Genomic DNA, 55,922 nt, shown 5'->3' with positions numbered 1-55,922 from the left:
GTACCCGAGCACACCGGCGTGCCCGACCACACCGGGGCGCACCCGGCCGGGGACGGCCCGGCCCCCGCTCCGGACGCGTACGGGTACGTTCCGCGGGCCACCGACCACCTCGGCACCGGGGACGCCGGGGACACCGGCAACGTCGAGGACGCCGACACGCCCGGCGGCACGGGCGAGCACGCCGCGGCGCCCGAAGCGGATGCCCACGGCCTCGCCGAAGCCCCTGAGCGCCCCGCTGACGCCCCCGCGGGCCACGAGCAGCCGACGGATCCCGCCGACGCGCCGGAGCCCGCCACGCCGCCGGCCGCGGCGGAGGCAGGGGATCCTGAGGCCCCCGCCGAGGCCCCGGAGACGCCCGCGCCCCCGGCCGGAACCGCCGTAACCGAGCCCGCCGCCGAGGCCCCCGCCCCGGACGCCGTCCCCTCCGAGGACGCCGCCGCCGACGAGGACCCCGCCGTCGGCGAGGACCCCGCGCACGAGGACGCGACGCACGCGCCCGAGGCCGCCGGGGAGCCGGCCGAGGCAGCCGATGCGGCCGACACCGCCGATGCGACCGACACCGCCGAGGCCGCCGAGACCCCGCCGCCGCACGAAGACCACCCCCTCGCCTCCTACGTCCTGCGCGTCAACGGCACCGACCGCCCGGTCACCGACGCCTGGATCGGCGAGTCCCTGCTGTACGTGCTGCGGGAGCGGCTCGGCCTCGCGGGCGCCAAGGACGGCTGCTCGCAGGGCGAGTGCGGGGCCTGCAACGTGCAGGTCGACGGCCGCCTGGTGGCCTCCTGCCTGGTCCCGGCGGTCACCGCGGCCGGCAGCGAGGTGCGGACGGTCGAGGGCCTGGCCGTCGACGGGCAGCCCTCCGACGTACAGCGCGCCCTCGCCCGCTGCGGGGCCGTGCAGTGCGGCTTCTGCGTGCCCGGCATGGCGATGACCGTGCACGACCTGCTGGAGGGCAACCCGGCGCCGACCGAGCTGGAGACCCGGCAGGCCCTGTGCGGCAACCTGTGCCGCTGCTCGGGCTACCGGGGCGTCGTGGAGGCCGTCAGGGAGGTCGTCGCCGAGCGCGAGGCGTCCCACGCCGGTCCGCAGGACGAGGCGGACGAGGCGCGCATCCCGCACCAGGCGGGCCCCGGCGCCGGCGGCGTCCACCCGTCGGCGTTCGAGGCACCGGGCGCGTTCGACACCCCGCAGGCACCGGAGCCGTACGGCACCCACGACGCCTACGACACACCGGACGCCTACGACCCGCCCGACGCCTACGACACACCGGACGCCTACGACCCGCCCGACGCGTACGGCACGGCGGACGCCTACGACCCGCCCGACGCGTACGGCGCCCCGGGCGGCTACGACCCGGACCCGTACGGCCCCCCGCCGGGCCCGCACGACCAGCACTACGGCCAGGACGGAGGCCAGGTGTGAGCAACGAAGCCGGCATCACGACCACCGCCGCGGAACCCGCCCCCGAGGCCGAGCCGTCGGCGCACGGCATCGGCGCCTCCCTGCCGCACGCCGACGCCCGCGCCAAGACCGAGGGCACGTTCCCGTACGCGGCCGACCTGTGGGCCGAGGGCCTGCTGTGGGCGGCCGTGCTGCGCTCCCCGCACGCGCACGCGCGCATCGTCTCCATCGACACCTCCCACGCGCGCGAGATGCCCGGCGTCCGCGCCGTCGTCACCCACGAGGACGTGCCCGGCACGCCCCGCCACGGCCGGGGCACGCCCGACCGGCCGGTGTTCGCCTCCGAGGTCGTGCGCCACCACGGCGAGCCCATCGCGGCCGTGGCCGCCGACCACCCGGACACCGCGCGGATGGCCGCCGCCGCCGTCATCGTCGAGTACGAGGTCCTCGACCCGGTCACCGACCCCGAACACGCCTTCGAGGCCGAGCCGTTGCACCCCGACGGCAACCTGATCCGGCACATCCCGCTGCGCCACGGCGACGCGGAGGCGGTCGGCGAGGTGGTGGTCGAGGGCCTGTACCGCATCGGCCGCCAGGACCCGGCCCCGATCGGCGCCGAGGCCGGCCTCGCCGTGCCGCGCCCCGACGGCGGGGTGGAGCTGTACCTGGCCTCCACCGACCCGCACACCGACCGCAACACGGCCGCCGCCTGCTACGGCCTGCCCCCCGATCGAGTGAAGATCGTCGTCACCGGGGTGCCCGGCGCCACCGCCGACCGCGAGGACCAGGGCTTCCAGCTCCCGCTCGGTCTGCTCGCGCTGAAGACCGGCTGCCCGGTGAAGCTGACGGCGACCCGCGAGGAGTCTTTCCTCGGCCACGCCCACCGGCATCCGACGCTGCTGCGCTACCGCCACCACGCCGACGCCGAGGGCAAGCTGGTGAAGGTGGAGGCGCAGATCCTGCTGGACGCGGGCGCGTACGCCGACACCTCCGCCGAGGCGCTGGCCGCCGCCGTCTCCTTCGCGTGCGGCCCCTACGTCGTCCCGAACGCCTTCATCGAGGGCTGGGCCGTGCGCACCAACAACCCGCCCTCCGGGCACGTGCGCGGCGAGGGCGCCCTGCAGGTGTGCGCCGCCTACGAGGCGCAGATGGACAAGCTGGCGAAGAAGCTGGCCCTGGACCCGGCCGAGCTGCGCCTGCGCAACGTCCTCGCGACGGGTGACGTCCTCCCGATCGGCCAGACCGTGACCTGTCCGGCGCCGGTCGCCGAACTCCTGCAGGCGGTACGGGACTTCCCGCTCCCGGCGCTGCCCAAGGACACGCCCGAGGAGGAGTGGCTGCTGCCCGGCGGCCCCGAGGGCGCGGGCGAACCGGGCGCGGTGCGCCGGGGCGTCGGCTACGGCCTCGGCATGGTCCACATGCTCGGCGCGGAGGGCGCCGACGAGGTGTCGACCGCGACGGTCAAGGTCCACGACGGCATCGCGACGGTGCTGTGCGCGGCCGTGGAGACGGGACAGGGCTTCACCACCCTGGCCCGGCAGATCGTCCAGGAGACCCTCGGTGTCGAGGAGGTCCACGTCGCCCCCGTCGACACCGACCAGCCGTCGGCCGGCGCGGGCTGCCGGGGCCGGCACACCTGGGTGTCGGGCGGCGCGGTGGAACGGGCGGCCAAGATGGTCCGCGCCCAACTGCTCCAGCCGCTCGCGCACAAGTTCGGCATGTCCACCGAGCTGCTCCAGATCACGGACGGCAAGATCACCTCGTACGACGGCGTGCTGTCGACCACCGTCACGGAGGCGCTGGAGGGCAAGGAGCTGTGGGCCACGGCCCAGTGCCGCCCGCACCCCACCGAGCCGCTGGACGCCGCCGGCCAGGGCGACGCCTTCGTGGGACTCGCCTTCTGCGCGATCCGCGCGGTGGTGGACGTCGACGTCGAGCTGGGCTCGGTGCGGGTGGTGGAGCTGGCGGTCGCCCAGGACGTGGGCCGGGTGCTGAACCCGGCGCAGCTGGCGGCGCGCATCGAGGCGGGCGTCACCCAGGGCGTGGGCATCGCCCTCACCGAGAACCTGCGCACCCCCCGCGGTCTGGTCCGCCACCCCGACCTGACCGGCTACGCCCTGCCGACCGCCCTGGACGCCCCCGACATCCGGATCGTGAGACTGGTCGAGGAACGGGACGTGGTGGCGCCCTTCGGCGCCAAGTCGGTCAGCGCGGTCCCGGTGGTGACGGCCCCGGCGGCGATCGCCTCCGCGGTCCGCGCCGCCACCGGCCGCCCGGTCAACCGCCTGCCGATCCGCCCGCAGGCGGCCGTGGTGACGGACCGGTGAGCACGCCACCGCCCGGGGAGCCGCGGTACGAACCGCCGCCCGGCGTGGGCAAGGTGTTCCTCTGGGTCCTGCTGTTCGTCCTGGCGGCGCTGGCCGTCGTCCTGGGCGGCGTCTACTTCACCTGACGGCCCGGCCCGCCGGAGTCGATCCCCGCGGGAGCGCAACGGACCCCGGCCGGCGTCCTCCCCGCTTGAGGGCCGTTGTCAGTGGGGCGGCGTAGTGTGCCGAGCGGTGGGGGCGTCTGCCCCGGGGCCGCGTACGACGGTGTGCGCGGGCCTGTCACGCCAGGGAAGATCGCAGGGGGAGCGATGAGCACGACCGACGCCGGCGTACCGGTGATCACGCTGACCGAGGCGGAGCTGGACCGCCACGTCTCGCACCCGCCGACGCGCGGCCTCCTCACGGGCGCCGGTCTGCCCGCGGAGACCGGGCTGCTGACCTTCTCCCCGCTGCGCACCCACGGCCTGCGCACGCTCGCCGACGCCGCCGACAGCCCCTTCGGCCTGGCGGAGGAGCTGCGCGGCCGCCTGGTGATAGGCGAACTCCTCGGCCCGGCCGGCAGGCAGCGCGAGTCGATCCTGCTCGACGGCACCACGGGCGAGCTGACGACGGCCTACCTCTTCGCCCCGTCCGCCCCCCGCCCCTTCGCGCCCTCCCTGGACACGCTGCTGCGCTTCGCCGCGGTCACCGAGGAACTGGCGGGCCTGCGCGGCCGGTTCGCCGCGCTGGCGGGGCGGTACGGCCCCGAGACGGTGACGGAGGCCTCCCGCCGCCTGCTCACCCTCTTCGAGGAGGGCACCGGCGGGGTGGTCCCGCCGTACTGGAAGGCGGCGGCCCTGATCCGCCCGCTCTCCCTCGTCGCCGGCCCCGGCACGGCGTCGGGCCTCACCCTGGACGTCCCGGCCCGCGTCCTCGACCAGGAGTTCGGGCACGGCAGGGTGGCCCGCTTCGAGGAGGTCGACTTCCCGAGGACGCTCACCCACGAGCCGACCCGCCGCTTCCTGCGCGAGACCGGCCTGCCGGAGGAGGCGGTCTTCTTCCACGCCGACACGGACGTCCCGCTGCCGACCCTGCGCGAGTACGTCACCGAGGAGCGCCCCGAACACCCCGCCGGGGAACTCCCGGCGCACTGCGATCACTTGATCCGTCTCGGCTGCCTCCCGGAGGGCAACAGCCTGGTGGTGGACGGCAGAACGGGCGCGGTCCTCACCTTCAGCGAGCCCGAGGCGACGCTCCACCCCCTCAACACCGACGTCTCCACCCTGGCGTTCACCCTCTGGCTCGTCCACCACGAGCGCACGATCGACGAACACCTGGGCCACGAGCTGGCGACCCACGCCTACGACCACCTCGTCGCCCTCATGGTCCACACCCTCCGGTCGGTCGACCCGGCGGGCACGCTCCCGGAGACGACCTGGCACTACTGGACGGAGCTCTTCCAGGACGAGGCGGGCGGCGTGTTCTGAGGCACGCCCCCTGCCGGACTCCCCGGCGAGCCCTCCCGCCCCCGGCCGCACACCCCGAAGGGCGGCACCCCGGGGGGGTACCGCCCTTGCGTCGCGCCGATCAGGGTCCTGGAGGCCGTGGCGGGAATCGAACCCGCGTAACTCGCTTTGCAGGCGAGCCCCTCAACCACTCGGGCACACGGCCGTGTTCACTTGTCGTTCTCGGCCGTGGCGGGAATCGGACCCACGTGACTCCCCGCGAGCGGAGCTCGCTGTCGGATGCAGCGCAGGCGAGCCCCTCAACCACTCGGGCACACGGCCGTGTTCGTGAGACGAACGTACGGGTCCCGCCGCAGGGGGCTCAAGGGTGGCGGCGGGGCCGCAACGGGACTGACACACCGCGTTCACGAAGGGGGTGGGTGTACGACCAAGGGCCTAGCGAGGGCGGGACTCCTGACAGGGGCCAAAGGGGGGCGTGGGCCTTACTCTGGCGGACATGAGTGCCCTTGAGTCCCGTGACCCCGCTGTTCTCGATCCGGTCGTCGAGCAGGACGGCGGTGTGCTGAGCAGGGCGTACCGGGCGCTGAGCATCGGGATCGTGTCGGTCGTGGTGCTGATCGCGTTCGAGGCGACCGCCGTGGGAACCGCCATGCCGGTGGCCGCGCGGGAGCTGGACGGGGTGGCGCTGTACGCCTTCGCCTTCTCCGGGTACTTCACGACCAGCCTGTTCGGGATGGTGCTCGCCGGGCAGTGGTCCGACCGGAGGGGTCCGCTGGGGGCGCTGACCACCGGTATCGGCGCCTTCGCCGCGGGCCTCGTCGTGGCCGGCACCGCCCAGGCGATGTGGGTGTTCATCCTGGGGCGGGCCGTGCAGGGACTCGGCGGCGGGCTCGTCATCGTGGCGTTGTACGTCGTCGTCGGGCGGGCCTACCCCGAGCGGCTGCGCCCCGCGATCATGGCGTGCTTCGCGGCGGGCTGGGTCGTCCCCTCCGTCGTCGGTCCCCTCGCCTCCGGCGCCGTCACCGAGCACGTCGGCTGGCGCTGGGTCTTCCTCGGCATCCCGGCCCTCGTCGTGTTCCCGCTCGCCCTCGCCCTGCCCCGGATACGGCGCAGGGCGTCCGGCCCGGTGGACGAGCGGGCCGGGGCCGAGCCCTTCGACCGGCGGCGGATCCGGCTCGCGCTCGGCATCTCCCTCGGCGCCGGGCTCCTCCAGTACGCCGCCCAGGACCTGCGCCCCCTGTCCCTGCTCCCCGGCCTGGCCGGGGCGGCGCTCCTGGTGCCGGCGGTGTCCGGGCTGCTGCCCCGCGGTACGTACCGGGCCGCCCGCGGGCTGCCCTCCGTGGTGCTGCTGCGCGGCCTCGCGGCGGGCTCCTTCATCACCGCCGAGTCCTTCGTGCCGCTGATGCTGGTCACCCAGCGCGGCCTGTCACCGACGCTCGCCGGGTTCTCGCTGGCCGCGGGCGGCGGGACGTGGGCGCTGGGCTCGTTCGTGCAGTCCCGGGCGCGTGTCGCGCCGTACCGGGAGCGGCTGCTGACCGTGGGGATGGTGCTGGTCGCCGTGGCGATCGTCACCGCGCCGAGCGTGCTCGTGCACGCCGTGCCCGTGTGGACCGTCGCCGCCGCCTGGGGCGTCGGCTGCTTCGGCATGGGCCTGGTGATCTCCTCCACCAGCGTGCTGCTGCTCCAGCTCTCCGCCCCCGAGGAGGCCGGCACGAACTCCGCCGCGCTGCAGATCTCCGACGCCCTCTCCAACGTCGTCCTCCTCGCGGCGACCGGCGCGGCCTTCGCCGCGCTCGGCGGCGGCAGCACCGCGGCCACCACCGCCACCGACGCCGACGGCGGGCACCCCGCCGCCTTCGCCGCCGTCTTCCTGCCGATGGCGGTGGTGGCGCTGGTGGGGGCCTGGGTGACCCGGCGGCTGCGGGAACGCGCACCGGCGCGGTGAGCGACGGGCCGGTGCGCGAGGGGCGGTTGGCGCGGTTGTGACGTGGCTCCCACCCGGGGGCGACCCGGGGCCGTTCGCGCGTGGACGAGAGGGCGGCGCCGGTAGGGTGGCCCGGTTGTCATACGTAGCCGCCCGACCCTGATTCACGGAGACCGTGACTACTACCGCCTCCTCCTCCGCTCACTCCCACCACCTCTCGCCCGCCTTCCCGGGCCGGGCCCCCTGGGGTACCGCCAGCAAGCTGCGCGCCTGGCAGCAGGGGGCGATGGAGAAGTACATCCAGGAGCAGCCGCGTGACTTCCTCGCCGTCGCCACGCCCGGCGCCGGCAAGACGACCTTCGCCCTGACGCTGGCCTCCTGGCTGCTGCACCACCACGTCGTGCAGCAGGTGACCGTGGTCGCGCCCACCGAGCACCTGAAGAAGCAGTGGGCCGAGGCCGCGGGCCGGATAGGGATCAGACTCGACCCCGAGTACAGCGCGGGCCCGCTCGGCCGGGAGTACGACGGGGTCGCCGTGACGTACGCCGGTGTGGGCGTGCGCCCTATGCTGCACCGCAACCGGGTCGAGCAGCGCAAGACCCTCGTCATCCTGGACGAGATCCACCACGCCGGCGACTCCAAGTCCTGGGGTGAGGCCTGCCTGGAGGCGTTCGAGCCCGCCACGCGCCGGCTCGCGCTGACCGGTACGCCGTTCCGCTCCGACACCAACCCGATCCCCTTCGTGACGTACGAGGAGGACAACGCGGGCATCCGGCGCTCCGCCGCCGACTACACCTACGGCTACGGCTCCGCGCTGGCGGACGGCGTCGTCCGGCCGGTGATCTTCCTGTCCTACAGCGGCAACATGCGCTGGCGGACCAAGGCCGGCGACGAGATCGCCGCGCGGCTCGGCGAGCCGATGACCAAGGACGCGGTCAGCCAGGCCTGGCGTACGGCGCTCGATCCGCGTGGCGACTGGATGCCGAGCGTGCTGCGCGCCGCCGACCAGCGGCTGACCGAGGTCCGCAAGGCGATCCCGGACGCCGGGGCGCTCGTCATCGCCTCCGACCAGGACTCCGCGCGCGCCTACGCCAAGCTCATCCGGGAGATCACGGGGACGAAGGCCACGCTCGTGCTGTCGGACGACGCCGGGGCCTCGAAGAGGATCGACGAGTTCAGCGCGAGCGACGACCGGTGGATGGTCGCCGTGCGGATGGTGTCCGAGGGCGTCGACGTGCCGCGGCTGGCGGTCGGGGTGTACGCCACCACCATCTCGACCCCGCTGTTCTTCGCCCAGGCCGTCGGCCGCTTCGTGCGGTCCCGGCGGCGCGGCGAGACCGCGTCCGTCTTCCTGCCGACCGTGCCCGACCTGCTGACCTTCGCCAACGAGATGGAGAAGGAGCGGGACCACGCCCTCGACAAGCCGAAGAAGGAGGGCGAGGAGGACCCGTACGCCGAATCCGAGAAGGAGATGGAGGAGGCGAACAAGGAGCAGGACGAGGACACCGGCGAGCAGGACATGCTGCCCTTCGAGGCGCTGGAGTCCGACGCCGTCTTCGACCGGGTGCTGTACGACGGCGCCGAGTTCGGCATGCAGGCCCACCCCGGCAGCGAGGAGGAGCAGGACTACCTGGGGATCCCGGGGCTGCTGGAGCCCGAGCAGGTGCAGCTGCTGCTGCAGAAGCGGCAGGCGCGGCAGATCGCGCACAGCCGGAAGAAGCCGGACACCGAGGCGGATCTGCTGGAGCTGCCGGCCGAGCGGCGGCCGGTGGTCACGCACAAGGAGATGATGGAGCTGCGCAAGCAGCTGAACACGATGGTCGGCGCCTACGTCCACCAGAGCGGCAAACCGCACGGGGTGATCCACACCGAGCTGCGGCGGGTGTGCGGGGGTCCGCCCAGCGCGGAGGCCACGGCGGGGCAGCTGCGCCAGCGCATCGCCAAGGTCCAGGAGTGGGCCACACGCATGCGGTGAGCGCCCGTCCCCGGCCGGGCTCGGTGTGCGTATCCGGACGAATGCAGGCAGGCCGGATCTGGTCTTGCCCGGATTCTGGACCAAGACTTCCGCTCAGCGAACCCCCTTCGCTACTGTCCGGCTACGCACACGCCCCGTGGCAGCGCCGCCGCGGAGCGCAGCCGTGAAGCGACTTGGCCCGGAGCCGCCGGGCCTCCTGCCGATCGGCGGCCTCTGAGGCGCGTCGCCGACGGGACTCGGTGACGCATCCGCCACCTCAGGGTCCCGCCGACCTCACCGCCGAAGGAGTGGGCGTCGTGACCGCGGAGACCTCTCAGACGCTCGACCGGGGACTGCGTGTCCTCAAGCTGCTGGCCGACACGGACCACGGGCTGACCGTCACCGAGTTGTCCACCAAACTGGGCGTGAACCGGACCGTGGTGTACCGGTTGCTCGCCACGCTGGAACAGCACGCGCTCGTACGACGTGACCTGGGCGGACGAGCCCGGGTCGGGCTCGGGGTGCTGAGGCTCGGGCGGCAGGTGCATCCGCTGGTACGGGAGGCCGCGCTGCCCGCGCTCAGGTCGCTCGCCGAGGACATAGGGGCGACGGCGCACCTGACCCTCGTGGACGGTTCCGAGGCGCTCGCCGTGGCGGTGGTCGAGCCGACGTGGACCGACTACCACGTCGCCTACCGGGCCGGATTCCGGCATCCGCTGGACCGGGGCGCGGCCGGCAGGGCGATCCTCGCCGCACGGCAGTCGCCCTCGGCCGACCCCGGGTACACCCTCACCCACGGCGAGCTGGAGGCGGGGGCGAGCGGGGCCGCCGCACCGCTGGTCGGGGTGACGGGCGTCGAGGGCAGTGTGGGCGTGGTGATGCTGGCGGACGCCGTGCCGGAGCGGGTCGGGGCGCGGGTGGTGGAGGCGGCACGGGAGGTCGCGGAAGCGCTGCGCTGAGCCCGGCCGGCAGTTCGACGCCCGTGCCGGCACCGGGCGGGGACGGATGTCACCTGCCCGCGGCCGAGCTCTTTGGCCACTTCTCCAACCGCGTCCCCCCGTCTTTGAGCCATCGGCCCACCCCCACCGGCCTCTCCCTCCCCATGATCGAAGGCATGACCGCCCTCGATCTCACTGCCGACGTCGTCACCCTCACCCGCGCCCTCGTCGACCTGCCCTCCGAGAGCGGGCAGGAGGCGCGGATCGCCGACGCCGTCCAGGCGGCTCTCCGCGCCCTGCCCCACCTCACCGTGGACCGCGTCGGCAACTCCGTCATCGCCCGCACCGGACTCGGGCGGGGCGAGCGTGCCCTGATCGCCGGGCACCTCGACACCGTGCCGGCCGCCGGGAACCTGCCCTCCCGGCTCGACGGCGGACGGGTGTACGGGCTCGGCGCCTGTGACATGAAGGGCGGCGTGGCGGTGGCGCTGCGGCTCGCGGCCACCGTGCCCGAGCCGGCCCGGGACCTCACCTACGTCTTCTACGAGTGCGAGGAGGTGGAAGGCGAGCGGAACGGGCTCGGCCGGATCGCCGCCGCCCGGCCCGGCCTCCTGGAGGAAGCCGGCCTCGCGCTCCTCATGGAACCCTCCGGCGCCGGCGTCGAGGCCGGCTGCCAGGGCATCCTCACCGCCGACATCGTCGTGAAGGGCGCCCGCGCGCACACCGCCCGCGCCTGGCAGGGCACCAACGCCGCGCACAAGGCGGGCCGGGTGCTCCAGCGGCTGGACGCGCACGTCCCCGAACGGGTCGTGATCGACGGGCTGGAGTACCGGGAGGGGCTCGGCGCCGTCGCCGTACGCGCCGGGGTCGCCGGGAACGTCGTACCGGACGAGTGTGTCGTCACCGTCAACTGCCGCTTCGCGCCCAGCCGTACGGAGGCGGAGGCGGAGGCGTACGTGCGCGGGCTCTTCCCGGAGTACGAGGTGCGGGTCACCGAGGTCGTCGGCGGTGCCCCGCCGCACCTGGACCGGGTGGGCCCGCTGGTCGCCGCGCTCGGGGACGGGCCCCGGGCCAAGCTGGGGTGGACCGACGTGGCCCGGTTCGCCGCCCTGGGCGTGCCCGCGCTCAACTACGGTCCCGGGGACCCGTCCCTCGCGCACACGGCGGGGGAGTACGTGCCCGTCGCGCACCTCCGGCGGTGCGAGGACCGGCTCAGGGCGTGGCTGCGCTGAGCCCCGCCAGAGTCCGCAGCTGCAGCCACAGCACCAGCCGTTCGTCGGGGTCGTCCAGGTCGATGCCGGTGTGCTGCCGGAGCCGGTAGCGGCAGGTGTTGGGGTGCACCGCCAGCAGCCGGGCCGCGCCCGCCATGTCGCAGCCCGCGTCGAACCAGCAGATGAGGGTGTGCGCGTATGCGGTGCCGTGCCCGGCGTCGTACGCCAGCACCCGCCGCCACCCGCCCGCGCTCAACTCCCGGTGCCCGGCCATCACCTCGGCCAGCCGCAGCAGCGTCACCCGGGCCCGCACCTCGTCCACCTCGGCCACCGGCAGCTCCGCGTCCAGCACCCGCAGCACCAGGTCCGCGTCCGCCCGCGAGCCCGCGAGCCCGCCCGCGTCCGGCACCACCTCGCCGAGCGCCGCCCGCACCGGCACCCTGAGCGCCTGCCCGGCCCGCGCCACGATGTCCTCGGCGAGCCCGCGGTGCCGCTCGCCGGGGCCCGGCAGCACCGCGTACACCACGCCGTCCAGCAGCACGCACGCCTGCCGGCCGTAGCGGGCCGCGCACTGCAGGCGTACGACGTCCAGCAGGCGCAGCGCGGTGCGTTCGGCGTCCGGGACGCTCGCGGCGGCGGCCGGCACGAACGCCGCCACCCGGGCCGGGCCGTCGACGCCGAGGCGGGCGGCGGCCGTCGCCGGGTCGTCCGCCGTGCCGTCCAGCAGCCGGCGCAGCAGGTCGCCGCCCCGGTGCCGGGCCAGCTCGCGGGCCGCCCGCGCCCGCAGAAGGAGCAGCGCGGCGGTGGAGGCACCCTGGGCGAGGGCGGTCTCGGCGTCCGGGGCGAGCGTGCCGTCGTCGACCACCCACACCGAGCCGAGGGTCTCCCCGCCGGCCCGTACCGGCATCGCCAGCCGGGGCAGGCCGGTGCCGGTCAGCGCGGGCAGCCGGACCGGCCGGTCGGCCGCGAACAGCCGCCGGTACTGCTCGGTGTTCTCCGCGCTGGCCGGTACCTGCCGGCCGAGGATGCCCTGCCTGCGGTCCTCGTCCACGGGCTGGCCGGGGACGGTGGAGTAGGCGAGGATCCGCTGACGCGGGTCCTCGACGGCGGTCGCCCCGCCCGTCGCGACCGCGACGGCGTCGGCCAGCGCGAACAGGTCCCCGAGCCCCGCGTCACCGGATGCGCCCCCGTCGTGCTCCGTGGGGACGCCACCGTGCCGCGCGGTGATCGTGGAGGCCAGCAGCAGATGGACCCGGTGCCAGGGCGCGTCCTCGGCGACCGACAGCAGGGCCACGCCGTGCGCCTCGGCCGCCGCGACCGGTCCGTCGGCGCCGCGCACCACCACCCCGGTCAGCCCGGCCCGCGCCGCCGCCTCCAGCAGCGGTCCCGCGTCCGCCGCCCGCACCCCGACCGCCAGCAGCAGCGCGCCGGGCTGCCGGGGGAGCGGGGCACCGCCGTCGTACAGGACCGCCTCGGTGACCGGGGCGCCGAGCCCGGCGGGAGCGGTGTGCAGACGCAGCCCGGAACCACCGGCGGGGTCCAGGAGGTCGCCGAGCGTGCAGGCGTCCATGGAGAGTCCTCGGGCAGACGGCTTGGCGGATGGTGCAACGAACGTACGCCTGGCTTGGCCGCACGCACAACACACACGCGTCCGGTGCCTCCGAGACTCGTCCCATGACAGCAGGAGCCACCATCCGCACCGTCCACGACGTCGCCGGGCTCGCGGCCGTCGCCGACCACCTCAGCGACGTCTGGCGCACACCCCGCACCGCCCCGCCCTACCCGGCCGAGGTCCTGCACAGCCTGGTGCACGCCGGCGGCGCGGTGCACGCCGTCCACGACGGTCCGCGGCTCGCCGGGGCGGCCGTCGCCGTGCTCGGCCCGGACCGGAGCACGTACTCCCTGGTCGCCGCCGCCGAGCCCGGTCTCGGCCCCGCCCTGAAGCGGGCCCAGCGGGACTGGGCCCTCGGCCTCGGCGCCCGCACCATGCGCTGGACCTTCGACCCGCTGGTCGGCCGCAACGCCCGCTTCAACCTGGTCAAGCTGGGCGCCGTCGGCACCGAGTACCTGGTCGACTTCTACGGCCCCATGGCCGACGGCGTGAACGACGGCGACGAGACCGACCGGCTGACGGTCACCTGGGACCTGACGGCGCCGGGGACGTCGTACGACGGCGAGCCGCGGGGGCCCGTGCTGCGGACCGCACCCGACGGCGGGCCGCTCCTCCGGCGGGCCGGCGGGCGGCTGTGGTGCCGGGTGCCGCGGGACGCCGTCGCGCTGCGCGCGGCCGATCCCGCGCTGGCGCTGCGCTGGCGGCACGCCGTGCGCGAGGTGTTCCTGGACGCCTTCGAGGAGGGGTTCCGGGCCACCGGGATGTCCCGAGACGGCTGGTACACCCTCGGCCGGACGGAGGAGGCCGCGTGAGGCTGGAGCGCGTGGAGATCGTGCACGTCGCGATCCCGTTGGTCACCCCGTTCCGTACGTCGTTCGGGACGATGACGGCGAAGGACACCTTCCTGCTGCGGGTCGTGACCGACGAGGCCGAGGGCTGGTCGGAGTTCGCCGCCGACCCCGAACCGCTGTACTGCTCGGAGTTCGTCGCCGGCGCCGAGCTCGTGCTGCGCGACTTCCTGGTGCCGCGCGTCGCCGCGCTGCCGCACCTCACCACGGCCGCGCTGGCCCCGGCCATGGCGGGGATCAAGGGGCACGAGCTGGCGAAGGCGGCCCTGGAGACGGCCGTGCTCGACGCCGAGCTGCGCGGCCACGGCATGCCGCTCGCCACCTACCTGGGCGCGGTACGGGACCGGGTGCCCGCCGGGGTGTCCGTCGGCATCAGGGACTCGGTGCCCGAGCTGCTGGACGACGTCGAGCGCTACCTCGCCGAGGGGTACGTCCGCATCAAGCTGAAGATAGAACCGGGCTGGGACGTAGAACCGGTGCGGGCGGTCCGCGAGCGCTTCGGCGAGGGCCTGCCCCTCCAGGTCGACGCCAACACCGCCTACACCCTCGCCGACGCCGAGCACCTGCGCCGGCTGGACGCGTTCGGACTGCTGCTGATCGAGGAGCCGCTGGAGGAGAACAACCTGTACGCCCACGCCCGGCTCCAGCAGCGCCTCGCCACCCCGGTCTGCCTGGACGAGTCCCTGCACCACGCCCGGGACACCGCGTCGGCGATCGCCCTGGACGCCTGCCGGGTGGTGAACGTCAAGCCCGCCCGCGTCGGCGGCTACCTGGAGGCCCGCCGCGTCCACGACGTCGCCCACGCGCACGGGGTGCCGGTGTGGTGCGGCGGCATGCTGGAGACCGGCATCGGACGGGCGCCGAACCTCGCCCTGGCCGCGCTGCCCGGCTTCACCCTGCCCGGGGACACCTCGGCGTCCAGCCGCTACTTCGCCGAGGACCTCACCGAGCCGTTCGTCCTCGAGGACGGCCACCTGCCCGTCCCCACCGGCCCCGGCATCGGCGTCGAGCCCCGGCGGGACGCGCTGCGCCGGTTCACGCGGGCGCGACGGGACCTGTACACGGCATGAGGAGCGGGTCCCGTACACGGCGCCGGGGGCAGGTGGCGGTCACGTTAGATTGAGTCCGTGCTCTCACGTCTCACACGCCCCCAGGCCCTCGCCGTCTGCGCGCTGCCCGTCGTGGCCCTGCTCGCCACGGCGGTGTTCGCGCCCCTGCCGTTCTCGGTGGCGCAGCCCGGCATGACGGCGAACGTGCTCGGCGAGAACAGGGGCACCCCGGTGATCTCCGTCTCCGGCGCGGCGACCCGCAGGACCAGCGGACAGCTGCGGATGACCACGATCGAGGCGACCGGCCCGGACACCCGGGTCTCCCTCGGCGACGTCCTCGGCAACTGGTTCCGCACCGACCGGGCCGTCATGCCGCACGACTCGGTCTACCCGAGCGGCGACACCGTCAAGGAGATCGAGAAGCACAACCAGGCGCAGATGCGGCAGTCCCAGGACGCGGCGACCCAGGCGGCACTGAGGTACCTGCGGCTCGGCCCCGACCGGGTCAGGGTCACGCTGAAGCTCGCCGACGTGGGCGGGCCCAGCGCGGGGCTGCTGTTCAGCCTGGGCATCGTCGACAAGCTGGACGGCGACGGCAGCGGCGGCGACCTCACCGGGGGCCGCACCATCGCCGGCACGGGGACGATCGACGCCGCCGGGAAGGTCGGCGCGGTGGGCGGGGTGGCCCTGAAGACGCAGGCCGCCCGCCGGGACGGCGCCACCGTCTTCCTGGTGCCGAAGGCGGAGTGCGCCGACGCCGAGGCCGAGCTGCCGAAGGGGCTGCGGCTGGTCCCGGTGACCACGCTCAAGGGCGCGGTCGACTCCCTGGTGGCACTGGAGAAGGGCAAGGGCACGGTCCCCAGCTGCTAGCCGCCCTGCCGTCCCCTGTTCCCCGGCCGTCCCGGCCGTCCGCGCCGCCTACCGATTCCGCTGCCCGCCGCCTGGCCATCTGCGCCGCCTGGACATCCCCGCAGCCTGCCGCCCGGCCGTCCGCGCCGCCTGCCCATCCCCGCCGCCCGCCGCCTACCCGTCCTTGCCGTCCGCCGCCTGGCCGCCCCTGCTGTCCGCCGCCGCCTGTTCCACCAGCGGGATGATCCGCAGCGGCACCGGGTTCTCCATGACGATCGTCGTGGACGCCCGGACGATGCCGTCGAAGCCGACGACCCGGTCGATCACCCGCTGGAGATCGGCGTTCGAGCGGGCGACCAGCCGGCACAGCATGTCCCCGCTGCCGGTGGTGGTCAGCAGCTCCAGCACCTCCGGCACGGTCGCCAGGTGCGTCCGTACGTCGGCTCCCTGGCCCTGCCGGATCTGGAGGGTGGCGAACGCGGTGACCGGGTAGCCGAGGGCCGCCGGATCCACCTGCGGACCGAATCCGCGGACGACCCCGTTCGACTGGAGCCGGTCCAGGCGCGCCTGCACCGTGCCCCGGGCCACCCCCAGCCGCCGGGACATCTCCAGCACCCCGATGCGCGGCTCCTGCGCCAGCAGCACGATGATCCGCCCGTCCAGATGATCGATCGCCACGGGACCCCCTGAGATGGTCAGACTGTACAGAAAGACCGCCGACACGGCCGTACCGCTGGTCAGATTGCCCAGCGATGAAGCGAACTATTGCGCACCTTGCAGAGCGGGGCCACCCTTCCGCTATGACGCAGACCACACACCACACTCCCGACACGACGGCCCGGCAGGACGACCCCTTCCCGGTCAAGGGAATGGACGCGGTCGTCTTCGCCGTGGGCAACGCCAAGCAGGCGGCGCACTACTACTCGACCGCCTTCGGCATGCGGCTGGTCGCCTACTCCGGACCGGAGAACGGCAGCCGCGAGACCGCCAGTTACGTGCTGGAGAACGGCTCCGCCCGCTTCGTCCTCACCTCGGTGATCAAGCCGAGCAGCACCTGGGGCCACTTCCTCGCCCAGCACGTGGCCGAGCACGGCGACGGCGTCATCGACCTCGCCATCGAGGTCCCGGACGCGCGCGCCGCCTACGCGTACGCGATCGAGCACGGCGCGAAGAGCGTCACCGAGCCGTACGAGACGAAGGACGAGCACGGCACGGTCGTCCTCGCCGCCATCGCCACCTACGGCAAGACCCGCCACACCCTGGTCGAGCGCGGCGGCTACGACGGCCCCTACCTGCCCGGCTACGTCGCCGCCAAGCCGCTCGTCGAGCCGCCCGCCCAGCGCACCTTCCAGGCCGTCGACCACTGCGTCGGCAACGTGGAGCTCGGGAGGATGAACGAGTGGGTGGCCTTCTACAACAAGGTCATGGGCTTCACGAACATGAAGGAGTTCGTGGGCGACGACATCGCCACCGAGTACAGCGCGCTGATGTCGAAGGTGGTCGCGGACGGCACCCTCAAGGTGAAGTTCCCGATCAACGAGCCCGCCATCGCCAAGAAGAAGTCCCAGATCGACGAGTACCTGGAGTTCTACGGCGGCGCCGGCGTCCAGCACATCGCGCTCAACACCAACGACATCGTGCAGACGGTCCGCACCATGCGCGCGGCCGGCGTCGAGTTCCTCGACACCCCGGACTCCTACTACGACACCCTCGGCGAGTGGGTCGGCGACACCCGCGTGCCGATCGACACCCTGCGCGAGCTGAAGATCCTCGCCGACCGCGACGAGGACGGCTACCTGCTGCAGATCTTCACCAAGCCGGTCCAGGACCGGCCGACGGTGTTCTTCGAACTCATCGAGCGCCACGGCTCCATGGGCTTCGGCAAGGGCAACTTCAAGGCCCTGTTCGAAGCGATCGAGCGCGAGCAGGAGAAGCGGGGCAACCTGTAGGGCCGGCCCTACTCGACGGGCGGCGGCTCCTCGGAGTCGTCGCCCAGCGCCCGCAACGCCTCCCGCGCCACCGGCACCCACAGCGGCGAGAAGTACGGGTTGGTCCGCAGCGCCTCCTCCAGATGGCGCCGCGCGGGTCCGAACCGCTCCAGCTCCGCCTCGATCACCCCCCGGTGGAACGCGTACAGCGCGCTGCGCACCCCGCCCCCCTTCGTCTCGTCCGTCGCGGCGGTCGCGTACGTCAGCGCCTCCTGGTCCTCGCCGGACCGGTGCAGCGCCCAGCCCAGCGCGTCGGCCACCTCGGTCCCCGGCTGGCGCCGCCACTCCTCCCGCAGCCGCTCCACCGCCTCCCGCGCGTCCCCGTGGTCCGCCTCGAACCGCCCGATCAGCAGCTCCTCGTCCACGCCGCCCGCCACCGACCGCCGTACCGCCTCCCGCAGCCGTGCGTACTGTTCCTCCGCGGGCCGCGGCTGGTCCAGCGACTCGTACAGCTCGCCCAGCTCCAGCAGGTCCTCCGGGTCCGGCCGGTGCGCGACGACGGCCCGGTACGCGGCCAGCGCCTGAGCCGTACGCCCCTGCGCGGCCAGGGTCCGCGCCCGTCCGGCCGCAGCCGCCCGCTGGTCGGGATCGAGGCGCAGCGCGGCCTCGAAGTGCCGCAGCGCGTCCGGCAGGTCCCCGCGCTCCCACGCCAGCTGCCCCACCCCGGCCAGCCAGGCGGCCTGCTCGGCGGGGGTGCGGGCGGCGGCCGCCGCGTCCGTCAGCTGGGCCACCGCGTCCTCGCGCCAGCCCCGGTCCCGGTACACCGCCGCGGCCCGCGCCCGCACGGCCGGCCGCTCCGCCGGACCCGTGCGCAACCCCATCAGCGTGTCCAGGGTGGCCCGGGCCTTCTTGTAGTCACCGAGCCCCGTGTAGGCGTCGATCAGCGGCGGATACGCCGACCACCGCTTCGGCGCCGCCTTCAGCGCCTGCTCGCCGTAGCTCTTCGCGGCCGGGAAGTCCCGGCGGGCCAGCGCCAGCGCGGTCAGGCCGTCCAACGCCTCGGTGTTCCGGCCGCCGCGCACCTCCAGCGAGGTCCGCAGCGCCCGCTCGGCCTTCGGGTAGTCCGCCGCGTCACCCGCCCGGCGCCCCCGCTCCACGTACGCGGACCCCAGCACCGCCCACGCCCGGGCGTCCTTCGGCCGCTCCCGCACCCGCTGCTCCTCGCGCCCGATCAGCGCGGTCAGCCCGGGCAGCGCGGCCGGCACCCCGTAGGTCACCGTGGTCAGCGCCTCCCGCGGAGCCCGCGGCGCGGCCTGCGGGCCGGCGGCGGGCGGCCGGACCGGACCGGGCCGCCGCTGCGGCTCCTGCGGCAGCAGCACCAGCACCCCGCCCGCGACGAAACCGCCCGCCAGCGCGGCGACCAGCACCCGCCGCAGCACCCGCCGGGAGCGGCGCGGTGCCGGGGGCTCGGAGATCAGGGACGTACCCACGCACTGCCGGTTGTCCATGGCGCTCACTGTGCGTCAGTACGACGAGCACATCCGGGTGGCCCAAGGACGGCACGGTCGGGGTTCACACCGATGGCCGTGAGTGCCACGCTGTGATCATGAGCCGTATCGAAGCACCGCGCGACGAGCACACGGGCAACCTCACCGACCGGCTCCTGGCCGGCCTTCCGCCCGAGGCGGTCCTGACCGACCCCGACGTGACCGCCTCCTACGGGCACGACATGGCGAGCTTCTGCCCGGCCGGCAGCCCCGCCGTCGTCGTCCTGCCGCGCACCGTCGAGCAGGTGCAGCACGTCATGCGCACCGCCACCGAGCTGCGCGTGCCCGTCGTCCCGCAGGGCGCCCGCACCGGCCTGTCCGGCGGCGCCAACGCCACCGACGGCTGCGTCGTGCTGTCCCTCACCAGGATGAACCGCATCCTGGAGATCAGCCCCGTCGACCGGATCGCCGTGGTCGAACCGGGCGTGGTCAACGCGGCCCTGTCCCGTGCGGTCGAGGAACACGGGCTGTACTACCCGCCGGACCCCTCCAGCTGGGAGATGTGCACCATCGGCGGCAACATCGGCACGGCCTCCGGCGGCCTGTGCTGCGTGAAGTACGGGGTGACCGCCGAGTACGTCCTCGGCCTGGACGTCGTCCTCGCCGACGGCCGCCTGATGTCCACCGGACGGCGCACCGCCAAGGGCGTCGCGGGCTACGACCTCACCCGGCTCTTCGTCGGCTCCGAGGGCTCCCTCGGCATCGTCGTCAGGGCCGTCCTGGCCCTGAAGCCCAAGCCGCCGCAGCAGCTCGTCCTGGCCGCGGAGTTCGCCTCCGCGGCCGCCGCCTGCGACGCCGTCTGCCGCATCATGGCGGGCGGACACGTCCCCTCCCTCCTCGAACTGATGGACCGTACGACGGTCAAGGCGGTCAACGACCTCGCGCACATGGGGCTGCCCGAGACCACCGAGGCCCTGCTGCTGGCCGCCTTCGACACTCCCGACCCGGCCGCCGACCTCGCGGCCGTCGGTGCCCTGTGCGAGGCCGCCGGCGCCACCCAGGTCGTCCCGGCCGAGGACGCGGCCGAGTCCGAGATGCTGCTCCAGGCCCGGCGGCTCTCGCTGACCGCGCTGGAGGCGGTGAAGGGCACGACGATGATCGACGACGTGTGCGTGCCCCGCTCCCGGCTCGGCGCCATGCTGGAGGGCGTGGAGCGGATCGCCGCCGAGTACGGCCTGACGATCGGGGTCTGCGCCCACGCGGGCGACGGCAACACCCACCCCACCGTCTGCTTCGACGCCCGTGACCCCGAGGAGTCCCGCCGGGCCCGCGAGTCCTTCGACGAGATCATGGCGCTCGGCCTGGAGCTGGGCGGCACGATCACCGGCGAGCACGGGGTGGGCGTGCTGAAGAAGGAGTGGCTGGCCCGGGAGATCGGCCCGGTCGGGGTGGAGATGCAGCGGGCGGTGAAACAGGTCTTCGACCCGCTGGGCATCCTGAACCCGGGCAAGCTCTTCTGACCCCGTCCCGGGGCCGTTCACCGGGCGAGCAGCTGGTCGAGCGCGTCGTCGATGCCGAGCCGCCCGCCCTCCTCGCCCGGCGGCACCGCCCGCAGCGTCCGCTCCAGCCAGGCGGAGACCTGCGGGGCGGGCGCCTCCAGCAGCGCGTCGCCGTCCGGTGAACTCAGCGCCATCAGGACGACACGGCGCCCGTCCGCCTTCGTCGGCCACACCCGCACGTCCCCGTGCCCGCACGGCCGGAACACCCCCTCCACCAGCAGGTCGCGGGCGAACGTCCAGTGGACGGGGTGTTCGGAGTTGATGTGGAAGGCGACGTGGACGGCGTACGGGTCGTCGGAGCGGTAACCGAGCCGGGCCGGGACCGGGACGCTCCGCTCCGGCGACAGGATGAGCCGCAGCTCCAGCTCGCGCTCCACCACGGTGTGATGCATGACCGGCGTTTCCTCTCTGGTCGGGGCCGCTCGGACCGGGCCCTTACCGGGGGAGAGGGGGCGGGGGCCGGGTCATTACGCGGGTCCGGGGAAACTTTTCCGCGGACGGGGGAGATGCCGGTACGGCGTTGCCCGGAAAGGGGTGGGTACGACGGGACTGGCGCTGCGGGCTGCCCCGGTCTGATAGATGTGGAGGCCCCCATCCCACCCCCGAGCAGATACGGGACGACGGACATGAGCGCCCCAACCCCGGCCCCAGGTGACGACCGGCCCCGCGAGGGCTACTACCCGGACCCGTCCATCCCCGGTTACGTCCGGTACTGGAACGGCGCCTCCTGGGTGCCCGGCACCAGCCGCCCGGCGCCGAAGGACGGCGAACCGCTCACCCCGCCCCCCGGCGTCCGCCCCGCCCCCGCCGCCGTCGAGGAAACGGGCCCCCACTTCTTCGACGAGGATCCACCCGGCCTGGAGCAGCAGGCCGGCGCGGACCGGCAGGGCGGCGCGAACCCGCAGGGTGCCGCCGGGCAGGCCGCCGGTCAGTGGAACCAGGCGGGGCCGGCCGCGCAGGCCGGTCCGGCGGACCAGTGGGCGCAGTCGGGGGCGGCGGGCCATGCGGCGCAGGGCGGTCCGGCGGCGCAGGGCGCGCAGTGGACCCGGCCGGGCCGGCCGGGTCAGCCGGGCCAACCCGGCGTTCCCGGTCAGCCCGGCGACCCCGTGCGCCCCGGCGGGTCCGCACCCCCCGCTCAGTCCCGGCAGGGTGCCGGTGGCCGGGGTGTCGATCCTCGGGTGCCGGTGGAGGCGCCGGGGGCGGCCGACGGGCAGGTCACCGGCCGTAGCGACGGCACCGCGGCGGTTCACCCGGCGGAGGACGGGGCCCCGGACCCCGGCACGTTCGTCTTCCGGCGCCCGATCCCCGGCCCGGCGGCTGCCGCCCGTACCGACGACGGCACGATGACCATCCGCCCGGTACCGTCCGGCACGGAGAGCGGCGGCCCGGCCGGCTTCGGCCCGCAGGGACCCGTCGGCGCGCCCGCGAACTCCGGCTTCGCCGCCGGGAAGGCCGCCGCCGCCCGTGCCGCCGCCGCGCCGACGCCCGCGTCACCCCCGGCACCGCACCCCTCCCCGGCCGCCCCCGCGACCGCGGCTCCTTCCGTGCCGCAGCAGGCCGCCGCTCCCGCCACCCCCCTGACCAGCGGCCCCGGCGGCGGGCAGGCGTCCTGGGCGCAGCAGGTGCACCAGCTGGCCGGCGGCGGTGACGAGCAGCCCGTCGCGCCGTGGAAGCCGCCGGTGGAGGACCTCTTCCAGGCCGCCGCCCGCCGGCAGGCCGCCGCCCGCCCCGCCGGACCCGGCAGGCGGCTGGCGGCGCGGCTGATCGACCTGCTGGCCATCGGTGCGATCACGGCCGTCGCGGCGGTCCCGCTCGGCATCCGGGCCGTGGACCACGTCCAGGAGAAGATCGACGCGGCCCGGGTCTCCGGCCACGAGGTCACGGTCTGGCTGCTCGACGGCACGACCGGCACCAGCCTCGGCATCGTCCTCGCCGTCCTGCTCGTGGCCGGTGTCCTGTACGAGGTGCTGCCCACCGTCAGGTGGGGCCGCACCCTCGGCAAGAAGCTGTGCGGTCTTCAGGTGCGGGACATCGAGGCGCACGAGCCCCCGACGTTCGGCCCGGCGCTGCGCCGCTGGCTGGTGTTCAGCGTGCCGGGACTGCTGGTCGTCGGGATCGTGGGCGTGCTGTGGTGCCTGTTCGACCGGCCCTGGCGCCAGTGCTGGCACGACAAGGCGGCCCACACCTTCGTCGCGGGCTGATCCGGGGTACTCCGTCCGGCCGTCTGCCGGATGCGCAGCCGTGAGGTTCGGGTTCCACTCGGGCCATGAGCAGCGCACCGCCCCCCGGCTCCGGAGAGCAGCCCCCGGAGGACGACCCCTTCAGGAAGCGGCCCCCGTCGGACCAGGGGCCGGGCTCGCCGTACGACGCCCCGTACGGCGGTGACCAGCCGCCTCCCCACGGTGGCACCCAGCCGCCCCCCTACGGCGGCAACCCGTACGGCGGTGACCCGTACGGCGGCTATCCCGCCGACCCGCTGGCCGGCATGCCCCCGCTCGCGGACAGCGGCAAGCGGACGCTCGCGCGCATCATCGACATGATCCTGGTCGGCATCGTCGTCGGGCTGGTCACGTGGGCGCTCGGCATGAGTTACTACACGGTCGACGACGACCGCCTGGAGGTCGGCAGGAACCTCGCCCGGGCCTTTGTCACGGCCGTGCTCTACGTCGCGTACGACACCGTCCTGACCAGCAGGTCGGGGCAGACCCTCGGCAAGAAGTGGCTCGGCTTGCGCGTGGCCAACCTGGAGAACGGCGCCACCCCCTCCGTGCAGGCCTCGCTGAGCCGTGCGCTGGTGCTGTGGGTGCCGTTCGCCTTCTGCTGCGCCTGCGTCTGGACGGCCATCTCGGGCGGATGGAGTTTCTTCGACAAGCCGTACAAGCAGGGCCTGCACGACAAGTCGGCCAAGACGGTGGTGGTCAGCACCGGTTGAAAGACGGCGTGCAGGACTCTCCCTGCCGTGTCAGAGGGTGGTGGGGACCCGCTCCTCGTCCGTCGCGGGCTCGGCGGGCGCCGGAGCCGTGCGCGTCCCGGGGGAGGGGACCGTCAGGGCGACCAGCAGGCCCAGCGCGAGGGCCGCGAGGGCGATGACGGCGATTCCGGGGCCCGAACTCGTCTGGGACAGCAGCAGCATGGCGAGCGTCGAGAAGATCACGGTGCAGGAACCGTAGGCGAGCTGTGCGGCGGTCGGACGAGGCATGGCAATCGTGTCCTCGGCAGTGTTCGGACGATGGGGGCGTGCCGTTCGACTCTCTTGGCCTGCATGCCCGAGCCGGACGCCGGGTAAGCATGACCTAACCCACAGTACCGGTGCACAGGGGGCGCACAGAGGCATCCCCCGGTCAAACGAGCTTGGCCCCGATGCCCGTTGCCTGGTCGACACGTGTCCGTAAAGCGAACGTCTCCTCCGCATAGTGCACTTGTCCTGCTCAAGTCAAGGTCTGTCTTTTCCGCTAAACCTCTAGTCAAATGTCGTCACTTGACTACACGCGTTGATCGTGCGCGCACGGCTCCCTCCATGACCCGGAACCCCCTGTCCGTGCGCGCGACGCGGGGGAGGAACTCAAGTGACCAGCAGATCCTGGACGTTCAGAGCGGCCGCCATCGGCGTGACGCTCGCGGCGGCCTCCGCCACGTTCGCCACCTTCGCCGTCGCCGAAGCGAGCACCCAGGCCCGGACCGCTGCCGCCAACCGGCACGACCCGGCCCCGGTGAAGCAGCAGAAGCACAACCTGGACGGCCCGCTGAGCAAGACCCAGGAGGCCCAGCGCGAAGAGGCCCTGAAGCAGCTCATATCGGGCAAGGCCACCGCTCAGGAGCGCAACGGCTCCAAGGTCGTCAAGCTCAAGAGCCGCAAGGGCCAGAGCAAGTACGTAGAGCTGAGCCGCGAGAAGACCGACAAGATCTTCACCATCCTGGTGGAGTTCGGGAACCAGACCGACCCCAAGTTCGGTGGCACCCCCGGTCCGCTGCACAACACGATCGCCAAGCCGGACCGCAAGAAGGACAACTCCACGGCCTGGCAGAAGGACTACGACAAGAAGCACTACCAGGACCTCTACTTCGGCACCGGCAAGAAGACCGAGTCGCTGAAGAAGTACTACGAGAAGCAGTCCTCGGGCCGCTACTCCGTCTCCGGTGAGGTCACCGACTGGGTCAAGGTCCCGTACAACGAGGCCCGTTACGGCAACAACGCCTGCGGCTCGACGAACTGCCCGAGCGTGTGGAACGTCGTCACCGACGGCCTGAACGCCTGGGTCGCCCAGCAGAAGAAGGCCGGCCGGTCCGACGCCGACATCAAGAAGGACCTCGCCAAGTACGACCAGTGGGACCGGTACGACTACGACGGCGACGGCAACTTCAACGAGCCGGACGGCTACGTCGACCACTTCCAGATCGTGCACGCCGGTGAGGACGAGTCCGCCGGCGGCGGCGCGCAGGGCACGGACGCGATCTGGGCCCACCGCTGGTACGCCTTCGGCACCGACGCCGGCGCCACCGGCCCCGACAACAACAAGCTCGGCGGCACGCAGGTCGGCAACACGGGCGTCTGGGTCGGCGACTACACCATCCAGCCGGAGAACGGCGGCCTCGGCGTCTACGCCCACGAGTACGGCCACGACCTCGGCCTGCCGGACGAGTACGACACCGCCGGCGGCGACAACTCCACCGGCTTCTGGACGCTGATGAGCTCCGGCTCCTGGCTGGGCACCGGCAAGGAGTCCATCGGCGACCTGCCGGGCGACATGAACGCCTGGGACAAGCTCCAGCTCGGCTGGCTGAACTACGACACCGCCAAGGCCGGCAAGCAGTCCACGCACAAGCTGGGCCCCGCCGAGTACAACACCTGGGACAAGCAGGCCCTCGTGGTGAACCTGCCGGACAAGGCGGTCACCACCACCATCACCGAGCCGGCGCAGGGCTCGACCCAGTGGTGGAGCGGCAGCGGCAACGACCTGAAGAACACGCTGACCCGTTCCGTGGACCTGACCGGCAGGACGTCGGCGAAGCTGGACCTGGACGGCTGGTGGGCCACCGAGGCCGGCTACGACTACGTCTACACCGAGGTCTCGACCGACGGCGGCGCCAACTGGACCGCCCTGGACGGCACGGCGGACGGCCAGGCCCTGCCGAAGGACGCCAGCGGCAAGCCGGCGCTGACCGGCTTCTCCCAGACCCACAAGAAGCTGTCGTTCCCGCTCGACGCCTACGCGGGCAAGAAGATCGACCTGCGCTTCCGCTACGCCACCGACGGCGGTGTCGCGGAGAACGGCTTCACGGCCGACGAGATCACCGTGACCGCCGACGGCACCCCGCTGTTCTCGGACGACGCCGAGAGCGCGGACGCCGGTTGGACCGCGGCCGGGTTCTCCCGCATCGGCGCGTCCTTCACCAAGGACTACCAGCAGTACTACATCGCCGAGAACCGCCAGTACGTGTCGTACGACAAGACGCTGAAGACCGGCCCGTACAACTTCGGCTTCGCGTCGCGTCCGGACTGGGTGGAGCACTACCCGTACCAGAACGGCCTGCTGATCTGGAAGTGGGACACCTCCCAGGCGGACAACAACACCAACAGCGCCAACGGCCACCCGGGCACCGGTCTGATCCTGCCGGTCGACTCGCACGCCAAGGCGCTGAAGTGGGCCGACGGCACGCTGCTGCGCAACCGCGTCCAGGCCTACGACTCGCCGTTCAGCCTGTACCCCACGGACGGCATCACGCTGCACAAGGCGGACGTCGCGCTGAAGATCAAGGGCTCGAAGGGTGTTCGGGTCTTCAACGACCACACCGGCACCTACTACGACCCGTCGAACCCGACCGGCGGCGTGAAGGTCACTGACACCAACACCAAGATCACGATCGTCAAGGAGGCCAAGGACGGCTCCACGATCCAGCTCAAGGTCGGCCCCGCGGTCAAGTAGTCACTGAAACCGCAGGTCACAAGCGTATCGGCGGCAGCCCCTTGGCGGGCTGCCGCCGGTCGTGTTTAGGTGCGTCCTGTGGACCGCTTATTGACACCGACCGGAACGGGGATGTGACCGCATGGCCGCAGGAGGCTTCTGCAAACTGCCGAACGGCACGGTGGTCGTCGCACTGAACCTGCCGTACGACCCCGCCGGGGTACGGGTGCTCGTGCACGCCCAGAACCGCGCCCGCGCCCTGACCAGGCTGCGCAACCTGGGCCTGCGGGCGATCTACCTCCGGGGCAATGCGGCGCCCCCGACACCGGACGAGATCACGGCGGTCCTGCACCACCCCGACGGGCTGATATGGCGCACGGCCCCCGCGGACAACGGTGTCATCGTGAACGAGCTGTGGCACCCGATCCGCGCGCTGCTGCGCAGATCGGCCGTGGTCCCGTAGGGTCCTAGCCGCTCACCACGGGCTTGCCCGTCAGCTCCACGCCCGCCTCGCGCAGCTCCTCCAGGGCCCGCTCGGTCGTCTCCGGGGCCACGCCCGCCGTGAGGTCCAGGAGGACCTGCGTGCGGAAGCCCTCGCTCGCGGCGTCCAGCGCGGTGGCCCGGACGCAGTGGTCCGTGGCGATGCCCACCACGTCGACCTCGGTGATCTCGCGGGCGCGGAGCCAGTCGGCGAGGAGGACGCCGTTCTCGTCGGCGCCCTCGAAGCCGCTGTAGGCGGCCGAGTAGGCACCCTTGTCGAACACGGCGTCCACCGCGCCGGAGGCGACCGCGGGGGCGAAGTTCGGGTGGAATCCCACGCCCTCCGTGCCCGCGACGCAGTGCGCGGGCCAGGAGCGGACGTAGTCGGGGTTGTCCGCGAAGTGGCCGCCGGGCGCGATGTGGTGGTCGCGGGTGGCCACCACATGCCGGTAGCCGGTGCCCGCCGCCTGGCCGATCAGCTCGGTGATGGCGGCGGCCACGTCGCCGCCGCCGGCCACCGCGAGGCTGCCCCCCTCGCAGAAGTCGTTCTGCACGTCTACGACGATCAAGGCGCGGCGCATGGTGGGTGTCCTTCGACTGAGAGTGAAGTAACTGAGCCTAGAGACTTCCGGGCCCGTGCGGGAGGGGGCGGGCGAGGGCGGACGGCGGTCCCGCTCTAGCTACCCGAGCGCCCGGTGACGTACTCCGTCGGAATGACGGGTTCCCCCCTGGACAGCTGGGTGGCGGACAGCGGCAGGTTCGCGCGTGCCGCGATGTGCCGGTCCCGGGTCACGTCCAGCGGCTCGCGGGCGACCACCTCACCGCCCTTGACCAGCTGCACCAGCAGCTGCCGGTCGGCCAGCTCGGCCGGGACCGGCCCGGTGCCGACGACCTCGGCCTCCGCGACCCCGTCGGCGTCCAGCCGGCGCGCCGCCCACTTGCGCCCGCCGATGGACGTCTTGCCGCCGCTGGACTTCTTCGCGACGGGCAGCAGCGCGGCCCTCGGGTCGGCGGACTCGGCGCGGGCGACGAGCTTGTAGACCATGGAGGAGGTCGGGTGCCCGGAGCCGGTCACCAGCTGGGTGCCGACGCCGTACGCGTCCACGGGCGCGGCGGCCAGCGAGGCGATGGCGTACTCGTCCAGGTCGGAGGTCACGACGATCTTCGTGTCGGTCGCGCCCAGCTCGTCCAGCTGCTGCCGCACCCGGTGCGCCACCAGCAGCAGGTCGCCGGAGTCGATGCGGACGGCGCCCAGCTCGGGGCCGGCCACCTCCACCGCCGTACGGACGGCCTCGGTGACGTCGTAGGTGTCCACCAGGAGCGTGGTGCCCCGGCCGAGGGTCTCGACCTGGGCCCGGAAGGCGTCCCGCTCGCGGTCGTGGAGGAGGGTGAAGGCGTGCGCGGAGGTGCCGACGGTCGGGATGCCGTAGCGGAACCCCGCCGCGAGGTCGGAGGTGGTGGCGAAGCCGCCGACGTAGGCGGCGCGGGCGGCGGCCACGGCGGCGAGTTCGTGGGTACGGCGGGCGCCCATCTCGATCAGGGGGCGGTCGCCGGCCGCGGAGGCCATCCGGGAGGCGGCCGCGGCGATCGCGGAGTCGTGGTTGAGGATGGAGAGGATCACCGTCTCCAGCAGGACGCACTCGGCGAAGGTGCCCTCGACGCGCATGATCGGCGAGCCGGGGAAGTAGACCTCGCCCTCCGGGTAGCCCCAGATGTCCCCGCCGAAGCGGTAGTCGGCGAGCCACTCCAGGGTCTGCTCGTCGACGATGTCCCGCTCCCGCAGGAAGCCGAGGACGCCGTTGTCGAAGCGGAAGTTCTCCACCGCGTCCAGGACACGGCCGGTGCCGGCCACCACGCCGTAGCGGCGTCCGTTCGGCAGCCGTCGCGTGAAGACCTCGAACACGCTCCGCCGTTCGGCCGTACCGGCCTTCAGGGCGGCGCGCAGCATGGTCAGCTCGTACTGGTCCGTGAAGAGCGCTGTCGAGGGAACGTCCACCGGCAGCCCAAGGTCCGCTGTGTTCATGACCAGGGATCGTACTCCCTTTTCGTCGGTGTGACGATTTATGGGTGCCATGGCAGCATGGCTGTGTGACGTCACCCGCGCCCGTAGAGATCGAACGCACCGAGTCGGCGGAGGAGGTCTTCGCCGTACCCGAGCCCGACGTCCCCTGGGTCACGATCGTGCACAACGACCCGGTCAACCTCATGAGCTACGTGACGTACGTCTTCCAGACGTACTTCGGCTACTCCAAGGACAAGGCCACCAAGCTCATGCTCGACGTCCACCACAAGGGCCGGGCGGTCGTCTCCAGCGGGAGCCGCGAGGAGATGGAGCGCGACGTGCAGGCGATGCACGGATACGGTCTGTGGGCCACCCTCCAGCAGGACCGGAAGTAAACGCACCCCGATGCCCGGACACTTCGAACCGCTCCCCGGCGGCGGCGCGGCCGTCGCGCTCGACGACGTCGAGATCTCCATCATCCGGTCGCTGGCCGTCCAGTTGCTGGAGCTGATCGGCCCCGGCCCGGGCGCCGACGCCCCGGACGACCCGCTCGCCGAGCTGTTCGCCGAGGGCCCCAGCGAGCCGCCCGCCGACCCGGTCCTGCGCCGGCTCTTCCCGGACGCCTACAGCGACCCGGAGCACTCCCCGGCTTCCCCGGACGAGGCCGAGGAGCGGCGGGCGCACTCCGCCGAGTTCCGCCGCTACACCGAGAACGACCTGCGGGCCGGCAAGCGGGACAACGCGCTCGGCGTGATCCGCTCGCTGGACGCGCTCGCCCCCGTGGACGAGGGCGGGGCGGTGCTCAAGCTGTCCCCGGCGGAGTCCCGGCAGTGGCTCGGCGCCCTCAACGACCTCCGGCTGGCGATCGGCGCCCGGCTGGACATCACCGACGAGGACGACACCGACCTGCTCTTCCGGCTCCCGGAGGAGGACCCGCGCAAGCCGATGGTGCTGGCCTATCTGTGGCTGGGCGGGCTCCAGGAGACCCTGGTGTCGACCCTTATGCCCTAGGGAATCCGAATTGCCCACCATTGGGGCGTTCGCTCAGAGGACGCTCAAATCCGGATAACGATCCCGTCACCTTTGTGGCCGGTTTTGACGCATTTGGGCGCTCTTTGTCCACTTTTACCTGTGGGATGCGCCACACCCCGCCTCTGTGATCAGTATTGCGGCCGTGATAAATCTTCACGACCGCCCGACCGACACCACCCATGTTCGGCCGGGTGCGCCACCGAGCCGACGACCGTCGGCCAGGCAGACAGCTCCATCATCCGGGGGGATCGAGACCCGATCCGAGGCCGACGACAGGCCCGGGTCGGCATGGAGAAAGGCGCACCACACATGACCTCAGCGCAGGTCGATCAGCACCGCGACGGCAACGAGGCCGCGCGTGCGGAGGACGGCGAGGGCGAGGGCTACCAGCGCGGGCTCGGGGCCCGGCAGATCCAGATGATCGCCATCGGCGGTGCCATCGGCACCGGCCTCTTCCTCGGCGCGGGCAAGGGTATCTCCAAGGCGGGACCGAGCCTGATCCTGGCGTACGCCATCGCGGGCCTCGTCATCTTCTTCATCATGCGGGCCCTCGGCGAGCTGCTGATGTACCGCCCGGTGTCGGGCTCCTTCTCGGAGTACGCGCGCGAGTTCATCGGCCCGTTCGCCGGTTTCGTGACCGGATGGACGTACTGGCTGTTCTGGGTGGTCACGGGCATCACCGAGGTCACGGCCGCGGCCGCCTACATGACGTACTGGTGGGACATCCCGCAGTGGGTGTCGGCCCTGGTCTTCACGATCGTCCTGTACGGCGCCAACCTGATCTCCGTGAAGCTCTTCGGCGAGCTGGAGTTCTGGTTCTCCATGGTCAAGGTCACCGCCATCATCGGCATGATCCTGATCTGCGCCGGCATCCTCACCATCGGCTTCTCCGACGCCGGTGACACCGCCTCCGTCAGCCACCTGTGGAGCGACGGCGGCTTCTTCCCGCACGGTGTCGGCAACACGCTGATGACCCTCCAGATGGTCATGTTCGCCTTCCTCGCCGTCGAGCTGGTCGGTGTGACCGCGGGCGAGTCCAAGGACCCCAAGACCGTGCTGCCCAAGGCGATCAACACCGTGCCGTGGCGCATCGCCGTCTTCTACGTCGGCGCGCTGATCATGATCCTGTCGGTCGTGCCGTGGACGAACTTCAGCGCGGGCAACAGTCCCTTCGTGGTCGCTTTCGAGAAGATGGGCCTCCCCGCCGGCGCCGGCATCGTGAACTTCGTCGTGCTCACCGCGGCGCTGTCCTCCTGCAACTCCGGCATGTACTCCACCGGCCGCATGCTGCGCGACCTCGCGCTCAACAGCCAGGGCCCGAAGTTCTTCACCAAGCTGACCCGCAGCGGCACCCCGCTCGTCGGCACGACGTTCTCCGCCGCGCTGATGCTGGTCGGCGTCTGGATCAACTACCAGTGGCCGGGCAAGGCGTTCGACTACGTGGTGTCCTTCGCGACCATCTCCGGCATGTGGGCCTGGATCGTCATCCTGTTCTGCCAGATCCGCTACCGCGCCAAGTCCGACCGCGGCGAGCTGCCCCGCTCGGAGTTCCGTGCCCCGGGCGCGCCGTGGACCAGCTGGTTCGCGCTCGCCTTCATCGGCATGGTGATCGTGATGATGGGCATCGACAAGGACGCCCGGGTCTCCCTGTACTGTGCCCCGCTGTGGGCGCTGATCCTCGGTGTCGCCTACCTGGTGCTCAAGCGCCGCAACCCGGAGGCCGCGGCCTTCCGCAAGCGCTGACCCAGACCCTCCGGACTCCCCGTCCGGACCCCCGGACCCTCCGGATAGGACGTCCGGCCGCCGGGAGCTCTCGTGGCGCCCCCGGCGGCCGCCGCTCAGGACGTCCAGCATGCGGGCCGTCCCGTACCATCCCTCGGTACGGGACGGCCCCTCTGCTTATCCTGACCCCCATGCTGACCATCACCCAGGCCCTGTACGACCGGATCGTCGCCCACGCGCGCAAGGACCACCCCGACGAGGCGTGCGGCGTGGTGGCGGGCCCGGCGGGCGCGGACCGCCCCGAGCGCTTCATCCCCATGCTGAACGCGGCGATGTCGCCCACCTTCTACGAGTTCGACTCGGGCGACCTGCTGAAGCTCTACCGCGAGCTGGACGACCGCGACGAGGACCCGGTGGTCGTCTACCACTCGCACACCGCCACCGAGGCCTACCCCTCGCGCACCGACATCTCCTACGCCAACGAGCCCGGTGCCCACTACGTGCTGGTCTCCACCGCCGACACCGACGGCCTCGGCGAGTTCCAGTTCCGCTCCTTCCGGATCGTGGACGGCCAGGTCACCGAGGAGGAGGTCAGGGTCGTCGAGGCGTACTGACCGTGATGCGGGCGGCGATCATCCACGATGCGAGATCACACTCCGGGATCCGGACCGGGAATCGATACGATGAGCCCATGGTTCTGAACGACGTGAGCGACAAGGTGCCGAGCGTGCTGCTCGTGGCCCGGCTGCACGTCGACCTGTGCAGGCTGAACAGCGCCATCTGTTGACGTTCCCTGCCGCCGTACGGCCGTGGGCCGCGGCGCGCCGCCGTGTGCTCAGACCCGAACCCTTTCCGACAGGAGCCCGCAATCATGGCCATCGAGGTCCGCATCCCGACCATCCTCCGCCCGTACACCGACGGCCAGAAGGCGGTGGAGGGCAACGGGGACACCCTCGCCGAGCTGTTCGCCGACCTCGAGACCCGGCACGCGGGCATCCAGGCCCGCATCGTGGACGGCGACCAGCTGCGCCGCTTCGTCAACGTCTACCTCAACGACGAGGACGTCCGCTTCCTGGACGGCATCGGCACCAAGCTGTCCGACGGCGACAACGTGACGATCCTGCCGGCCGTCGCCGGCGGCATGCGCTGATCGGCCGCTGAGCAGCGATGCGCTACGACTCCCCGCTGGCCGCGGTGGGCAACACCCCCCTGGTGCGCCTGCCGCGGCTGTCGCCGTCCCTGGACGTCCGTATCTGGGCCAAGCTGGAGGACCGCAACCCCACCGGCTCCGTCAAGGACCGCCCCGCCCTGCACATGATCGAGCAGGCGGAGAAGGACGGCCGGCTCACCCCGGGCTGCACCATCCTGGAGCCCACCTCCGGCAACACCGGCATCTCCCTCGCCATGGCGGCCAGGCTCAAGGGCTACCGCATGGTGTGCGTGATGCCGGAGAACACCTCGCAGGAGCGCCGGGACCTGCTCGGCATGTGGGGCGCCGAGATCATCCCCTCGCCGGCCGCCGGCGGCTCCAACACCGCCGTGCGCATGGCCAAGGAACTGGCCGCCGAGCACCCCGACTGGGTGATGCTCTACCAGTACGGCAACCCGGACAACGCGGGCGCCCACTACGCCACCACCGGCCCGGAGATCCTCGCCGACCTGCCCTCGATCACCCACTTCGTGGCCGGCCTCGGCACCACCGGCACCCTCATGGGCGTCGGCCGCTACCTGCGCGAGCACAAGCCGGACGTGCGGATCGTCGCCGCCGAGCCGCGCTACGACGACCTGGTCTACGGCCTGCGCAACCTCGACGAGGGCTTCGTCCCCGAGCTGTACGACGCCTCCGTCCTCACCAACCGCTTCTCGGTCGGCTCGGCCGACGCGGTCACCCGCACCCGCGAACTCCTCCAGCAGGAGGGCATCTTCGCGGGCGTCTCCACCGGCGCCGCCCTGCACGCGGCGATCGGCGTCGGCAGGAAGGCCGTCACGGCGGGCGAGAACGCCGACATCGTCTTCGTCGTGGCCGACGGCGGCTGGAAGTACCTCTCCACCGGCGTCTACACCGCGGCCACCACGGAGGAGGCCATCGAGACGCTCCAGGGCCAGCTCTGGGCGTAGGCCCCGCGAGGGATCCGCGCACGCCGGTGGTACGTCACACCCGTACCAGCACCCCGGCAGAAAGGCGGAACCATGCGCCGTACGACGCCCCTCGCCCTCGCGGCGGCAGCGCTGCTCCTCGCGGGCTGCGGCTCCCGGCAGGACACCGGGAGCGGCGGCAAGGTGTCGGTCCCGCCGCGCGGCGGGACCACCCCGTCGCCCGGCCGCTCCGCCGGCGACTGCACCGCTCACGTGGAGCTGACGGCCGCCGCGCACGGCCGTACCGTCTGCGTGACCAAGGGCGGCGAGGTCCGGCTGACACTGGACGGCACCACGGCCCGGCCCTGGAAGCCGGTCACCGCGAGCGGCACGGGACTGGAGGCCGTCAACGCGGGCTTCGTCCTGCGGCCGGGTGACGCCACCGCCGCCTACCGGGCGGTGGCCGCCGGCACCGTGAGGCTCACCTCGTCCCGCCCCCTGTGCGCCCAGCCCACCGCACCGGGCCGGGTCTCCTGCAAGGGCATCGAGGAGTGGACGGTCACCGTCCGGGTGAGCTAGGGGGTCTGCGACCCTAGCCCGCGAGGTGCCTCACCTGGTCCCACAGGACCGGGTCGACCACGCCGACCCGGCGGCGGAAACCGCTCACCGGCACCTCGCGCAGCTCGTCGGTCTCCAGGAAGCTGGGCCGGCCCTGGGCGTCGCCGACCGCGCCCGGCGGCAGCGGGATCACGCCGCAGCGCTCGTCGTGGTACTTGCTGGTGATCTTGGCGACCGTGGCCCGGTTCCCGCGTACGGCCAGCACCAGGCAGGGCCGGTCCTTCACCCCGGGCCGGTCCTCGTAGGGGACGTCCGCCCACCAGATGTCCCCGGGGGACGGCCGTACGGCGTGGCTCGTCCGCGGGCCCGGACGGCCCGGGGGCCGCAGGCGTCGCCCACCGGGCCGGCGCCCGCGGCCCCAGCCGTCGACCAGCGTGGCGACCAGCGCGAGCAGTACCACCGCGGCGAGGGCCAGCCACCAGGACGTGTCCATACGACGACGTTACCGGCGTGCGTCGTACATCGCGCGCCCTCCGCCGATCCTTGTGCGCCCCATGTCCAGCCGAACCGGTGACAGCACAGGTGAGTTCGCCCACAACGGCCCCTGGCGGAGGAGCGACCCGTGCTTTCGCGCCTTACGCTCGACGCACCGCACGACCCCCGACAGCCCTCCTTCCCGAGTGGTTCCTCGTCCCGACCATCGCTTTCCCGCCAACGGAGGTTTCTGCTTCATGAAGCTCACCGTCGTCGGCTGCTCGGGGTCGTTCCCGTCCGCGGAATCGGCCTGTTCGAGCTACCTCCTCGAGGCCGACGGCTTCCGGCTGCTCCTCGACATGGGCAACGGCGCCCTCGGCGAGCTGCAGCGCCACTGCGGTCTCTACGACCTCGACGCGATCTTCCTCAGCCATCTGCACGCCGATCACTGCATCGACATGTGCGCGTACTTCGTGGCGCGCTACTACCGCCACGACGGCGGCCGGTGCGACCCCGTCCCGGTCTACGGACCCGAGGGCACCGAACACCGCCTGACCACGGCCTACGCGGACACCCCCTCCGCCTCCTCCATGAGCGAGGTCTTCGACTTCCACACGGTCAAGCCGTCCACCTTCGAGATCGGCCCCTTCACCGTGCACACCGAGCGGGTCCGCCACCCCGTGGAGGCCTACGGCATCCGGATCGAGCACGGCGGGAAGTCCCTGACGTACTCCGGCGACACGGGCGTCAGCGAGGCGCTGGACGCGCTGGCCCGGGACACCGACCTGTTCCTGTGCGAGGCGGCGTTCACGCACGGCAAGGAGACCATCCCCGACCTGCACCTCACCGGGCGCGAGGCGGGGGAGACGGCCGCGCGCGCGGGCGCCCGGCGGCTGGTCCTCACCCACATCCCGCCGTGGACCGACGCCCAAATCAACCTGCGGGACGCGCGCGAGGTGTTCGACGGGCCGGTGGAGCTGGCCGCGCCGCGGGTGACGTACGCGATCTGACGCGGGGCACGCGCACGAGGGCCCCGGAACCTCGTCGGTTCCGGGGCCCTCGTCGCCGTCTGCGGCTCGGCCCTGTTACTTGGCCTTACTTGGCTTCCGCCTTCTGCAGTTCCGCCAGTTCCTCGTCGGACTCGCGGCCCGGGGTCGGCAGGTTGAACCTGGTGATCGCGAAGCGGAAGACCACGTAGTAGACCGCCGCGAAGCACAGGCCGACCAGGACCAGGCCCCACGGATTGCTCGCGATGCCCAGGTTCAGACCGAAGTCGACCGCGCCCGCCGAGAAGCCGAAGCCGTCCTTCATGCCCAGCGACCAGGTCAGCGCCATCGAGACACCGGTGAGGACGGCGTGGATCGCGTACAGGACCGGCGCGATGAACATGAAGGTGAACTCGATGGGCTCGGTGACACCGGTGACGAAGGACGTCAGCGCCAGCGAGAACATCATGCCGCCGACGACCTTGCGGCGCTCGGGCCGGGCGCAGTGCACGATCGCCAGGCACGCGGCCGGCAGGGCGAACATCATGATCGGGAAGAAGCCGGTCATGAACTGGCCCGCGTGCGGGTCGCCGGCCAGGAAGCGCGCGATGTCACCGCTCTTGCCGTGGTACTCGCCCGCCTGGAACCACGGGAACGAGTTGAGCAGGTGGTGCATGCCGATCGGGATCAGCGCACGGTTGGCGACACCGAAGATGCCCGCGCCGACCGCGCCGGACTTCACCAGCCACTCGCCGAAGTTGTGCAGACCCGTGCCGAGGACCGGCCAGATGTAGCCGAAGACGATGCCGAGGACCAGGCCGGCGAAGGCCGACAGGATCGGGACGAGCCGGCGGCCGCCGAAGAAGCCCGCCCAGTCGGGCAGCTTGGTGCGGTAGAAGCGCTGGTACAGAAGGGCCACGACGATGCCCATCACGACACCGCCGAGGACCTTCGCGTCCACCGGGGCGTTCTGCATGACGATCTTGCCGTCGACGACGGCCGCGACCTTCGGCAGGTTCTTGTCGGTGAAGGTGCCGAGCACGTTCTTGAAGACCAGGTACCCGACGACCGCGGCGAGGGCCGTGGAGCCGTCCGACTTCTTCGCGAAGCCGATCGCGATGCCCACCGCGAACAGCAGCGCCATGTTGTCGAGGATGGCGTTGCCGCCGGCCGCCATGAACGACGCTATCTTCGTCAGGAAGGTCGGGAAGGACGGGCGACCCAGCATGTCGGTGTTGCCCAGGCGCACCAGGAGGGCGGCGGCGGGCAGCACCGCGACCGGCAGCATCAGGCTGCGGCCGATGCGCTGGAGCACAGCCATCGCCCCGGCGCCCTTCTTCTTCTCGGCCGCGGGAGCGGCGCTGGCCGTGGTCACAAGTTCCTCCATCGGGCAAGGCGCCGCCCGGAACCAAGGAAGGGACGGCAGCGTCTCTGGTCTACACCAGCAGTGGTGTAGACCTGTTGTAGCACGATGAAGGCGGCATAAGGAACCCGCGAATCCGCTACCACGGCACTACGCGCTGTGCGCCCCGCCACGCCGGGCCGGACGCCGTCGGACCTCGCCGATCTCAGACCTTGGTGACGTCCTCCACCTCGTCCACCGGCTCGCGCCCCGGTGTCCTCAGGTCGAACCTCGTGATGGCGAAGCGGAAGACGGCGTAGTACACGGCCGCGAAGCACAGCCCGATCGGGATGATCAGCCAGGGCCTGGTCGCCAGGCGCCAGTTGATGACGTAGTCGATCAGGCCCGCGGAGAAGCTGAAGCCGTCGTGCGAGCCGAGCGCCCAGGTCACCGCCATCGAGGCACCCGTGAGCAGCGCGTGCACCGCGTACAGCGCGGGCGCGATGAACATGAAGGAGTATTCGAGCGGCTCGGTGATGCCGGTGACGAACGACGTCAGCGCGACCGACAGCATCAGCCCGCCGACCTCCTTGCGGCGCTCCGGCCGGGCGCAGTGCGTGATGGCCAGCGCGGCGGCGGGCAGCGCGAACATCATGATCGGGAAGAAGCCCGAGGTGAACTGGCCGGCGTCCGGGTCGCCCTGCAGGAACATGTTGATGTCGCCGTGCACCACCGTGCCGTCCGGCTTGGTACAGCTGCCGAACTGGAACCAGACGGGCACGTTCAGGAACTGGTGCAGGCCGACGACGAGCAGCGCGCGGTTGGCCACCCCGAAGACGCCCGCGCCCCAGGGGCCCGCGTCCCTGAGCCACCCGCCGAAGCTCTCCAGCGCGGCGCCGACCGGCGGCCAGACGAACAGGCACACCACCGCGAACAGGATCGCGACGAAGGCCATGATGATCGGCACCAGCCGGCGCCCGTTGAAGAAGCCCAGCCAGTCGACCAGTCTCGTGCGGTGGTAGCGGGCCCAGAAGAAGGCGGCCAGCAGGCCCATGACGATGCCGCCGAAGACGCCCGGGTTCTGGTAGGTGAACGCGGACACCGCGCCGCTCGCCGCCTGGCAGCCCGTGAGGACCGCCTTCGCGCCCGCCGGGCACTCCCGCGGGAACTGGCGCAGGACGCCGTAGTAGACGAGGAAGCCCGTCACCGCCGCGAGCGCCGTCGACCCGTCGGCCTTCTTCGCCATGCCGATCGCGACGCCCACGCAGAACAGCATCGGCAGCCCCAGCTGTCCGTCGAGCAGCGTGCCGCCGGCCCCGCTCATCACCTTCGAGACGTTCGTCCAGCCCAGGCCGTCCGCGCCGAACACGTCGGGCTGTCCCAGCCGGTTCAGGATGCCCGCGGCCGGCAGGACGGCGATGGGCAGCTGGAGGCTGCGGCCCATCTTCTGCATGCCCTGGAACACGCTGTTCCAGCGGGCCCTCGCCGGACGTGCCGCGCTCTTGGCACTCATGGGTTTGGCGACCTTCCCCACGGTGGTGTAGACCAGTCGACGGACGGTTCCGCTGTCGTGATCATCCGGCACGGACGGCATGACCGCTCGCGAAGATGGGCCAACTGTGGGTTACTGCGACAAAGCGGTTCGGAGCAGGGAGAAGGAACATGGCCAGCAAGGCTGAGAAGATCGTCGCCGGCCTCGGCGGCATCGACAACATCGAGGAGATCGAGGGCTGCATCACCCGGCTGCGCACCGAGGTGTCCGACCCCGACCTGATCGACGAGACCGCCCTGAAGGCCGCCGGCGCCCACGGCGTCGTCAGGATGGGCACCGCCGTCCAGGTCGTCATCGGCACCGACGCCGACCCGATCGCCGCGGAGATCGAAGACATGATGTGAGCCGGCCGGCTCACCGGAACAGGGGCTCTTCCCGACGCGGGAGGAGCCCCTTCCGTATGGACGGCTAGGCTCGTCCGCATGTCTCGCATCGACGGCCGTACTCCCGAACAGCTCCGCCCGGTCACCATCGAACGGGGATGGAGCAAGCACGCCGAGGGCTCCGTCCTCGTCTCCTTCGGCGACACCAAGGTCTTCTGCACCGCCTCCGTCACCGAGGGCGTCCCGCGCTGGCGCAAGGGCAGCGGCGAAGGCTGGGTCACCGCGGAGTACGCCATGCTGCCCCGCGCCACCAACACCCGCGGCGACCGCGAGTCCGTCAAGGGCAGGATCGGCGGCCGCACCCACGAGATCTCCCGGCTCATCGGCCGCTCCCTGCGCGCCGTCATCGACTACAAGGCGCTCGGCGAGAACACCATCGTCCTCGACTGCGACGTCCTCCAGGCCGACGGCGGCACCCGCACCGCGGCCATCACCGGCGCCTACGTCGCCCTCGCCGACGCCGTCGCCTGGGCCCAGGGCAAGAAGCTGATCAAGGCCGGCCGCCGGCCGCTGACCGGAACCGTGAGCGCGGTCTCGGTCGGCATCGTCGGCGGCGTCCCGCTGCTCGACCTCTGCTACGAGGAGGACGTGCGCGCCGAGACCGACATGAACGTCGTCTGCACCGGCGACGGCCGCTTCGTCGAGGTCCAGGGCACCGCCGAGGCCGCCCCCTTCGCCCGCGACGAGCTGAACGCCCTGCTCGACCTCGCCGTGGCCGGCTGCACCGACCTGGCCGCGCTCCAGCAGGCGGCACTGGCCGACACGCGCGCGTAAAGAAAGCTTCAAGGCCCGGGCAACCCGCCGGGTCCTTCCGGCGTCCCTCTGGATACGGGCGTACGGCTCACCGCCGTGCGCCCGGCCAGCCGTACCAGGGGAGGGAACCGACCATGGCCGCCAGCCGACGCCGAGGCAGGCTCACCGCCGTCGCCGCCGCCGTAGCGACCGCCGCACTCGCCGCCGGCCTCATCACCGGCTGCGACGCCGTCGGCAAGGCGCTGGACTGCGTGCAGACCGCCGACGCCATCGCCGACAACGTCACCGACCTCCAGCAGGCCGTGGAGAACGCCGCCAACGACCCCTCCCAGGCCGACGCCTCGCTCGACTCCATCGACAAGAGCCTGCGGAAGATCGGCGACAAGACCGACGACGCCGACGTCAACAAAGCCGTGGACGACCTCGACAAGGCCGTCGCCAACGTCCGGACGGCCATCAGGAACGGCGACGAGACGCCCGACGTGAGCCCGGTGACGGACGCGGCGGGGGAGCTGACGAAGGTGTGCACGTCGTAGCCGTGCACGTCGCAGGTGTGCCGTCGTAGAAACGCACGGCAGGGACGCCCGTCGGCGGCGCACCCCTCGGACACGCGGGGGCGGCTAGGCCGTTCCGCGCCGCCTCAGCCCGCGTTTCGCCCGGGGCGGCTTTCGCTCCACACCCACTCCGCCCCAGAACGCGAAACCGGTGAGGACCACGCGGGGGGCACCCGGCTCCGGCGGGCCGTCCTCCCGCGGGTGCTCGAAGGCGCCCATCACGCCGATGCCGCGGACGACGACCTCGACACCCGGCGGAACGGTCACCTGCACCCCGCCCATGACCGCCACGCAGCGGATCTCCACCTCACGGTCGGCGAAGTCCGCCTCCCGCAGGTCGAGTTCACCGCCACCCATGAACGTGAAGCAGGAGAACCGCTTCGGCACCGTCCAGCGGCCCTTGCGCTCAAAACCGGACAGGACGGCCACCGCGCCCGTCGAGGACCACCCGCCCCCGGTGACACGGTCCGCCCAACCACCGCTCACCGCGGGCTCCTTCGCGAAGGAGACACGCGGGCCCGCACCCGCCGCCGGCAGATCACGGGTCAGCGGAGCCAGCTCCCCGTACGTCCGCGCCCGGTACGCCGACTCCAGCCGCTCCTCGAACTCCCCCATGTCGAGCCGCCCCTCGGCCAGGGCGTCCCGCAGGACCTCGGCGACCCGGTCCCGGTCGGCGTCGGACGCCCGGAGGTCCGGGACTGCGTCGTCGCTCATGGCAGCAGCCTACGAGACCGCCCTCTCGGCGTACATCCTGGCGATGACGGCCTCGATGTCCGGCTCCCGCACCGACAGGTCCACCAGCGGATACCGGGCCGCCAGATGCGCGACGAGCGGCGCCGCCGACTGCCCCGCCGGGAACGCCAGCCACTGCCGCGGCCCCTCCACCCGCACCACCCGCGCCGACGGCACCTCCACCGGCGGCAGCTCCCGCTCCAGGTCCACCACCAGCGTCCGCTCGCTCTCCCCGGCCTCGTGCAACCCCGCGAGCGGCCCGTCGTACACCAGCCGCCCGTGGTCGATCACCATCACCCGGGAACACAACTGCTCGATGTCCTGCAGGTCGTGCGTGGTCAGCAGCACCGTCGTACCCCGCTCGGCGTTCACCTCCCTGAGGAACTCCCGCACCCTCGCCTTCGACACCACGTCCAGACCGATCGTCGGCTCGTCCAGGTACAGCACGTCCGGATCGTGCAGCAGCGCCGCCGCGATGTCCCCGCGCATCCGCTGCCCCAGCGACAGCTGCCGCACCGGCACGTCCAACAGCGCCCCCAGGTCCAGCAGTTCCACCAGCCGGTCCAGGTTCTCCCGGTAACGGGCGTCCGGGATGCGGTACATGCGGTGCGCCAGCCGGTAGGAGTCGATCAGCGGCAGGTCCCACCACAACGTGGTCCGCTGGCCGAACACCACCCCGATCCGGTGCGCGAGCCGCGACCGCTCCCGCGCCGGATCGATGCCCGCCACCCGCAGCCGCCCGGCGCTCGGCGTCAGGATCCCGGTCAGCATCTTGATCGTGGTCGACTTCCCGGCGCCGTTCGGCCCGATGTACCCGACCATCTCCCCGCGCGCCACCGTGAACGACAGCGCGTCCACCGCCCGCACCGCACGCCGCTCCCGCTTCAGGAACCCCGACTTGCGGCGCACCTCGAAGACCTTCTCGACCTTCTCCAGGGCGATGAACCCATCCCCCGCGACGGCGTCGGCCACGTCTCAGCTCCCCGTGCTGCGGTACGAACGAAGTCCCGCCCGCCAGGCCAGCCCCGCGAGCGCACAACAGACCACGGCCACCAGCGGCGGCGTGAACGCCGTCCACTCCGGCAGCCCCAACGGATACGGCCGCCCCAGCACATAACTCGCGGGCAGCCAGTTGACGAAGGCCAGCGGCAGCACGAACGTCACCCCGCGCACCAGCTCCTTCGCGAACACCGTCGGCGGATACTGCAGCAGCGTCGTACCGCCGTACGTGAACGCGTTCTGCACCTCGGCGGCGTCCTGCGCCAGGAACTGGAACGCCGCGCCCGCCACGAACACCGCACAGAAGATCCCGCAGCCGCTCACCACCATCACCGGCATCAGCAGCAGCCGGTCCGCCGTCCAGCCGATGTCCACCCGGGTCAGCGCCCAGCCCAGGACCAGCCCGCCCTGCGTCACCCGCCCCAGCCTGCGCAGCGCGAACCGGTCGGCCGCCATCTGCGCCAGCACCGGCGCCGGCCGCACCAGCAGCGTGTCCAGCGTGCCGTCCCGGACCCGCCGCCCCAGCCGGTCCATCGACCCGATCACCAGGTCCGCGAGCCCGAAGGACGTCGCCGACAGCCCGTACAGGAACGCCACCTCCGGCAGCGGCCAGCCGCCCAGCGCGTCCACCCGGGAGAACATCAGCATGATCGCGACGAAGTCCAGGAAGGTGGCCGTGAAGTTCCCGAACGTGGTCATGGCGAACGACGCGCGGTACGCCATCGTCGACCGCATCCACATCCCCGCGACCAGCCGGTACGCCCGCACCCCCTCGGCCAGCCGCTCCACCCGCCCCTCAGCCACCCTGCACCACCACCCGGCGCGTCGCCGCCGACTGCACCAGCCGCCCGGCACCCAGCAGCACCACCGCCCACGCGGCCTGGAAGAGATAGGTGGACAGCGGATCCGCCTCCCCCAGCAGGATGTCCGCCGGCGCCTGCAGCAGCGACGACCACGGCAACGCCCGCACGACCTCGCCCAGCGCGCCCGGGAACACGTTCAACGGCAGCAGCATCCCCGAGCAGAAGGACCCCAGCAGCCACGCCATCTGCGCCACCCCCGTACCGTCCAGCAGCCAGAACGCGCTCAGCGCGACCAGGTAGCGGATGCCGAAGCCGACCAGCATGGCGAGGACGACCGCGATCAGGAAGGCCACCCACGTGCCGGCGTCGGCCGGCAGGTACGCCGGGAAGAAGAGCGCGCCGAACAGGAACGGTACGACCCCCCGCCCCAGCAGCTGGAACAACGCCCGGCCGACGTCCGCCGCCAGCCACCACGCCTGCAGATCGACGGGCCGGTACAGGTCGATCGCCACGTCCCCCGTACGAATGCGCTCCATCAACTCGTCCTCGACGCCGCCGCCCCCGATCGCGAGGGACGACAGGAAAGCCTGCCCCAGCCAGACATAGGTGACGGCCTGCCCCTGGTCGTACCCCCCGAGGTGGGGCTTCTCGTCCCACAGCGCGCGGTACGTGTAGACGAGAATGAGACCGAAGACGGTGTTCGTGAACACCCCTGCCGCAGTGGCCGCCCGATAGGTCGCGTACCGTCGGAACCCCCCTGCCGCGACGGCCGCGTACAACCGTCCAGCGCCCACGCCAGTCGACCTCCTCGGACTGCTCGACACCGAAGCGCAGGAGCCTAGTCCGGAGGCCCGGCGGCCGGCCACGCGTTTTCTGCCGGAAGCGTGCCGGAATCCGGGAACGGAACGCCAGGTGCGAGAGTCTTCAAGCAGGGGGAGCGCAGAAGCGTACGAGGCGTACGGGAACGTACGACGCTGAAAACAGGAGTCCGTGCACGACATGAGCGACGAGCCGCAGCCGCAGCAGCCGAACGACGGCGTGGCACCGAAGAGGCCGCTGCCGGCTGAGGGGCCCGGGACCCCGGGGGGCCGCAAGCCGCACATCCCGACACCAGACCCCGCCGACCCCCCTGCCCAGGGGGCCGCGCCCGACAGGCCCGCCGGCCCCGCCGGGCGCCCCGGAGACAGCGGGAAGCCGCGGAGCGCCGACGGGCCCGAGCGCGCCCCGGGCACCGGGCCCGCGGCCGGGGGCACCCGGGCGAGCGCCCCGGGGAAGCCCGACCGCGGCACGGACCGGGCAGGTTCGGCCCCTCGGTCCGACGCCGGCCGGGCCGCTTCGGCGTCCCGGGACGGCTCCGGCGCGGCCGACTCCGGGGTCCCGGACCGGACGGCCTCCATGGCGCGGGCCCGCCAGGCGGCCCACGGCGCCCGGACGGAGCAGTCGGGGCCCAAGGGCACCGGCGCGGGCGCGACCTCCGGTGACGCTTCGACGCCCGGTCGTGGTCCGGCGTCCGGCGGAGGCTCGGCTTCCGGGCGTGGTCCGGCGTCCGGCGGAGGCTCGGCTTCCGGCTCCGGCAAGGGCACCGCAGGCCAGGGTCCCGGTGGCAAGAAGTCGGCCGACACCAGTGGCCGGGGTGGGTCCGCGCAGACGTCGGCCGAGAGTACGCAGGTGCTTCGGCGTATCACCCCGCCCAAGGCACCGAAGGCCGGGAACACGGGCGACACCGCCCAGGCGCCCGAGACCACGCAGGTGCTCCGGCGGGTCAACGCGCCCCGCGAGGGCGAGCCCGGCGGCCCCGGTGCCGCCGCCGCGAAGCCGGACGCCTCCGGCCGTCCCCCTCGCCCCACCGTGCCCCGCCCCGCCGGCGAGAACCGTGCCACCCAGGCCGGTGCCGGTGCTGGTTCCGCTGCTGGTGGTGCGGGTGGCGGTGCCGCCGGCTCCTCTCCGGCCGCCGCCCGTGCCGCCCGTGCCGCGCGGGCGGCCGGAGCCGCCGGAGCCGGCGCCCAGGCCGCCGCGTCCGCGTCCGGCGCCGGTGCCACCGCCGCGTCCGCAGCCGGTGCCACCGCCGCTTCCTCCCCGGCCGCCGCCCGTGCCGCCCGCGCCGCCCGGGCGGCCGGAGCCGCTGGTGCCCAGGCCGCCAAGACCGGCGCCACGCCCGCCGCCGCCTCTTCCCCCTCAGCCCCCGCCACCCCCTCCACCACCTCCCCCGAGGACAAGACCACGCTCCTCGCCGCAGCCGACGCCGACACCCCCGCCGGCAAGGCGGACGGCAAGGCCAAGAGCAAGAAGGGCAAGCGGCCCAAGCGGACCGGGTGGCGGCGGATCTTCCCGACGTGGCGGATGGTGTTCGGCACCCTCTTCATCGGCGTACTGCTGGTCATCGGGCTGTTCTTCGTCGGCTACTCCCTGGTGAAGATCCCGCCCGCCAACGCCTTCGCGACCAAGCAGAGCAACGTCTACCTCTACGCCGACGGCTCCCAGCTCGCCCGCGACGGCAAGGTCAACCGCGAGAACGTCAGCCTCGCCCAGGTCTCCAAGGACGCCCAGCACGCCGTACTGGCCGCCGAGGACCGCGACTTCTACTCCGAGTCCGCCGTCGACCTCAAGGCCATGATCCGCGCCGGCTGGAACACCGCGACCGGCAAGGGCAAGCAGTCCGGCTCGACGATCACCCAGCAGTACGTGAAGAACTACTACCTGGCCCAGGAACAGACGGTCACCCGCAAGGCCAAGGAGTTCTTCATCTCGATCAAGCTCGACCAGAACAAGTCCAAGGACGAAATCCTGGAGGGCTACCTCAACACCAGCTACTTCGGCCGCAACGCCTACGGCATCCAGGCCGCCGCCCAGGCCTACTACGGCAGGGACGCCTCCGACCTCGACCCGGCCCGCGCCGCCTACCTCGCCGCGCTCGTCAACGCGCCGAGCGAGTACGACGTCGTGGCGCACCCGGAGAACAGGAAGGCCGCCGTCGCCCGCTGGAACTACGTCCTCAACGGCATGGTCACCAAGGGCTGGCTCAGCGAGTCCGAGCGCGCCGGCATGAAGTTCCCCATGCCGAAGGAACAGACCATCTCCACCGGCCTGTCCGGCCAGCGCGGCTACCTCGTCGAGGCGGTCAAGCACTACCTGACCACCAACAACATCATCGACGCCGACCACCTCGCGGCCGGCGGCTACCGCATCACCACCACCATCCAGAAGAACCGGCAGGACGCCTTCGTCAAGGCGGTCGACGACCAGCTGATCTCCAAGCTGGACAAGAAGAACCGCAAGGCCGACACCTACGTCCGGGCCGGCGGCGCCTCCGTCGACCCCAGGACCGGCAAGGTCGTCGCGATGTACGGCGGCATCGACTACGTGAAGCAGTACACCAACGGCGCCACCCGCGGTGACTACCAGGTCGGCTCCACCTTCAAGCCGTTCGTGTTCACCTCCGCCGTACAGAACGGGTCCACCACCCAGGACGGCCGCACCATCACCCCGAACACCGTCTACGACGGCACCAACCAGCGCCCCGTCCAGGGCTGGAGCGGCGGCGGCTACGCCCCCGAGAACGAGGACCAGCGGTCGTACGGCCCGATCACCGTCCGCAAGGCCACCGACCTCTCGGTGAACTCCGTGTACGCGCAGATGGCCGTCGACGTCGGCCCCGCCAAGGTCAAGCAGACCGCGATCGACCTCGGCGTCCCCTCCGACACCCCGGACCTCCAGCCGTACCCCTCCATCGCCCTCGGCACCGCCACCGCCAGCGTCCTGGACATGGCGGAGGCCTACGCCACGCTCGCCAACCACGGCAAGCACGGCACGTACACCCTGGTCGAGAAGATCACCAAGGAGGGCACCCAGGAGGTCAAGCTGCCCGACGAGCCGGCCAAGCAGGCCGTCAGCCGCGAAGCCGCCGACACGACCACCTCGGTCCTGCGGAGCGTGGTCCAGAGCGGCACCGCCACCGCCGCACAGGCCGCCGGCCGTCCGGCGGCCGGCAAGACCGGTACCGCCGAGAGCGACAAGGCCGCCTGGTTCGCCGGCTACACCCCCGACCTGGCCACGGTGGTCTCCGTCATGGGCCAGGACCCGGTGACGGCCAAGCAGCAGCCGCTGTACGGGGCGCTCGGCCAGGCCCGCATGAACGGCGGCGGCCCGCCCACCCAGATCTGGGCGCAGTACACGCGCAGCGCCCTGAAGGGCAAGCCGGTCAGCGACTTCGACCTCCGGCTGGAGCAGGGCGCCGACGTGGTCCAGGAGCCGCCCGCCACCAGCAGCGCCACGCCGGGCACCGACGGCGGCACGACCGACGGCGGCGCCACCGCCACCCCGACCGACGGCGGCGCGACCTCCACCCCGACCGACGGCGGCACCACGAGCACCCCGACCAACGGCGGCGCCACCACCGACGGGGGCGCCACCACGGACGGCGGTCCGACCACCGACGGGGGCGCCACCACCGGGGGCGGGGACACCACGACCGGCGGCGGAACCACCACCGGCGGCGGGACACCGGGCGGCGGTACCACCGGCGGCGGACCCACCACCGGCGGCGGCACGGCCGCGGACGGAGGCGGCGGAACCACCGGCACCGACACGGGCCCCGGAGGATTCCCCGGCACCTGACCCGACGCCGACCCCGGCGGTGACACCGCCGCCGTCAATGGCCGCTGGTCGCCTTCAGCCCCACCACGGCGACCAGCAGCAGACACACGAAGAAGATCCGGGCGGCGGTGGCCGGCTCACCGAGCACCACCATGCCGAGCACCGCCGCACCGGCCGCGCCGATGCCCACCCACACCCCGTACGCCGTACCGATCGGCAGGGACCTCGCGGCGTACGACAGCAGCACCATGCTGGCCACGATGCCGGCGCCGGTGAACAGGCTGGGGACGAGACGGGTGAAACCCTCGCTGTACTTCATCCCGATCGACCAGCCGACCTCCAGCAGACCGGCGACGACGAGCAGAACCCAGGCCATGACAGGCACCTCCGAGACGCGGTGAACTCTTCGGGGTGCGTCGTCTTTGCCTTCGACCCGGTACGGCGCGTCTCGTCGGGCTCCTTCCGAACATAACAAAGGCATGCCGAAGAGGGCCGGTGACCATCGTCACCGGCCCTCTTCGCCATGCCTCCTACAGGTACAGCCCCGTGGAGTCCTCCGACCCCTCGAACCGGTCGGCGGCGACGGCGTGCAGGTCACGCTCGCGCATCAGCACGTACGCCACACCCCGCACCTCGACCTCCGCCCGGTCCTCCGGGTCGAACAGGACGCGGTCACCGGGCTCCACCGTCCGGACGTTCTGACCGACGGCGACGACCTCGGCCCAGGCCAGCCGCCGCCCGACCGCCGCGGTGGCGGGAATCAGGATGCCGCCCCCCGACCGCCGCTCGCCCTCACCCGTCTCCTGCCGCACGAGAACCCGGTCGTGCAGCATCCGGATGGGGAGCTTGTCGTGGTGGGGAGTGCTGTGCTCGTTTCTGTTGGCGCTCACGCCTCGAACCTACCCCGCCCCGGTCAGTCCCGGCGCCGCCGGGCCCCCAGGGCCAGCAGCCCCACGACCCCGACGACGACCAGGGCGACCGGCACGACCCGCTCCAGGCGCGGCGCCCCCTCGTCGTCCACGAATCGCGCCCGGACGTCGCTGACGACCCGGTTGACCTGCACGTACGCCCGTCCGACCGTGTGGTCGACATGGGCGACGGCCTTGGCCTTGGCGTCCCCGACGATGGTCTTCGGATGCACACGCACCCCGATCTCGTCGAGCGTCTCGGCCAGCACGTCACGACGGCGCCTGATGTCCGCCTCGATCTGCGCCGGGGTTCTGGTGTCCGACGTGTCCGCCACCGTACGGCCTCCGAAGTCTGCGGGAAGTCTGATGATGCTGGTTGATGGTGTTCTCGAACAGTCTGTCAGCTCACGGCCGGACCGCACCGCAAGGCCCCCCGGTTACGCTGGTCCGATGAGCGAGCGACTCCAGCCCGGGGACGTGGCCCCCGCCTTCACCCTCCCCGACGCCGACGGCAACGAGGTGTCCCTGTCGGACCACAAGGGCCGCAAGGTCATCGTCTACTTCTACCCCGCCGCCCTGACTCCAGGCTGCACCAAACAGGCCTGCGACTTCACCGACAACCTGGAGGTCCTGGCCGCCGCCGGCTACGACGTCATCGGCATCTCCCCCGACAAGCCGGAGAAGCTCGCGAAGTTCCGCGAGCAGGAGTCCCTGAAGGTCACCCTGCTGGCCGACCCCGACAAGCGGGTCCTGGAGGCGTACGGCGCCTTCGGCGAGAAGAAGCTGTACGGCAAGACGGTCGTCGGCGTCATCCGCTCCACGGTGGTCGTGGACGAGGACGGCAAGGTCGAACGCGCCCTGTACAACGTCAAGGCCACCGGCCACGTCGCCAAGATCCTCAAGGACCTGGGCGTCTGACCCACCCGCCCCACGAACGGCCCGCACCGGAAACCCCCGGCGCGGGCCGTTTTCCGTATCCGTGATTCCGGGCGTGACTGTCCGATAACCGGTTCGTTACTCCGTACGGGCGGCGAACGCCCGCCCGGAACGGAGGGGCTTCGGTGGGGGCCGGCACATACACGAAGGAACGACTGGAGACGGCGGCCCGCGGGGCACGGACGCTGTCGGAAGCCCTGGAGCGGCTGGGGGTGGATCCGAGGAGCCCGGCACGGCGCTACGTGCTCGGGCGGATGAAGAAGCTCGGGGTGGACGTCTCGCACTTCGAACGGGAGGGGGTGAAGTGGACCAGGGAGGTCCTCGAGCGGGCCGTGGCCGCCTCCACGAACATGTGCGAGGTGCTGCGCCACCTCGGCCTGGAGGTCGTCGGCGGCCATCACACGCACATCAGCCGGAGGATCAGGGCGTACGGGATCGACACCTCGCACTTCACGTCCGTGGTCCGGACCGAGCGGATGCGGTACAACCAGCGCCGCCGGACTCCCGAAGAGATCCTTGTCGAGAACACGTCGGCGCATGCTCCGCGCATTCCGAGCCGGCGGCTCAAGAGGGCGATGATCGAACTGGGTGTGGAGGAGCGCTGCGCCCTGTGCGGTACCGAGCCGGTCTGGCTCGGCGAGCGACTCCCGCTGGAGGTCGACCACGTCGACGGCAACTGGCGGAACAACCGCGTCGGGAACCTGCGGTTGCTCTGTCCCAACTGCCACTCGACCACCGATACCTACCGAGGGCGTGGCAAGGGCAGTGCCCGGGCAGGTGCCGTATGAGCGGCGGGGTGCAGTACACGCGTGAGCGGTTGGCCGAGGCGGCCGCGCAGTGCTCGGATCTTGACGAGGTCATCGCCTTCTTCGGGACCCGGCCGTACGGCCGACTCCGCAGGTACCTCGTCCATCGATTCGCTCACTTCGGTATCGACATCTCGCACTTCTCGCCCACCGGGAGGCAAGCGCGACCCGCGCCGGAGGAACTGCGGACGGTGGTCGATGAGTCGGCATCCATCGCCGAGGTGTTTCGCCGCATGGGTCGCACCGACAACGGTCGCCAACGTGCGCTGCTCCGCGAGTGGATCGCCGAAGATGGCCTTGACGCCACCCATTTCCTCGGCCAAGCACATCAGCGAGGGAAGCCGGGCACGAATGCCAAGCGGCCGGAAGCTGTCCTGGTGCGGCATGACGGTGGGAACCGGATCGCGACCACACGCCTCCGGCGTGCGCTCCGGGAAGTAGGCGTTCCTGAGCGATGCGCCAGGTGCGGGGTCGGCCCCGAGTGGCACGGCAAGCCGATGACGCTGGAGATCGACCACATCAACGGGGACTGGCGCGACAACCGACAGGAAAACCTGCGGCTGCTGTGTCCCAACTGCCACGCGATCACGAGTACCTGGTGCAGAGGTGGTCGGCGAGACGCGCGCAGCGCCCAGTAGAGTAGGCACCGCTGAGGGCCCGTACCCCAGCTGGCCAAGAGGGCGCCGGTTTAGGTCCGGTGTGTCGTGGGTTCGAGTCCCACCGGGCCCACAGGAGAAAAGGCCTACGCACCTTCGATCTGAAGGTGCGGGGCCCCCTCCGTAAAGTCAGCCCAACAACTCCCGCACCACCGGCACCAACGCCCGGAACGCCTTCCCCCGATGGCTGATCGCGTTCTTCTCCTCCGGGCTCAGCTCGGCGCACGTCCGTGTCTCGCCCTCCGGCTGGAGGACCGGGTCATAGCCGAAGCCGTTCGTGCCGGCGGGGGTGTGCCGCAGGACCCCCCTCAGCTGCCCCTCGACCACCCGTTCCGTGCCGTCCGGCAGGGCGAGCGCCGCCGCGCAGGCGAAGTGGGCGGCGCGGTGTTCCTCGGAGATGTCGGAGAGCTGGGCCAGCAGGAGGTCCAGGTTGGCCCGGTCGTCGCCGTGCCGGCCGGCCCAGCGGGCGGAGAAGATGCCGGGGGCGCCGTTCAGGACGTCCACACAGAGGCCGGAGTCGTCGGCGACCGCGGGCAGGCCGGTGGCCTGGGCGAGGGCGTGCGCCTTGAGGAGGGCGTTCTCGGCGAAGGTGACGCCGGTCTCCTTGACGTCGGGGACGTCCGGGAAGGCGTCCGCGCCGACGAGTTCGTGGGGGAGTCCGGCTTCGGCCAGGATGGCCCTCAGCTCGGTGATCTTTCCGGCGTTGCGGGTGGCGAGGATCAAGCGGGTCATGTCCGCCAGTATTCCTCGCCGCCCGGCTCCCGCCGTGCCCCGCCCCGCTCAGGCCCCCGCCGTGCCCCGCCCCGCTCGGGTTCCCGCGGTGCCCGGCCCGGTTACAGCTCCGCCTGGCCCGCGCCCTTCAGGGTGCGGAGGTCGAAGACGTCGGCCATGGTGCGGTAGCCCAGGTCGCTGGGGTGCAGGTGGTCGCCGGAGTCGTACTCGGGGCGCAGTCGGCGTGGGTCGTACGGGTCCCGGAGGGCCTTGTCGAAGTCGACGACCGCGTCGTAGACGCCGCCGGCCCGGATCTCGGCGTTGACCTGCCGGCGTACGGCTTCCCGGGCGGGGGTGTAGCCGCGGTGGCCCTGGAAGGGCATGAGGGTGGCGCCAACGACCTTCAGGCCGCGGGCGTGGGCCTGGCGGACCAGGGTGCGCAGGCCGGTGACGATGCGGTCGGGGTCGGCGAGCCTGGGGTTGCGCAGGATGTCGTTGACGCCGAGGTCGATGACGACGACCTTGGCGCCGGTGCGGGAGAGTGCGTCCCGGCCGAAGCGGGCGAGGCCGCTCTGGTTCTCGGCGGGCCGGCCGAGGCCGTCGGCGAGGACCTGGTTGCCGCTGATGCCTTCGTTGACGACGCTGTAGCGCGGCAGTTGCCGTCCTTCCTCCAGTGCGCCGCGGAGGCGTCCGGAGAGGACGTCGGGCCAGCGGCGGTTGGTGCCGGTGGTGGAGGTGATGCCGTCGGTTATGGAGTCGCCGAAGGCGATGACGGTGCCGGCGGCTTCGTTGCTGAGCACGTCGAGGGCGGTCAGGTAGCGCCAGTAGGGGGTCTGTCGGGTGTAGGGGGTGCCGGTCGCGTCCTCGGTGCGGTCGCCGTCGGCGACGTACGAGATCTGCCGGGCGTGCGGGTGGTAGGTGACCGGTCCGGAGGGGGTCGGGGAGTAGGTGGTGACCAGGATGTCGGCGCCGTGGGGGAGGGTGACGCGTACGGCGTCGCTGACGGCTTGTCCGCCGGCGGGTATGACGACGTCGGTGCTGCCGCCGAAGGTGAGGCGCCGCATCGTTTCCGCGTCGGCCGCCGCGGTGCCGTCGCCGGTGGCGAGGGCGAGCGAGGCGTGGGTGATGGTGAGGGCCGACTGGCCGTAGAGGTTGGACAGCGTGATGCGGGCACCCGTACCGCCGGCGCTGGTGTGCACCACGTTGCGGACCGAGTGGCCCGCGAGGCCGGTGGTCTCGGTGCCGGGTTCGCCGCCGACGGGGGCGGTGGCCCAGGCGCCGACCCAGGTGCCGGTGGAGGCGGGGGCGGCGTGGGAGTCGCGGTGCGGACTGCCCGCGGCGAGGGTGCTGCGGGGGGTGCCGTCGTCGGCGGCAACGGTGACGTATATGCCGGCGGACACCGCGATGACCAGGGCGATCAGCGCTCCGAGTACCGCATAACCATGACGCTTGGCCACTCTTGTGTTGTTCTCCTCGGGAGATGGGAGCCTGGGGCTCCGATCTTGCTGCTCCCATGATGCGTCATGGGCCGGGGCGGCCTGACAGGACCCTGCCATTGCCGCCCTTCAGACAGACGCCGGGAACTCTCGTTTCGTTCCGGGAGTCGGTCAGGAAGGGACAATTGTGTGCGGGATCACCGAGCGGGTGGAGCTGATGGAACGTACCGAGACGGGAACACCGGAGCGGGGCGCGTCGTACAGGACGATGACGGCGTTCACCCCGGCCGACGAGGAGCGCCGGCGCGGGGTGCGGCGGATGAAGCTCACGGCGACGGGTCTGCTGCTGTTCGTCGCGGTGGTCTACGTCTTGGCGAAGACGGCCGGCGGTGCGGGCGCGGGGCCGTGGGCGGACTATGTCGCGGCGGCGGCCGAGGCCGGCATGGTCGGTGCGCTCGCGGACTGGTTCGCGGTGACGGCCCTCTTCCGGCATCCGCTGGGGCTGCCCATCCCGCACACCGCGATCATTCCGACGAAGAAGGACCAGCTGGGGATCTCGCTCGGTGAGTTCGTGGGGGAGAACTTCCTTTCCCAGGACGTCGTGCGGCAGCGGTTGCGCGCGGTGGGCATCGGCAGTCGGCTGGGTGCCTGGCTGGCGGAGCCCGAGCACGCGGACCGGGTGACGGCGGAGCTGGCGACGGCGCTGCGCGGTGCCCTGACCGTGCTGCGGGACTCCGATGTGCAGGCGGTCGTCGGGGAGGCGATCAATCGGCGGGCCGGTGCGCAGGAGATCGCGCCGGGGATCGGGAAGACGCTGGAGAGGATCGTCGCCGACGGCGGGCACCGGCGGGTGGTGGACCTGGTGGTGTCGCGGGCGCACGACTGGCTGGTGCTGCACCGGGACGACGTGATGGTGGCCGTGGAGGGTGGGGCGCCGGGCTGGACGCCGCGGTTCGTGGACCGGAAGGTCGGTGAGCGGGTCTACAAGGAGTTGCTGCGGTTCGTCACCGAGATGCGGGACATGCCGACGCATCCGGCGCGGGGCGCGCTGGACCGTTTCCTCACCGACTTCGCCTCCGACCTGCAGTCCGACACGGACACGCGGGCGCGGGTGGAGCGGCTCAAGGGCGAGGTGCTGGGGCGCGGGGAGGTGCAGGATCTGATCGCGTCCGTGTGGACGGCCGTACGGTCGATGATCGTGGCGGCGGCCGAGGACGAGCGCAGCGAGTTGCGGCAGCGGGTGCGGGCCGCGCTGCTGTCCCTGGGGTCGCGGATGGCGACCGAGGCGAAGGTGCAGGACAAGGTCGACAGCTGGGTGGAGGGCGCGGCGGTGCACGTCGTGACGACGTACCGGGCGGAGATCACTTCGTTGATCACGGACACCGTGGCGGGCTGGGACGCCGAGCACACCACTCGGAAGATCGAGGCGCACATCGGCCGTGACCTGCAGTTCATCCGTATCAACGGCACGGTGGTGGGGTCGCTGGCGGGTCTGGTGATCTACGCGGTGTCGCGGGGGCTGGGGGCCTGATCGGACTGTTCCGGTGTGCGCCCGGTGTGCGCCCGGTGTGCTGAGGGCACCCGTTATCCCGCCTCGACGTGGAGGGAGCCCCATGAGCGCAGCAGCCGAAGCGCCGTCGCCGGAGACCGGCCGGACCATCACCACGAACATTCCCGCCCGACTCGACCGTCTGCCGTGGTCCCGCTGGCACTGGACGATCGTGATCGGGCTGGGGACCGTGTGGATCCTCGACGGCCTGGAGGTCACGGTCGTCGGCAACATCGCCAGCCGGCTGTCGGAGCCCGGCAGCGGTCTGTCCATCTCTTCCGGGCAGGTCACCGGCATCGCCGCCGCCCTGTATGTGGCGGGTGCCTGTGTGGGCGCCCTGTTCTGGGGCCGGCTGACCGATCGTTTCGGCCGGAAGAACCTGTTCATGATCACGCTGGCGGTGTACCTCGCGGCGACGGCGTTGACGGCGGTGTCCTGGGAGGCCTGGTGGTTCTTCCTGTTCCGCTTCCTGACCGGTTTCGGTATCGGCGGTGAGTACGCGGCGATCAACTCCGCGATCGACGAGCTGATCCCGGCCGACTACCGCGGCCGGGTCGACCTGGTCATCAACGGCAGCTTCTGGCTGGGCGCGGTGGGTGGTTCGCTGCTGTCGATCGTCGCCCTCGACACCGACCTGCTGGCGGCGAACGTCGGCTGGCGCCTCACCTTCGCGCTCGGCACCGTCCTGGCCCTGGTCATCCTGCTGGTACGACGGCACGTCCCGGAGAGCCCGCGGTGGCTGCTGATCCACGGCAGGGACCGGGAGGCGGAGGAGATCGTCACCGGCATCGAGCGCCGGGTGGAGGAGGAGCGGGGCGAGCGGCTGCCGGAGCCGGAGGGTGAGCTGGAGATCCGCCAGCGCAAGAACGTCACCTTCCTGGAGATCGCGCGTACGGTCTTCGGCCAGTACCGCAAGCGGGCGGTGCTCGGTTTCTCCCTCTTCATCGGCCAGGCGTTCCTGTACAACGCGATCACCTTCGGTTTCGGCGCCATCCTGACCAAGTTCTTCGACGTGCCCGCCGACCGCACCGGTTACTACTTCGCGGTGATCGCGATCGGCAACTTCTGCGGTCCGCTGCTGCTGGGCAAGCTGTTCGACACGGTCGGCCGCCGCGTGATGATCTCCTCGACCTACCTGCTCTCCGGTCTGCTGCTGTTCGGCACGGCGTGGCTGTTCGGCCGGGGCTCGCTGAGCGCGGGCACGCTGACGGCCTGCTGGTGCGTCGTGCTGTTCTTCGCCTCGGCGGGTGCCTCCAGCGCCTATCTGACGGTGTCGGAGATCTTCCCGATGGAGACGCGGGCGATGTCGATCGCCTTCTTCTACGCCATCGGCACCGCGGCCGGCGGTATCAGCGGCCCCCTGCTGTTCGCGGACCTCACCGGCACGGGCCGGGTCGGTGACACGGTCCTGGCCTTCTGCATCGGCGCGGCGCTGATGTGCGCG

Annotated in this window: 54 protein-coding genes, 3 tRNA genes and 1 riboswitch (2 of these 58 running past the window's edge); of the genes, 36 read left to right on the top strand and 21 right to left on the bottom strand. The window is 72.3% G+C overall.

All coding sequences use genetic code 11. From position 1 onward, the window contains the following. The 4 genes from ACZ7N4_RS05710 to ACZ7N4_RS05695 form a co-directional block, all read left to right on the top strand. Nucleotides 1–1,422 carry the 3' portion of a (2Fe-2S)-binding protein gene (locus tag ACZ7N4_RS05710; RefSeq protein ID WP_471354131.1) on the top strand. It extends 630 nt beyond the left edge of the window, so only the last 1,422 of its 2,052 coding nucleotides appear in the window; its start codon lies beyond the left edge, outside the window; the stop codon is at nt 1,420–1,422. Then, nucleotides 1,419–3,728 carry a xanthine dehydrogenase family protein molybdopterin-binding subunit gene (locus ACZ7N4_RS05705; protein WP_471354129.1) on the top strand — a complete coding sequence of 770 codons (2,310 nt, stop codon included), beginning with the start codon at nt 1,419–1,421 and terminating at the stop codon, nt 3,726–3,728. Before ACZ7N4_RS05710 ends, ACZ7N4_RS05705 begins: the two co-directional genes overlap by 4 nt. Next, a complete protein-coding gene (locus ACZ7N4_RS05700; protein WP_471354127.1) occupies nt 3,725–3,853 on the top strand; it encodes a hypothetical protein in 129 nt (42 codons plus the stop codon). The genes ACZ7N4_RS05705 and ACZ7N4_RS05700 overlap by 4 nt, the downstream gene beginning before the upstream one ends. 183 nt (nt 3,854–4,036) lie before the next feature. Then, entirely contained in the window at nt 4,037–5,194 is a 1,158-nt protein-coding gene (locus ACZ7N4_RS05695) for an SUKH-4 family immunity protein (RefSeq protein ID WP_471354124.1), read from the top strand. A 109-nt stretch (nt 5,195–5,303) separates the two neighbouring features. Here ACZ7N4_RS05695 and ACZ7N4_RS05690 read toward each other — a convergent pair. Then, nucleotides 5,304–5,378, bottom strand: a tRNA-Cys gene (locus ACZ7N4_RS05690). Between the two features lie 18 nt (nt 5,379–5,396). After that, nucleotides 5,397–5,494: transfer RNA gene (locus ACZ7N4_RS05685), tRNA-OTHER, on the bottom strand. A 175-nt stretch (nt 5,495–5,669) separates the two neighbouring features. On the opposite strand from ACZ7N4_RS05685, the gene ACZ7N4_RS05680 reads away from it, so the two are divergent. From ACZ7N4_RS05680 to dapE, 4 genes are all read left to right on the top strand, one after another. Continuing rightward, the gene (locus ACZ7N4_RS05680; RefSeq protein ID WP_471354122.1) at nt 5,670–7,118 is read left to right on the top strand and encodes an MFS transporter; all 1,449 of its coding nucleotides are present in this window, start codon (nt 5,670–5,672) and stop codon (nt 7,116–7,118) included. A 154-nt stretch (nt 7,119–7,272) separates the two neighbouring features. Then, nucleotides 7,273–9,072 (top strand): DEAD/DEAH box helicase, encoded by a 1,800-nt coding sequence (locus ACZ7N4_RS05675; protein ID WP_471354120.1) that lies wholly within the window; start codon nt 7,273–7,275, stop codon nt 9,070–9,072. 296 nt (nt 9,073–9,368) lie between these two features. Next, nucleotides 9,369–10,010 (top strand): IclR family transcriptional regulator, encoded by a 642-nt coding sequence (locus tag ACZ7N4_RS05670; protein WP_030347782.1) that lies wholly within the window; start codon nt 9,369–9,371, stop codon nt 10,008–10,010. Nucleotides 10,011–10,165: 155 nt separating this feature from the next. Beyond that, nucleotides 10,166–11,221, top strand: coding sequence for a succinyl-diaminopimelate desuccinylase (gene dapE / locus ACZ7N4_RS05665; protein ID WP_471354117.1), 1,056 nt, complete (start codon nt 10,166–10,168; stop codon nt 11,219–11,221). Here the strand turns inward: dapE and ACZ7N4_RS05660 are convergent. Continuing rightward, nucleotides 11,202–12,770, bottom strand: coding sequence for a PucR family transcriptional regulator (locus ACZ7N4_RS05660; RefSeq protein WP_471354115.1), 1,569 nt, complete (start codon nt 12,768–12,770; stop codon nt 11,202–11,204). The genes dapE and ACZ7N4_RS05660 overlap by 20 nt on opposite strands. Nucleotides 12,771–12,874: 104 nt before the next feature. On the opposite strand from ACZ7N4_RS05660, the gene ACZ7N4_RS05655 reads away from it, so the two are divergent. Genes ACZ7N4_RS05655 through ACZ7N4_RS05645 form a run of 3 tightly spaced genes read left to right on the top strand, consistent with a single transcriptional unit; the run spans nt 12,875 to nt 15,579 of the window. Further along, on the top strand, nt 12,875–13,624 hold the full coding sequence (locus ACZ7N4_RS05655) for a chorismate synthase (RefSeq protein WP_471354113.1): 750 nt from the start codon (nt 12,875–12,877) through the stop codon (nt 13,622–13,624). Further along, nucleotides 13,621–14,730 (top strand): o-succinylbenzoate synthase, encoded by a 1,110-nt coding sequence (menC, locus tag ACZ7N4_RS05650; RefSeq protein ID WP_471354111.1) that lies wholly within the window; start codon nt 13,621–13,623, stop codon nt 14,728–14,730. Before ACZ7N4_RS05655 ends, menC begins: the two co-directional genes overlap by 4 nt. Nucleotides 14,731–14,787: 57 nt before the next feature. Next, nucleotides 14,788–15,579, top strand: a complete 792-nt coding sequence (locus ACZ7N4_RS05645; protein ID WP_471354109.1) for a S16 family serine protease — start codon at nt 14,788–14,790, stop codon at nt 15,577–15,579. Nucleotides 15,580–15,732: 153 nt separating this feature from the next. On the opposite strand, the gene ACZ7N4_RS05640 is transcribed toward ACZ7N4_RS05645, so the two are convergent. Continuing rightward, the gene (locus ACZ7N4_RS05640) at nt 15,733–16,236 is read right to left on the bottom strand and encodes an Lrp/AsnC family transcriptional regulator (RefSeq protein WP_471354107.1); all 504 of its coding nucleotides are present in this window, start codon (nt 16,234–16,236) and stop codon (nt 15,733–15,735) included. Nucleotides 16,237–16,358: 122 nt separating this feature from the next. On the opposite strand from ACZ7N4_RS05640, the gene hppD reads away from it, so the two are divergent. After that, complete coding sequence (hppD, locus tag ACZ7N4_RS05635; RefSeq protein WP_471354105.1) at nt 16,359–17,507, top strand: 4-hydroxyphenylpyruvate dioxygenase; 1,149 nt, start codon at nt 16,359–16,361, stop codon at nt 17,505–17,507. 8 nt (nt 17,508–17,515) lie between these two features. Here the strand turns inward: hppD and ACZ7N4_RS05630 are convergent, their stop codons facing one another. Next, nucleotides 17,516–18,994, bottom strand: coding sequence for a tetratricopeptide repeat protein (locus ACZ7N4_RS05630; RefSeq protein ID WP_471354103.1), 1,479 nt, complete (start codon nt 18,992–18,994; stop codon nt 17,516–17,518). 92 nt (nt 18,995–19,086) lie between these two features. Between ACZ7N4_RS05630 and ACZ7N4_RS05625 the strand changes: the two genes are divergently transcribed. Beyond that, complete coding sequence (locus ACZ7N4_RS05625) at nt 19,087–20,493, top strand: FAD-binding oxidoreductase (protein ID WP_471354101.1); 1,407 nt, start codon at nt 19,087–19,089, stop codon at nt 20,491–20,493. 17 nt (nt 20,494–20,510) lie between these two features. Here the strand turns inward: ACZ7N4_RS05625 and ACZ7N4_RS05620 are convergent, their stop codons facing one another. Further along, nucleotides 20,511–20,924, bottom strand: a complete 414-nt coding sequence (locus ACZ7N4_RS05620; RefSeq protein ID WP_471354099.1) for an SsgA family sporulation/cell division regulator — start codon at nt 20,922–20,924, stop codon at nt 20,511–20,513. A gap of 234 nt (nt 20,925–21,158) precedes the next feature. Here ACZ7N4_RS05620 and ACZ7N4_RS05615 point away from each other — a divergent pair, with 234 nt between their 5' ends. Further along, nucleotides 21,159–22,733, top strand: a complete 1,575-nt coding sequence (locus ACZ7N4_RS05615; protein WP_471354097.1) for an RDD family protein — start codon at nt 21,159–21,161, stop codon at nt 22,731–22,733. A gap of 65 nt (nt 22,734–22,798) precedes the next feature. Then, nucleotides 22,799–23,464 (top strand): RDD family protein, encoded by a 666-nt coding sequence (locus tag ACZ7N4_RS05610; RefSeq protein WP_471354095.1) that lies wholly within the window; start codon nt 22,799–22,801, stop codon nt 23,462–23,464. 30 nt (nt 23,465–23,494) lie between these two features. Here the strand turns inward: ACZ7N4_RS05610 and ACZ7N4_RS05605 are convergent, their stop codons facing one another. Then, nucleotides 23,495–23,731: a hypothetical protein gene (locus ACZ7N4_RS05605; protein WP_471354093.1), complete on the bottom strand. Its 237-nt coding sequence runs from the start codon at nt 23,729–23,731 to the stop codon at nt 23,495–23,497. Nucleotides 23,732–24,098: 367 nt separating this feature from the next. Here ACZ7N4_RS05605 and ACZ7N4_RS05600 point away from each other — a divergent pair, with 367 nt between their 5' ends. Next, complete coding sequence (locus ACZ7N4_RS05600) at nt 24,099–26,456, top strand: immune inhibitor A domain-containing protein (RefSeq protein WP_471354091.1); 2,358 nt, start codon at nt 24,099–24,101, stop codon at nt 26,454–26,456. A 121-nt stretch (nt 26,457–26,577) separates the two neighbouring features. Beyond that, nucleotides 26,578–26,898 (top strand): hypothetical protein, encoded by a 321-nt coding sequence (locus ACZ7N4_RS05595; protein WP_467929784.1) that lies wholly within the window; start codon nt 26,578–26,580, stop codon nt 26,896–26,898. 4 nt (nt 26,899–26,902) lie between these two features. Here the strand turns inward: ACZ7N4_RS05595 and ACZ7N4_RS05590 are convergent, their stop codons facing one another. Together ACZ7N4_RS05590 and ACZ7N4_RS05585 are read right to left on the bottom strand one after the other, a co-directional pair. Continuing rightward, nucleotides 26,903–27,496 (bottom strand): nicotinamidase, encoded by a 594-nt coding sequence (locus ACZ7N4_RS05590; RefSeq protein ID WP_471354088.1) that lies wholly within the window; start codon nt 27,494–27,496, stop codon nt 26,903–26,905. A 95-nt stretch (nt 27,497–27,591) separates the two neighbouring features. After that, entirely contained in the window at nt 27,592–28,938 is a 1,347-nt protein-coding gene (locus ACZ7N4_RS05585; protein ID WP_471354086.1) for a nicotinate phosphoribosyltransferase, read from the bottom strand. A 65-nt stretch (nt 28,939–29,003) separates the two neighbouring features. Here ACZ7N4_RS05585 and clpS point away from each other — a divergent pair, with 65 nt between their 5' ends. The 8 genes from clpS (at nt 29,004) to ACZ7N4_RS05545 (ending at nt 34,326) form a co-directional block, all read left to right on the top strand. After that, a complete protein-coding gene (gene clpS, locus ACZ7N4_RS05580; RefSeq protein WP_189294522.1) occupies nt 29,004–29,312 on the top strand; it encodes an ATP-dependent Clp protease adapter ClpS in 309 nt (102 codons plus the stop codon). 10 nt (nt 29,313–29,322) lie between these two features. Beyond that, nucleotides 29,323–29,928, top strand: coding sequence for a DUF2017 domain-containing protein (locus ACZ7N4_RS05575; protein WP_471354084.1), 606 nt, complete (start codon nt 29,323–29,325; stop codon nt 29,926–29,928). Between the two features lie 330 nt (nt 29,929–30,258). Continuing rightward, entirely contained in the window at nt 30,259–31,692 is a 1,434-nt protein-coding gene (locus tag ACZ7N4_RS05570) for an amino acid permease (protein WP_471354082.1), read from the top strand. Between the two features lie 170 nt (nt 31,693–31,862). Next, a complete protein-coding gene (locus ACZ7N4_RS05565) occupies nt 31,863–32,285 on the top strand; it encodes a M67 family metallopeptidase (protein WP_471354080.1) in 423 nt (140 codons plus the stop codon). Nucleotides 32,286–32,362: 77 nt separating this feature from the next. Then, nucleotides 32,363–32,458, top strand: coding sequence for a putative leader peptide (locus ACZ7N4_RS05560; RefSeq protein ID WP_467929793.1), 96 nt, complete (start codon nt 32,363–32,365; stop codon nt 32,456–32,458). 84 nt (nt 32,459–32,542) lie between these two features. Further along, nucleotides 32,543–32,821: a MoaD/ThiS family protein gene (locus tag ACZ7N4_RS05555; RefSeq protein ID WP_471354077.1), complete on the top strand. Its 279-nt coding sequence runs from the start codon at nt 32,543–32,545 to the stop codon at nt 32,819–32,821. Nucleotides 32,822–32,838: 17 nt separating this feature from the next. Further along, a complete protein-coding gene (locus ACZ7N4_RS05550) occupies nt 32,839–33,789 on the top strand; it encodes a PLP-dependent cysteine synthase family protein (protein ID WP_471354075.1) in 951 nt (316 codons plus the stop codon). Nucleotides 33,790–33,861: 72 nt separating this feature from the next. Then, a complete protein-coding gene (locus ACZ7N4_RS05545; protein ID WP_471354074.1) occupies nt 33,862–34,326 on the top strand; it encodes a hypothetical protein in 465 nt (154 codons plus the stop codon). Between the two features lie 13 nt (nt 34,327–34,339). Here ACZ7N4_RS05545 and ACZ7N4_RS05540 read toward each other — a convergent pair whose 3' ends face one another. Continuing rightward, the gene (locus ACZ7N4_RS05540; RefSeq protein ID WP_471354072.1) at nt 34,340–34,798 is read right to left on the bottom strand and encodes a type II toxin-antitoxin system PemK/MazF family toxin; all 459 of its coding nucleotides are present in this window, start codon (nt 34,796–34,798) and stop codon (nt 34,340–34,342) included. A gap of 238 nt (nt 34,799–35,036) precedes the next feature. On the opposite strand from ACZ7N4_RS05540, the gene ACZ7N4_RS05535 reads away from it, so the two are divergent. After that, nucleotides 35,037–35,789: an MBL fold metallo-hydrolase gene (locus ACZ7N4_RS05535; RefSeq protein WP_471354069.1), complete on the top strand. Its 753-nt coding sequence runs from the start codon at nt 35,037–35,039 to the stop codon at nt 35,787–35,789. Between the two features lie 85 nt (nt 35,790–35,874). Here the strand turns inward: ACZ7N4_RS05535 and ACZ7N4_RS05530 are convergent, their stop codons facing one another. Beyond that, the gene (locus ACZ7N4_RS05530; protein WP_471354068.1) at nt 35,875–37,140 is read right to left on the bottom strand and encodes a PTS transporter subunit EIIC; all 1,266 of its coding nucleotides are present in this window, start codon (nt 37,138–37,140) and stop codon (nt 35,875–35,877) included. Between the two features lie 193 nt (nt 37,141–37,333). Beyond that, nucleotides 37,334–38,620 carry a PTS transporter subunit EIIC gene (locus ACZ7N4_RS05525; protein WP_471354066.1) on the bottom strand — a complete coding sequence of 429 codons (1,287 nt, stop codon included), beginning with the start codon at nt 38,618–38,620 and terminating at the stop codon, nt 37,334–37,336. A 149-nt stretch (nt 38,621–38,769) separates the two neighbouring features. On the opposite strand from ACZ7N4_RS05525, the gene ACZ7N4_RS05520 reads away from it, so the two are divergent. The 3 genes from ACZ7N4_RS05520 (at nt 38,770) to ACZ7N4_RS05510 (ending at nt 40,331) form a co-directional block, all read left to right on the top strand. Next, nucleotides 38,770–39,003 (top strand): PTS sugar transporter subunit IIB, encoded by a 234-nt coding sequence (locus ACZ7N4_RS05520; RefSeq protein WP_471354064.1) that lies wholly within the window; start codon nt 38,770–38,772, stop codon nt 39,001–39,003. Between the two features lie 78 nt (nt 39,004–39,081). After that, complete coding sequence (gene rph, locus ACZ7N4_RS05515; protein ID WP_471354061.1) at nt 39,082–39,816, top strand: ribonuclease PH; 735 nt, start codon at nt 39,082–39,084, stop codon at nt 39,814–39,816. Nucleotides 39,817–39,929: 113 nt separating this feature from the next. Beyond that, the gene (locus tag ACZ7N4_RS05510; RefSeq protein ID WP_471354059.1) at nt 39,930–40,331 is read left to right on the top strand and encodes a prefoldin domain-containing protein; all 402 of its coding nucleotides are present in this window, start codon (nt 39,930–39,932) and stop codon (nt 40,329–40,331) included. An 84-nt stretch (nt 40,332–40,415) separates the two neighbouring features. Here ACZ7N4_RS05510 and ACZ7N4_RS05505 read toward each other — a convergent pair whose 3' ends face one another. The 4 genes from ACZ7N4_RS05505 to ACZ7N4_RS05490 are packed head-to-tail and all read right to left on the bottom strand — an operon-like array spanning nt 40,416 to nt 43,677. Further along, nucleotides 40,416–41,063 (bottom strand): DUF1707 SHOCT-like domain-containing protein, encoded by a 648-nt coding sequence (locus ACZ7N4_RS05505; protein WP_471354056.1) that lies wholly within the window; start codon nt 41,061–41,063, stop codon nt 40,416–40,418. A gap of 9 nt (nt 41,064–41,072) precedes the next feature. Further along, a complete protein-coding gene (locus ACZ7N4_RS05500; protein ID WP_471354054.1) occupies nt 41,073–42,053 on the bottom strand; it encodes an ABC transporter ATP-binding protein in 981 nt (326 codons plus the stop codon). Nucleotides 42,054–42,056: 3 nt separating this feature from the next. Continuing rightward, nucleotides 42,057–42,884, bottom strand: a complete 828-nt coding sequence (locus ACZ7N4_RS05495; protein ID WP_471354051.1) for an ABC transporter permease — start codon at nt 42,882–42,884, stop codon at nt 42,057–42,059. Continuing rightward, the gene (locus tag ACZ7N4_RS05490) at nt 42,877–43,677 is read right to left on the bottom strand and encodes an ABC transporter permease (protein ID WP_471354049.1); all 801 of its coding nucleotides are present in this window, start codon (nt 43,675–43,677) and stop codon (nt 42,877–42,879) included. Before ACZ7N4_RS05490 ends, ACZ7N4_RS05495 begins: the two co-directional genes overlap by 8 nt. Before the next feature lie 874 nt (nt 43,678–44,551). Between ACZ7N4_RS05490 and ACZ7N4_RS05485 the strand changes: the two genes are divergently transcribed. Next, nucleotides 44,552–47,497, top strand: coding sequence for a transglycosylase domain-containing protein (locus ACZ7N4_RS05485; RefSeq protein ID WP_471354047.1), 2,946 nt, complete (start codon nt 44,552–44,554; stop codon nt 47,495–47,497). 34 nt (nt 47,498–47,531) lie between these two features. On the opposite strand, the gene sugE is transcribed toward ACZ7N4_RS05485, so the two are convergent. The 3 genes from sugE to ACZ7N4_RS05470 all read right to left on the bottom strand — a co-directional run bounded on the left by sugE (nt 47,532) and on the right by ACZ7N4_RS05470 (nt 48,719). After that, nucleotides 47,532–47,852 (bottom strand): quaternary ammonium compound efflux SMR transporter SugE, encoded by a 321-nt coding sequence (gene sugE / locus ACZ7N4_RS05480; RefSeq protein ID WP_471354045.1) that lies wholly within the window; start codon nt 47,850–47,852, stop codon nt 47,532–47,534. Between the two features lie 34 nt (nt 47,853–47,886). Further along, nucleotides 47,887–47,959: riboswitch (guanidine-III (ykkC-III) riboswitch) on the bottom strand. A 47-nt stretch (nt 47,960–48,006) separates the two neighbouring features. Beyond that, nucleotides 48,007–48,366, bottom strand: coding sequence for a GroES family chaperonin (locus ACZ7N4_RS05475; RefSeq protein ID WP_014672972.1), 360 nt, complete (start codon nt 48,364–48,366; stop codon nt 48,007–48,009). 23 nt (nt 48,367–48,389) lie between these two features. Continuing rightward, entirely contained in the window at nt 48,390–48,719 is a 330-nt protein-coding gene (locus tag ACZ7N4_RS05470) for a DUF3618 domain-containing protein (RefSeq protein ID WP_471354043.1), read from the bottom strand. A 115-nt stretch (nt 48,720–48,834) separates the two neighbouring features. Here ACZ7N4_RS05470 and bcp point away from each other — a divergent pair, with 115 nt between their 5' ends. The 4 genes from bcp to ACZ7N4_RS05450 all read left to right on the top strand — a co-directional run bounded on the left by bcp (nt 48,835) and on the right by ACZ7N4_RS05450 (nt 50,855). Further along, nucleotides 48,835–49,302, top strand: a complete 468-nt coding sequence (gene bcp, locus ACZ7N4_RS05465) for a thioredoxin-dependent thiol peroxidase (protein ID WP_471354041.1) — start codon at nt 48,835–48,837, stop codon at nt 49,300–49,302. 143 nt (nt 49,303–49,445) lie between these two features. Further along, nucleotides 49,446–50,108 (top strand): HNH endonuclease signature motif containing protein, encoded by a 663-nt coding sequence (locus ACZ7N4_RS05460; protein WP_471354039.1) that lies wholly within the window; start codon nt 49,446–49,448, stop codon nt 50,106–50,108. After that, a complete protein-coding gene (locus ACZ7N4_RS05455; RefSeq protein WP_471354037.1) occupies nt 50,105–50,764 on the top strand; it encodes an HNH endonuclease signature motif containing protein in 660 nt (219 codons plus the stop codon). Before ACZ7N4_RS05460 ends, ACZ7N4_RS05455 begins: the two co-directional genes overlap by 4 nt. 15 nt (nt 50,765–50,779) lie before the next feature. Next, nucleotides 50,780–50,855 (top strand) — tRNA-Leu (locus ACZ7N4_RS05450). A gap of 56 nt (nt 50,856–50,911) precedes the next feature. Here ACZ7N4_RS05450 and rdgB read toward each other — a convergent pair. Together rdgB and ACZ7N4_RS05440 are read right to left on the bottom strand one after the other, a co-directional pair. After that, a complete protein-coding gene (gene rdgB / locus ACZ7N4_RS05445) occupies nt 50,912–51,514 on the bottom strand; it encodes an RdgB/HAM1 family non-canonical purine NTP pyrophosphatase (protein ID WP_471354035.1) in 603 nt (200 codons plus the stop codon). Between the two features lie 101 nt (nt 51,515–51,615). Beyond that, on the bottom strand, nt 51,616–52,950 hold the full coding sequence (locus ACZ7N4_RS05440; protein ID WP_471354033.1) for an SGNH/GDSL hydrolase family protein: 1,335 nt from the start codon (nt 52,948–52,950) through the stop codon (nt 51,616–51,618). 166 nt (nt 52,951–53,116) lie between these two features. Here ACZ7N4_RS05440 and ACZ7N4_RS05435 point away from each other — a divergent pair, with 166 nt between their 5' ends. Together ACZ7N4_RS05435 and ACZ7N4_RS05430 are read left to right on the top strand one after the other, a co-directional pair. Then, nucleotides 53,117–54,460 carry a DUF445 domain-containing protein gene (locus tag ACZ7N4_RS05435; protein WP_471354031.1) on the top strand — a complete coding sequence of 448 codons (1,344 nt, stop codon included), beginning with the start codon at nt 53,117–53,119 and terminating at the stop codon, nt 54,458–54,460. A gap of 82 nt (nt 54,461–54,542) precedes the next feature. After that, on the top strand, nt 54,543–55,922 hold the 5' portion of the coding sequence (locus ACZ7N4_RS05430) for an MFS transporter (RefSeq protein ID WP_471354029.1). Its footprint extends 171 nt past the window's final position; 1,380 of the gene's 1,551 nt are visible here — the first part of the coding sequence; its start codon is at nt 54,543–54,545; the stop codon falls past the right edge of the window.

The organism is Streptomyces sp. NPDC107654 (assembly GCF_055639035.1).
Note: the sequence above shows the minus strand (reverse complement) of the source record. Positions and strands in the feature narration are given on the sequence as shown.

What these genes read in the sequence shown, in the direction of transcription:
- ACZ7N4_RS05695 (WP_471354124.1), top strand. Translation starts at nt 4,037, where the DNA reads ATGAGCACGACCGACGCCGGCGTACCGGTGATCACGCTGACCGAGGCG.
- ACZ7N4_RS05680 (WP_471354122.1), top strand. Translation starts at nt 5,670, where the DNA reads ATGAGTGCCCTTGAGTCCCGTGACCCCGCTGTTCTCGATCCGGTCGTC.
- dapE (WP_471354117.1), top strand. Translation starts at nt 10,166, where the DNA reads ATGACCGCCCTCGATCTCACTGCCGACGTCGTCACCCTCACCCGCGCC.
- ACZ7N4_RS05660 (WP_471354115.1), bottom strand. Translation starts at nt 12,770, where the DNA reads ATGGACGCCTGCACGCTCGGCGACCTCCTGGACCCCGCCGGTGGTTCC.
- ACZ7N4_RS05655 (WP_471354113.1), top strand. Translation starts at nt 12,875, where the DNA reads ATGACAGCAGGAGCCACCATCCGCACCGTCCACGACGTCGCCGGGCTC.
- hppD (WP_471354105.1), top strand. Translation starts at nt 16,359, where the DNA reads ATGACGCAGACCACACACCACACTCCCGACACGACGGCCCGGCAGGAC.
- ACZ7N4_RS05630 (WP_471354103.1), bottom strand. Translation starts at nt 18,994, where the DNA reads ATGGACAACCGGCAGTGCGTGGGTACGTCCCTGATCTCCGAGCCCCCG.
- ACZ7N4_RS05620 (WP_471354099.1), bottom strand. Translation starts at nt 20,924, where the DNA reads ATGCATCACACCGTGGTGGAGCGCGAGCTGGAGCTGCGGCTCATCCTG.
- ACZ7N4_RS05615 (WP_471354097.1), top strand. Translation starts at nt 21,159, where the DNA reads ATGAGCGCCCCAACCCCGGCCCCAGGTGACGACCGGCCCCGCGAGGGC.
- ACZ7N4_RS05610 (WP_471354095.1), top strand. Translation starts at nt 22,799, where the DNA reads ATGAGCAGCGCACCGCCCCCCGGCTCCGGAGAGCAGCCCCCGGAGGAC.
- ACZ7N4_RS05605 (WP_471354093.1), bottom strand. Translation starts at nt 23,731, where the DNA reads ATGCCTCGTCCGACCGCCGCACAGCTCGCCTACGGTTCCTGCACCGTG.
- ACZ7N4_RS05595 (WP_467929784.1), top strand. Translation starts at nt 26,578, where the DNA reads ATGGCCGCAGGAGGCTTCTGCAAACTGCCGAACGGCACGGTGGTCGTC.
- ACZ7N4_RS05590 (WP_471354088.1), bottom strand. Translation starts at nt 27,496, where the DNA reads ATGCGCCGCGCCTTGATCGTCGTAGACGTGCAGAACGACTTCTGCGAG.
- ACZ7N4_RS05585 (WP_471354086.1), bottom strand. Translation starts at nt 28,938, where the DNA reads ATGAACACAGCGGACCTTGGGCTGCCGGTGGACGTTCCCTCGACAGCG.
- ACZ7N4_RS05575 (WP_471354084.1), top strand. Translation starts at nt 29,323, where the DNA reads ATGCCCGGACACTTCGAACCGCTCCCCGGCGGCGGCGCGGCCGTCGCG.
- ACZ7N4_RS05570 (WP_471354082.1), top strand. Translation starts at nt 30,259, where the DNA reads ATGACCTCAGCGCAGGTCGATCAGCACCGCGACGGCAACGAGGCCGCG.
- ACZ7N4_RS05565 (WP_471354080.1), top strand. Translation starts at nt 31,863, where the DNA reads ATGCTGACCATCACCCAGGCCCTGTACGACCGGATCGTCGCCCACGCG.
- ACZ7N4_RS05560 (WP_467929793.1), top strand. Translation starts at nt 32,363, where the DNA reads ATGGTTCTGAACGACGTGAGCGACAAGGTGCCGAGCGTGCTGCTCGTG.
- ACZ7N4_RS05555 (WP_471354077.1), top strand. Translation starts at nt 32,543, where the DNA reads ATGGCCATCGAGGTCCGCATCCCGACCATCCTCCGCCCGTACACCGAC.
- ACZ7N4_RS05550 (WP_471354075.1), top strand. Translation starts at nt 32,839, where the DNA reads ATGCGCTACGACTCCCCGCTGGCCGCGGTGGGCAACACCCCCCTGGTG.
- ACZ7N4_RS05545 (WP_471354074.1), top strand. Translation starts at nt 33,862, where the DNA reads ATGCGCCGTACGACGCCCCTCGCCCTCGCGGCGGCAGCGCTGCTCCTC.
- ACZ7N4_RS05540 (WP_471354072.1), bottom strand. Translation starts at nt 34,798, where the DNA reads ATGGACACGTCCTGGTGGCTGGCCCTCGCCGCGGTGGTACTGCTCGCG.
- ACZ7N4_RS05535 (WP_471354069.1), top strand. Translation starts at nt 35,037, where the DNA reads ATGAAGCTCACCGTCGTCGGCTGCTCGGGGTCGTTCCCGTCCGCGGAA.
- ACZ7N4_RS05525 (WP_471354066.1), bottom strand. Translation starts at nt 38,620, where the DNA reads ATGAGTGCCAAGAGCGCGGCACGTCCGGCGAGGGCCCGCTGGAACAGC.
- ACZ7N4_RS05520 (WP_471354064.1), top strand. Translation starts at nt 38,770, where the DNA reads ATGGCCAGCAAGGCTGAGAAGATCGTCGCCGGCCTCGGCGGCATCGAC.
- rph (WP_471354061.1), top strand. Translation starts at nt 39,082, where the DNA reads ATGTCTCGCATCGACGGCCGTACTCCCGAACAGCTCCGCCCGGTCACC.
- ACZ7N4_RS05510 (WP_471354059.1), top strand. Translation starts at nt 39,930, where the DNA reads ATGGCCGCCAGCCGACGCCGAGGCAGGCTCACCGCCGTCGCCGCCGCC.
- ACZ7N4_RS05505 (WP_471354056.1), bottom strand. Translation starts at nt 41,063, where the DNA reads ATGAGCGACGACGCAGTCCCGGACCTCCGGGCGTCCGACGCCGACCGG.
- sugE (WP_471354045.1), bottom strand. Translation starts at nt 47,852, where the DNA reads ATGGCCTGGGTTCTGCTCGTCGTCGCCGGTCTGCTGGAGGTCGGCTGG.
- bcp (WP_471354041.1), top strand. Translation starts at nt 48,835, where the DNA reads ATGAGCGAGCGACTCCAGCCCGGGGACGTGGCCCCCGCCTTCACCCTC.
- ACZ7N4_RS05455 (WP_471354037.1), top strand. Translation starts at nt 50,105, where the DNA reads ATGAGCGGCGGGGTGCAGTACACGCGTGAGCGGTTGGCCGAGGCGGCC.
- rdgB (WP_471354035.1), bottom strand. Translation starts at nt 51,514, where the DNA reads ATGACCCGCTTGATCCTCGCCACCCGCAACGCCGGAAAGATCACCGAG.